Origin of the sequence: Streptomyces sp. NPDC090994 (assembly GCF_044768905.1) — a bacterium.
In the GTDB taxonomy this organism is placed as follows: domain Bacteria; phylum Actinomycetota; class Actinomycetes; order Streptomycetales; family Streptomycetaceae; genus Streptomyces.
On record NZ_JBIVWS010000016.1, the window covers coordinates 55,991 to 113,661 of the forward strand.

Annotated in this window: 39 protein-coding genes and 1 pseudogene (1 of these 40 cut by a window edge); 22 read left to right on the forward strand and 18 right to left on the reverse strand. The window is 73.3% G+C overall.

Annotation, left to right across the window (positions count from 1 at the left end; genetic code table 11):
* Positions 1 to 10: 10 nt before the first annotated feature.
* The 4 genes from ACIQR3_RS27425 to ACIQR3_RS27440 form a co-directional block, all read right to left on the reverse strand.
* A complete protein-coding gene (locus tag ACIQR3_RS27425; protein ID WP_403543310.1) occupies positions 11 to 688 on the reverse strand; it encodes a response regulator in 678 nt (225 codons plus the stop codon).
* Complete coding sequence (locus ACIQR3_RS27430) at positions 685 to 1,881, reverse strand: sensor histidine kinase (RefSeq protein ID WP_403543311.1); 1,197 nt, start codon at positions 1,879 to 1,881, stop codon at positions 685 to 687. Before ACIQR3_RS27430 ends, ACIQR3_RS27425 begins: the two co-directional genes overlap by 4 nt.
* Before the next feature lie 94 nt (positions 1,882 to 1,975).
* A complete protein-coding gene (locus ACIQR3_RS27435; RefSeq protein WP_403543312.1) occupies positions 1,976 to 4,234 on the reverse strand; it encodes an MMPL family transporter in 2,259 nt (752 codons plus the stop codon).
* A gap of 335 nt (positions 4,235 to 4,569) precedes the next feature.
* On the reverse strand, positions 4,570 to 6,402 hold the full coding sequence (locus tag ACIQR3_RS27440; RefSeq protein ID WP_403543313.1) for an AMP-binding protein: 1,833 nt from the start codon (positions 6,400 to 6,402) through the stop codon (positions 4,570 to 4,572).
* A 218-nt stretch (positions 6,403 to 6,620) separates the two neighbouring features.
* Between ACIQR3_RS27440 and ACIQR3_RS27445 the strand changes: the two genes are divergently transcribed.
* Both ACIQR3_RS27445 and ACIQR3_RS27450 read left to right on the forward strand, forming a co-directional pair.
* Positions 6,621 to 7,463: an alpha/beta fold hydrolase gene (locus ACIQR3_RS27445; protein WP_403543314.1), complete on the forward strand. Its 843-nt coding sequence runs from the start codon at positions 6,621 to 6,623 to the stop codon at positions 7,461 to 7,463.
* Between the two features lies 1 nt (position 7,464).
* The gene (locus ACIQR3_RS27450; RefSeq protein WP_403543315.1) at positions 7,465 to 8,724 is read left to right on the forward strand and encodes a hypothetical protein; all 1,260 of its coding nucleotides are present in this window, start codon (positions 7,465 to 7,467) and stop codon (positions 8,722 to 8,724) included.
* Between the two features lie 48 nt (positions 8,725 to 8,772).
* Here the strand turns inward: ACIQR3_RS27450 and ACIQR3_RS27455 are convergent, their stop codons facing one another.
* From ACIQR3_RS27455 to ACIQR3_RS27475, 5 genes and pseudogenes are all read right to left on the reverse strand, one after another.
* Positions 8,773 to 9,972: a cytochrome P450 gene (locus tag ACIQR3_RS27455; protein ID WP_403543316.1), complete on the reverse strand. Its 1,200-nt coding sequence runs from the start codon at positions 9,970 to 9,972 to the stop codon at positions 8,773 to 8,775.
* Between the two features lie 82 nt (positions 9,973 to 10,054).
* Positions 10,055 to 11,110: an NADP-dependent oxidoreductase gene (locus ACIQR3_RS27460; RefSeq protein WP_215169898.1), complete on the reverse strand. Its 1,056-nt coding sequence runs from the start codon at positions 11,108 to 11,110 to the stop codon at positions 10,055 to 10,057.
* A complete protein-coding gene (locus ACIQR3_RS27465) occupies positions 11,107 to 12,789 on the reverse strand; it encodes a phytoene desaturase family protein (protein WP_403543401.1) in 1,683 nt (560 codons plus the stop codon). Before ACIQR3_RS27465 ends, ACIQR3_RS27460 begins: the two co-directional genes overlap by 4 nt.
* A 25-nt stretch (positions 12,790 to 12,814) precedes the next feature.
* Positions 12,815 to 22,309: an amino acid adenylation domain-containing protein gene (locus ACIQR3_RS27470; protein WP_403543317.1), complete on the reverse strand. Its 9,495-nt coding sequence runs from the start codon at positions 22,307 to 22,309 to the stop codon at positions 12,815 to 12,817.
* Between the two features lie 705 nt (positions 22,310 to 23,014).
* Positions 23,015 to 23,867 (reverse strand): annotated as a pseudogene (locus ACIQR3_RS27475) (amidohydrolase family protein); the annotation flags it as partial.
* 479 nt (positions 23,868 to 24,346) lie between these two features.
* Here ACIQR3_RS27475 and ACIQR3_RS27480 point away from each other — a divergent pair.
* The 5 genes from ACIQR3_RS27480 (at position 24,347) to ACIQR3_RS27500 (ending at position 30,433) form a co-directional block, all read left to right on the forward strand.
* Positions 24,347 to 24,676, forward strand: a complete 330-nt coding sequence (locus tag ACIQR3_RS27480; protein ID WP_403543318.1) for a hypothetical protein — start codon at positions 24,347 to 24,349, stop codon at positions 24,674 to 24,676.
* A gap of 112 nt (positions 24,677 to 24,788) precedes the next feature.
* A complete protein-coding gene (locus ACIQR3_RS27485; RefSeq protein WP_403543319.1) occupies positions 24,789 to 27,143 on the forward strand; it encodes a histidine kinase in 2,355 nt (784 codons plus the stop codon).
* On the forward strand, positions 27,143 to 27,814 hold the full coding sequence (locus tag ACIQR3_RS27490) for a response regulator (protein WP_403543402.1): 672 nt from the start codon (positions 27,143 to 27,145) through the stop codon (positions 27,812 to 27,814). Before ACIQR3_RS27485 ends, ACIQR3_RS27490 begins: the two co-directional genes overlap by 1 nt.
* 171 nt (positions 27,815 to 27,985) lie before the next feature.
* On the forward strand, positions 27,986 to 29,104 hold the full coding sequence (locus tag ACIQR3_RS27495) for a lysostaphin resistance A-like protein (protein ID WP_403543320.1): 1,119 nt from the start codon (positions 27,986 to 27,988) through the stop codon (positions 29,102 to 29,104).
* Between the two features lie 135 nt (positions 29,105 to 29,239).
* Positions 29,240 to 30,433, forward strand: coding sequence for a cytochrome P450 (locus ACIQR3_RS27500; protein ID WP_403543321.1), 1,194 nt, complete (start codon positions 29,240 to 29,242; stop codon positions 30,431 to 30,433).
* A 77-nt stretch (positions 30,434 to 30,510) separates the two neighbouring features.
* On the opposite strand, the gene ACIQR3_RS27505 is transcribed toward ACIQR3_RS27500, so the two are convergent.
* Positions 30,511 to 31,656, reverse strand: coding sequence for a wax ester/triacylglycerol synthase domain-containing protein (locus ACIQR3_RS27505; protein ID WP_403543322.1), 1,146 nt, complete (start codon positions 31,654 to 31,656; stop codon positions 30,511 to 30,513).
* A 416-nt stretch (positions 31,657 to 32,072) separates the two neighbouring features.
* On the opposite strand from ACIQR3_RS27505, the gene shc reads away from it, so the two are divergent.
* The 6 genes from shc (at position 32,073) to ACIQR3_RS27535 (ending at position 37,522) form a co-directional block, all read left to right on the forward strand.
* On the forward strand, positions 32,073 to 34,115 hold the full coding sequence (gene shc, locus ACIQR3_RS27510) for a squalene--hopene cyclase (RefSeq protein ID WP_403543323.1): 2,043 nt from the start codon (positions 32,073 to 32,075) through the stop codon (positions 34,113 to 34,115).
* 80 nt (positions 34,116 to 34,195) lie between these two features.
* Positions 34,196 to 35,596 (forward strand): cytochrome P450, encoded by a 1,401-nt coding sequence (locus tag ACIQR3_RS27515; protein WP_403543324.1) that lies wholly within the window; start codon positions 34,196 to 34,198, stop codon positions 35,594 to 35,596.
* A 148-nt stretch (positions 35,597 to 35,744) separates the two neighbouring features.
* Positions 35,745 to 36,524, forward strand: coding sequence for an SDR family NAD(P)-dependent oxidoreductase (locus ACIQR3_RS27520; RefSeq protein ID WP_403543325.1), 780 nt, complete (start codon positions 35,745 to 35,747; stop codon positions 36,522 to 36,524).
* 155 nt (positions 36,525 to 36,679) lie between these two features.
* Complete coding sequence (locus ACIQR3_RS27525; protein ID WP_403543326.1) at positions 36,680 to 36,949, forward strand: hypothetical protein; 270 nt, start codon at positions 36,680 to 36,682, stop codon at positions 36,947 to 36,949.
* Between the two features lie 29 nt (positions 36,950 to 36,978).
* Positions 36,979 to 37,245, forward strand: a complete 267-nt coding sequence (locus ACIQR3_RS27530; RefSeq protein WP_403543327.1) for a hypothetical protein — start codon at positions 36,979 to 36,981, stop codon at positions 37,243 to 37,245.
* 25 nt (positions 37,246 to 37,270) lie between these two features.
* Complete coding sequence (locus ACIQR3_RS27535) at positions 37,271 to 37,522, forward strand: hypothetical protein (RefSeq protein ID WP_403543328.1); 252 nt, start codon at positions 37,271 to 37,273, stop codon at positions 37,520 to 37,522.
* 86 nt (positions 37,523 to 37,608) lie between these two features.
* On the opposite strand, the gene ACIQR3_RS27540 is transcribed toward ACIQR3_RS27535, so the two are convergent.
* The gene (locus tag ACIQR3_RS27540) at positions 37,609 to 39,021 is read right to left on the reverse strand and encodes a pyridoxal phosphate-dependent decarboxylase family protein (RefSeq protein WP_403543329.1); all 1,413 of its coding nucleotides are present in this window, start codon (positions 39,019 to 39,021) and stop codon (positions 37,609 to 37,611) included.
* 47 nt (positions 39,022 to 39,068) lie between these two features.
* Between ACIQR3_RS27540 and ACIQR3_RS27545 the strand changes: the two genes are divergently transcribed.
* The 5 genes from ACIQR3_RS27545 (at position 39,069) to ACIQR3_RS27565 (ending at position 43,640) form a co-directional block, all read left to right on the forward strand.
* On the forward strand, positions 39,069 to 39,722 hold the full coding sequence (locus ACIQR3_RS27545; protein WP_403543330.1) for a hypothetical protein: 654 nt from the start codon (positions 39,069 to 39,071) through the stop codon (positions 39,720 to 39,722).
* Positions 39,723 to 39,797: 75 nt separating this feature from the next.
* Entirely contained in the window at positions 39,798 to 39,986 is a 189-nt protein-coding gene (locus tag ACIQR3_RS27550) for a hypothetical protein (RefSeq protein WP_403543331.1), read from the forward strand.
* Between the two features lie 62 nt (positions 39,987 to 40,048).
* Positions 40,049 to 41,413, forward strand: a complete 1,365-nt coding sequence (locus ACIQR3_RS27555; protein WP_403543332.1) for an ATP-grasp domain-containing protein — start codon at positions 40,049 to 40,051, stop codon at positions 41,411 to 41,413.
* Positions 41,410 to 42,948 (forward strand): pyridoxal phosphate-dependent decarboxylase family protein, encoded by a 1,539-nt coding sequence (locus ACIQR3_RS27560; RefSeq protein ID WP_403543333.1) that lies wholly within the window; start codon positions 41,410 to 41,412, stop codon positions 42,946 to 42,948. The genes ACIQR3_RS27555 and ACIQR3_RS27560 overlap by 4 nt, the downstream gene beginning before the upstream one ends.
* 200 nt (positions 42,949 to 43,148) lie before the next feature.
* Positions 43,149 to 43,640 carry a DedA family protein gene (locus ACIQR3_RS27565; RefSeq protein ID WP_403543334.1) on the forward strand — a complete coding sequence of 164 codons (492 nt, stop codon included), beginning with the start codon at positions 43,149 to 43,151 and terminating at the stop codon, positions 43,638 to 43,640.
* Positions 43,641 to 43,998: 358 nt separating this feature from the next.
* Here ACIQR3_RS27565 and ACIQR3_RS27570 read toward each other — a convergent pair whose 3' ends face one another.
* The 3 genes from ACIQR3_RS27570 to ACIQR3_RS27580 are packed head-to-tail and all read right to left on the reverse strand — an operon-like array spanning position 43,999 to position 47,001.
* A complete protein-coding gene (locus tag ACIQR3_RS27570) occupies positions 43,999 to 45,495 on the reverse strand; it encodes a tripartite tricarboxylate transporter permease (RefSeq protein WP_403543335.1) in 1,497 nt (498 codons plus the stop codon).
* Position 45,496: 1 nt separating this feature from the next.
* Positions 45,497 to 46,021: a tripartite tricarboxylate transporter TctB family protein gene (locus ACIQR3_RS27575; protein ID WP_403543336.1), complete on the reverse strand. Its 525-nt coding sequence runs from the start codon at positions 46,019 to 46,021 to the stop codon at positions 45,497 to 45,499.
* Positions 46,018 to 47,001: a Bug family tripartite tricarboxylate transporter substrate binding protein gene (locus ACIQR3_RS27580; RefSeq protein WP_403543403.1), complete on the reverse strand. Its 984-nt coding sequence runs from the start codon at positions 46,999 to 47,001 to the stop codon at positions 46,018 to 46,020. Before ACIQR3_RS27580 ends, ACIQR3_RS27575 begins: the two co-directional genes overlap by 4 nt.
* Before the next feature lie 248 nt (positions 47,002 to 47,249).
* Here ACIQR3_RS27580 and ACIQR3_RS27585 point away from each other — a divergent pair, with 248 nt between their 5' ends.
* Positions 47,250 to 48,029, forward strand: coding sequence for a response regulator (locus ACIQR3_RS27585; protein ID WP_403543337.1), 780 nt, complete (start codon positions 47,250 to 47,252; stop codon positions 48,027 to 48,029).
* A 103-nt stretch (positions 48,030 to 48,132) separates the two neighbouring features.
* Here ACIQR3_RS27585 and ACIQR3_RS27590 read toward each other — a convergent pair whose 3' ends face one another.
* The 4 genes from ACIQR3_RS27590 to ACIQR3_RS27605 all read right to left on the reverse strand — a co-directional run bounded on the left by ACIQR3_RS27590 (position 48,133) and on the right by ACIQR3_RS27605 (position 54,706).
* Entirely contained in the window at positions 48,133 to 51,042 is a 2,910-nt protein-coding gene (locus ACIQR3_RS27590) for an ATP-binding protein (protein ID WP_403543338.1), read from the reverse strand.
* Positions 51,043 to 51,375: 333 nt separating this feature from the next.
* Positions 51,376 to 52,458 (reverse strand): (-)-alpha-amorphene synthase, encoded by a 1,083-nt coding sequence (locus tag ACIQR3_RS27595; protein WP_403543339.1) that lies wholly within the window; start codon positions 52,456 to 52,458, stop codon positions 51,376 to 51,378.
* Positions 52,455 to 53,927, reverse strand: coding sequence for a cytochrome P450 (locus ACIQR3_RS27600; protein ID WP_403543340.1), 1,473 nt, complete (start codon positions 53,925 to 53,927; stop codon positions 52,455 to 52,457). The genes ACIQR3_RS27595 and ACIQR3_RS27600 overlap by 4 nt, the downstream gene beginning before the upstream one ends.
* Before the next feature lie 197 nt (positions 53,928 to 54,124).
* Entirely contained in the window at positions 54,125 to 54,706 is a 582-nt protein-coding gene (locus ACIQR3_RS27605; RefSeq protein WP_403543341.1) for a TetR/AcrR family transcriptional regulator, read from the reverse strand.
* A 250-nt stretch (positions 54,707 to 54,956) separates the two neighbouring features.
* Between ACIQR3_RS27605 and ACIQR3_RS27610 the strand changes: the two genes are divergently transcribed.
* The 3 genes in view from ACIQR3_RS27610 to ACIQR3_RS27620 are tightly spaced (each overlapping or abutting the next) and all read left to right on the forward strand, a layout consistent with a single transcriptional unit that may run on beyond the window.
* A complete protein-coding gene (locus tag ACIQR3_RS27610; protein WP_403543342.1) occupies positions 54,957 to 55,523 on the forward strand; it encodes a (2Fe-2S)-binding protein in 567 nt (188 codons plus the stop codon).
* The gene (locus ACIQR3_RS27615) at positions 55,520 to 56,512 is read left to right on the forward strand and encodes an FAD binding domain-containing protein (RefSeq protein WP_403543343.1); all 993 of its coding nucleotides are present in this window, start codon (positions 55,520 to 55,522) and stop codon (positions 56,510 to 56,512) included. Before ACIQR3_RS27610 ends, ACIQR3_RS27615 begins: the two co-directional genes overlap by 4 nt.
* On the forward strand, positions 56,509 to 57,671 hold the 5' portion of the coding sequence (locus ACIQR3_RS27620) for a xanthine dehydrogenase family protein molybdopterin-binding subunit (protein ID WP_403543344.1). The gene runs 964 nt beyond the window's last position; only the first 1,163 of its 2,127 coding nucleotides appear in the window; it begins with the start codon at positions 56,509 to 56,511; the stop codon falls past the right edge of the window. Before ACIQR3_RS27615 ends, ACIQR3_RS27620 begins: the two co-directional genes overlap by 4 nt.

Below are 57,671 nucleotides of genomic sequence, written 5' to 3' on the forward strand. Positions count from 1 at the left end.
CGGCGCCGGCTCAGCCGTCCGGTTGCGCGCGGACGAGGCCGCTCTGGTAGGCGATGACGACGAGCTGCGCCCGGTCGCGGGCGCCGAGCTTGGTCATCGAGCGGGAGACGTGGCTGCGCACGGTGAGCGGACTCACCACGAGGTGGTCGGCGATCTCGTGGTTGGACCTGCCGAGCGCGGCCAGCGCCATGACCTCGCGTTCGCGGTCGGTGAGCAGGGCGAGGCGTTCCGGCCGGGTGAGCGGCCTGTCGTCGTCGGGGGTGGCCAGGAAGCGGGAGATGAGAGCCCGCGTGGCCGAGGGGGAGAGCAGCGCGTCACCCGCGGCCACGGTGCGGATGCCGGCCAGCAGCACGTCGGGGCCGACGTCCTTGCCGAGAAAGCCGCTCGCTCCGGACCGCAGGGCCTTCGCCACGTTCTCGTCGTTCTCGAAGGTGGTGAGGATCAGGACGCGTACGTCCGACAGCTCGGGCCGGGCGCAGATGCCGGCCGTGGCGGCCAGTCCGTCCGTGCCCGGCATCCGGATGTCCATGAGGACGACGTCGGGCCGGTGCTCGGACGCCAGGGCGATCGCCTCCTGTCCGTCGGCGGCCTCCGCGACGACCTCCATGTCCGGGTCGGAGTCGATGAGGATGCGGAAGGTGGCCCGGAGCAGGGTCTGGTCGTCGGCGAGCAGGACGCGGATGGTCATGGGGCGGCGCTTTCGTCGGGGCCCGGCAGCGGAAGGGAACACGCGACCTCGAAGCCGCCTTCCGCGCGCGGACCGGCGCGGAAGGTGCCGCCTGCCGACAAGGCGCGTTCGCGCATGCCGAGCAGTCCGAAGCCGCCGCGGCGGCGGCCGGTACCGGCACCGGCCGCGACGCGTGCGGCGGCTTCGTCGGTGATGACCAGGGTGAGGTCGTGCGGAGCGTAGGCGAGCCGGACCCGGGCGGTGCGGCCGGCCGCGTGCTTGGTGACGTTGGTGAGCGATTCCTGGACGATCCGGTAGGCGGTGAGGTCCAGGCCCGACGGCAGTCGCCGGGGACATCCCTCGGTGACGACGGTGACGTCCAGACCCGCTGCCGCGCAGGCCTCGACGAGGTCCGGCAACTGGTCCAGTCCCGGTGCCGGAGCCAGGTCGTTCGCATCGGTGTCCTGGCGCAGCAGCTCCACGGTGGCCTTGAGTTCGCGCAGAGCCGCAGCGGTGGTCTCCGGCAGCCTCTCGATGATCTCCACGGCCTGTTCGGGACGGCTGCCGGCCAGGTGTGCCGCGGTGCCGGCCTGCGCGTTGGCCAGCGCCAGGTGATGCGCGACCACGTCGTGGAGTTCACGGGCGATGCGCATGCGCTCCTGGATCACCCGCCGCCGGGCCTCCTCGTCGCGCTCCCGTACCAAGTGCTCGGCGCGGGCGACGGCGTACTCACGGCGGATCCGCACGTAACTGCCGAACGACGCGGCCATGAGCACCCAGGCCGCCGGATTGACCAGCCCGAAGACCCATTCGTGCGGCGAGTCGGTGACGAGGAGACCGGTGACGACGATCCCCGCCGTGGCGGCGCAGGCGCTGTACCAGGTCTTCCTGCGGTCCGGGCGCTGGCTCAGGGTGTACTGCGCGGCCAGCATCGGTCCCATCAGCAGGGGCGTGAGCAGGAATCCCAGGAGGCTCTCGGCCATGGTGCACAGCGTCGTCACCGTCAGCACGAGGACCGGACGGTCGTGGCGGCGCAGCAGGGCGGCGCAGGCGAGGAGGGGCAGCAGTACGCCGGGCCACAGGGACGCGGGGTCGTCCATCACCGCGTAGGAGAGGTAGGCGCCGCCGGCCGTGAGGACGAGGACGCCCCCGACCTTCAGGGCGTCGACCGTGCGGGGGTGTCCGGCCGCTCGGCCATGCCATCGTGCACTCATCGTCCTACTCCGCGCCGGGACCAGCAGATACAGGGTGACAGACGTGCCGCGATGCCGTCACCCACGGCATCGCGGCACGCTGGGAGCGACTCCGTCAGGTGCGGGCCGGCTCCTGCGGCCGCGCCTCGGTGTCCGCCGGGGCGGCAGCCCGTCGCGACGTCAGGCCCTCGCCCTCGACGTCGACGTGCGGCAGCACCTTGTCGAGCCGGCGGGGCAGCCACCAGGCCTTGTCCCCGAGCAGGGAGAGGACGGCGGGCACGATCGCCATCCGGACCACGAAGGCGTCGAAGAGGACGGCGACGGCGAGGCCGAAACCGATCGTCTTGATCATCGACTCGCCGGACGCCACGAAGCCGGAGAAGACGGCGATCATGATCACTGCCGCGGCCACCACCACCCGGGCACTGTGCCGGAAACCGGTGACGACCGCCTGCGCGGGGCGCTCGCCGTGCACGTACGCCTCACGCATACGGGCGACGAGGAAGACCTCGTAGTCCATGGCCAGGCCGAAGACGATGCCCACCAGGAAGATCGGCATGAGGCTCATGACCGGGCCGGTCTGCTCCACACCCAGCAGCTCGGCCCCCCAGCCCCACTGGAAGACCGCGACGACCGCGCCGAGCGAGGCGAGCACCGAGAGCAGGAAGCCCAGGGCGGCCTTGACAGGCACCAGGACGGAACGGAAGACCACCAGCAGCAGGAGGAGGGACAGCAGCACGACGACGGCGAGGTAGGGCACCAGGGCGTCCTGCAGCGCCTGGGAGATGTCGATGTTCATCGCGGTACTGCCGGTGACCTCGAAGGTCGCCCCGGTCCGTGCCTCCAGGCCCGAGCGCTCGGCCCGGATGGTCTGCACGACCTCCTTGGTGGCCTCGTCGCTGGGTCCGCCGGCGGGGACCGCGGAGAACAGCGCGGTGTCACCGGCCTCGTTGAACCGCGGCGGTCCGACGGACACGACGCCCTCGGTACCGGCGATCTTCTCGGCGATCGTGGTGGCGGCCGCCTTGGGGTCCGTGGCGTCCGCGACGTCCGCGACGATCGTCAGGGGGCCGTTGAAGCCCGCGCCGAAGCCGTCGGCCAGCGCGTCGTAGGCGCGTCGTTCCGTCGTCGACGTGGACTTCGCCTCGTCGCCCGGCATGCCCATCTCCAGCTGGGTGGCCGGCAGGGCCAGGGCCCCCAGGCCGGCGACGCCCACCAGCAGGACGGCCACGGGCCGGCGCATGACGAACCTGGCCCAGCGCGTGCCGCCGTTGTCCGGCCCTGCCGCATGGCGCTGTGCCGACGTCCCCGGTATGCGGTCTCTGAGGTTCCCGCGGCCCTTGAGGTCCTTGCGGTCCTTGCGGGACAGAACGGCGTTCGGCCACATCCCGAGCAGGGCGGGGACCAGGGTGAGCGCGACGAGAACACCGACACCTACGGCACCGGCGGCGCACAGGCCCATCTTCGTCAGCATCGGGACGCCGATCACCGCCAGACCCGCGAGCGCGATGATCACGGTCAGGCCGGCGAACACCACGGCGGAACCGGCCGTACCGGCCGCCAGGCCTGCGGCTTCCCGCGGCTCGTGGCCGTTCGCACGCTCCTCGCGGTAGCGGGAGACCACGAAGAGCGCGTAGTCGATCCCCACCGCGAGGCCGAGCATCGAGGCGAGGGTACCGGTGGTCAGGGACAGACCGAAGGTGCCGGCGAGCGCCAGGATCGCGCACATGCTGACACCCACGCCGATGACGGCGGTCAGCAGGGGCAGGCCGGCCGCCGCCAGCGAGCCGAAGGTGATCAGCAGGACCACGGCGGCGAGCGCGATACCGATGCCCTCGGCCGCCCCTCCCGCGGCCGGCTGGGTGGCGAGCGCGGTGCCGCCGACCTCGACGGTGAGGCCCGCGTCACGGACTTCGCCGATCGCCTTCTCCAAGGCGTTCTTGCCGGCCTCCGTGAGGTCGGCGGCCGCGACCTTGTAGGTGATCGTGGCGTACGCCGTGGAGGCGTCCTCGCTCACCGCCGAGGCCGTGAACGGACTGACGGCGCTCGCCACCTGCGAGCCCTCCGCCGCGGTGTCCACCAGCTCCTCGATGGCGGCCCGGTTGTCGGCGGCCGTCACCTTCTCCCCGTCGGGGGCGATGAACACGATGCGCGCGGTGGCGCCGTCGGCGTCCGATCCGGGGAACCGCTCCCCGATCAGGTCGAACGCCTTCTGCGCCTCGATGCCCGGCATGAACGACGTGCCGTCGTCACCGGCGCCGGGTGCCGTCGCGGCGCCGAGCCCGACGGCACCGAGGATCACCGCCCACAGCAGGGTCACGAGCCGGCGCCGCCGGAAGGCGGTACGGCCCAGTCGGTACAGGAAGGTAGCCACGGGAAAGGTCTCTCCAGGGTCCGGTCTCGGGTAGGAGCCCAGACTGTCCTGGAGGGTCCTTCCGGGGCATCGTGCGGGTGTCGTCACCCGGGCCACGTGACGGGGAACCAGGGAGAGGCGCCCCTGGTGCCTGGCGAGGAGAAACGTCTCCTACCCGAGGATGACATCGCGGGCGCGCCTCAACGGTGTCACGCACATGCGTCCCCCCTGCTCCGGCAGCGCGGCACCGGCCCGGACGAACCGCCGGCCCATCCGGCCGTCGCTGAGCGCGGGAAGTGAGGCACACCCCCAGGGAAGCCGGGTCACTTCAGCCCTCGGTCCCCAGCCGGGTCACTTCAGCCCTCGGTCCCCAGCCGGGTCACGATGTCCTGGCGCAGCCGTGCCTTGTCCGTCTTGCCGACCGCGGTCAAGGGCAGTGCCGGAACCTCGACGACACGTTCGGGCAGCTTGAACCGGGCCAGTCCGCTGTCCTCCAGATGCGTGCGGAGCTGCCGCAGGGACGGTGCTCCCCCGTCACCGCCCACGACATACAGGCAGACGGCCTCACCCAGTACCCGGTGGGGCATCGCGACGGCCGCGGCGGCCCGCACGCCGGGGTGCGCCAGGACCAGCGCCTCCAGTTCGTCCGCCGGGATCTTCTCTCCCCCGCGGTTGATGACGTCTTTGACGCGCCCGGCCACCACGATGTTCCCGGATGCGTGGCGGCGGACGAGGTCGCCGGTGCGGTAGAAGCCGTCGGAGGTGAACGACGAGGCCGCCACGCCTCCGTGGTACTCCGCGATGACACCCGGCCCCCTGACCAGGAGTTCGCCGATCTCCCCGTCGGGGACGGGCCGCCCCTCGCCGTCCACCACCAGGGTCTCGTCACCGGGCGAGGAGGGGCGTCCCTGCGTGGTGAACGCCACCTCGGGCGGATCATCGAGCCGAGTGAAGTGGAGCCGGCCTTCGCTCATGCCGTACACCTGCTGGATCCGGCAGTCGAAGACACTGGCCAGTCGGACAGCCAGGGACTGGTCCAGGCGCGCCCCGCCGACCTGCAGGACTTGCAGGCTCGACAGGTCAGGACCGCTGGAGGCGGCGCGAGCGACGAGCCACTGCCGGGCGAGCGCGGGGGTGAGCGCGCAGTGGGTGACGCGTTCTCGCTCGATCAGCGCCATGGCGGCGGTCGGGTCGTCCGGGGCGGTGAGCACGACCTTTCCGCCGCCGGCGAGCGTGCCGAGCACGCCTGGAGCGGAGAAGGCGAAGGCGTGGGTCACCGGCAGGACCGCGAGGAACACGGATGCGGGTGTCAGCCCCGAGACCGCTGCCGCGCAGCGGATCACGTGACCCAGCGCCTCATGGGTTCGGGCGATGGGCTTGGGCGCGCCCGTGGTTCCGCTCGACAGCAGGAAGAGGGCGGTGTCCGCGGGGTGCCGGTCCGGGCGGGCGGGGGCCGGGGCACCGGCCTCGACGAGACCGTCGAGGTCGACGTGGCCGCCGGCCCGGTCGCCGGCGCCCGAGACGAGCAGGGTGCGCACCGACGGGTGCCGGGCGCGGAGCTTCTCGGCGAGCCGCAGGTGGTCGAAGTGCTGGTGCCGGGCCGGTACGGCCAGCGCGGTCGGCGCCAGCGCGGTGATCACCGGGTCGAGTTCGTGCTCGCGCAGGGCCGGCAGGGCGAGGGCCGGCCGCGCACCGAGTCTGATCAGCGCGAGCGCGAGGACGAGGGTGCGGGCCTGGTTCGGCAGTTGCACGAGTACGGTGTCGCCGGGCCGGACGCCGGTGTGCGCCAGCCGGGCGGCGCAGCCGGACACCACCGCGTCGAGTTCGGCCCTGGTGAAGGTGTGCTCGGCGTCGACCAGTGCCGTGCGGTGGCCCCCGTGCACGCGTGTGCTCAGCACGGTGTCGTCGAGGAATTCCGGACGCCACCAGCCGCGGTCCCGGTACTCCCCGCAGGCCCCCGCGTCAGGTCGGCGGTCGCCGATGATGCCGGCGAGCTGCCGTACGGTGACGTCGTGCTCCGCCCAGAGATCGACGCGGGTGCCGAAGCGCTCGGCCAGGTCCAGCTGGATCTGCGTGAGGTCGACGGAGTCGAGTCCGAGATGCGCGCGCAACTGCGCGTCCTCGCGCAGCAGTTCTTCCTCGACTCCCAAGTCGCGGAGGATCTTCCGTACTTCATCGATGCCCGTCAACCGGGCCTCCTTGCCTGAGGGCTGGGGCGAGAGCAGGGGGCGATGTGGCCGGTATGCCCGGTGCGTCTCGCCATGAGACCGGCGCTCGGAGGCAGTGGGAAGCGCGTGCGACGACGAGGGGCTCACGAAGCCGGCCGTCCCACTCCCGTACGCCCTGCACGGCCTGTTCCGGCCGTGCGACGCTGTGTCATCACACCGGTTCCGTCCCCTGGAGTGTGATGAACCCAGTGAACAGCGGAACGCTCGCGGTACCCGGCGCGACGATCTATTACGAAGTGCGGGGGGAGGGGCCTTTCCTGCTGCTCATCGGGGGTGGGAACTCCGATGCGGCGGTGTACAAACGCCTGGCTGCCGTGCTGGCCGGGACCCACCGCGTCGTCACCTACGATCCGCGCGGGAACTCACGCAGCGTGCTCGACGGCCCACCGGTGGACCAGAAAGTCGAGGAGCACGCCGACGACGCCCGCCGGCTGATCGAACACCTCGCCGGCCCCGACGAGCCCGTGTACGTCTTCGGGAGCTGCTCGGGCGGGCTCATCGCCCTGGAGCTCACCATCCGCCATCCGGGCAGGGTCCGGCTGGTCGTCGCCCACGAGCCACCTGTTTTGAGCATCCTGCCGGACGCCGAGCGGCACTTGGCACTGCTCGACGACGTCTGCGAGACGTACCTCCGTGAGGGAATGGCACCGGCCCTCACCAAACTGCAGGCCCTCCACGGCGGCCGGCCCGCGCCGGCCCTCCCCGAGGTGCACAACAACACCGACTTCTTCCTGACCCGCTTCGTCCGGCCGTTCACACGCTTCGTACCCGACCTCGCCGCACTGGAGGAAGTGGCCGGCAAAGTGGTGTGGGCCGGTGGCCACGCCTCACGTGAGGATCTCGTGCACCGCCCGGCGCTCGTCCTCGCCGGCCGGCTCGGCCGCGACGTGGAACTGTTCCCCGGCGGACACGTCGGCTACGCGAGGTACCCCGCCGACTTCGCCGACCGGCTCGTCGAAGTGCTCACCTCCGCGGCCGACGCGGTGGACGCCGTGCGGGAGACCACCGGCGGAGGGCAGTGACGTGCGGATCGTGATGGGAGCGCAGAACTGCGGCTTCGGCCCGGTTTCCGAACTCGTCGCGGTCTCCCGGCCGCTGCGCGAACACGAGCGGGTGTTCGTCGGAGACGGCGTCGCCGCTGTCTTCGCCCGGCGCAACCCCGACGCCTTCGACGCCATCCACGACATCGGCGGACTGCCGGAGAGCGCCAGGTCGGAGAGGGTCGACGACCTGCTGCGGGGCAGTGATCACGTGGTCTCCGTCATGGACGCCGAGTTGGTGTTGCGGTCCGTCGTGGCGCGGCGGCCCGTGACCATGGTGGACAGCCTGTTCAGCTTCTGGCGGCTCACCCGACCGCCCGCCGGCATCCGTGACCTGTGCTCGACCCTGCCACGTTCCCGCTTCGCCGCCGCCGACCGGCACCTGGCAGGTCTGTCACCGCACGAGCGGGTGGTCGCGGCTCACCTGCTCGCCACCCACAGCGTCGTCCAGAACTTCCCCGGCGTCACCGAGCGTGCGGCCGGGCTCGCCGCCCTGGGTGAGGGGCCCGAGATACATCTCACCGGCTCGATCATCGACGTCGAAGGCCTGCGGAACGCCGCGCGCACCACCGGGCCCGAATACGACCTGTTGATCAACATCGGTGGGTTCAAGAACTTCCTCCTGGACTTCGACGTCAACAACGACTACGTGCGCCTGCTGCACCAGTGGCTTCCGGATCTGCTGCGCGACTGGCCCCGGTTCCGTCGTGTCCTCGTCTGCGGCGGCCCGTTCGGCGCCAGCCGGGAGCGGACCGTCCGGGCCGCGGGCGGCCGGGCCGACTGCCGCCTCCTGCGCCAGCGGGAACTGCTCCAGGTGGCGGCGAGCACCCCGGAGTACCTGATGGCCCCCGGGCTCACGGCACTCCACGAAGCGATCGCCCTGGGGCGGCTGCCCCTGGCCATCCACGAGCAGCACTACGCCCACGTCTTCACCATGCGCGCACTGGACGGCACGCTGTTCGGCGACACCGGGGGACGGTTCACGGACGTGGTCCCGTGCCACCCGCTGCCGGAGGACGACTTCGCCGGGACCGCCGCCCTGGTCGAGCTGGCCGGCCGCGTCCGGGAGGACCGCGGGCTCTACGCGAAGTACCGGCGGACGTTCAACGAACGCATCGAGCAGTACCTCTCCCTCACCCCCTCGCAACGCCGGCACGGCGTCGAGGAACTCGGGAAACTGCTGGACGGCGCCCCGATCCACTCGGTGATGACCGAGGTCCTGAGCACGCCGCACCCTGCGTGAGGTGGGTGGCGTCGGACGCCGGCCCCCTCCGGAGCCGGCCCGGCAGCGTCACCAGGTGACCGGCAATTCGTGCAGGCCGTTCACCATCGACCCGGTCTTCCAGCGCAGTTCCTCTTCGGGGACGGCCAGCCGGAGGCCGGGCATGTCCGCCAGGAGGACCTCCAGAGCCACCTGCAGTTCCACGCGCGCCAAGTGGGCGCCGATGCAGTAGTGCGGGCCGTGTCCGAAGCTGAGGTGCGGGTTGACGGCCCGGTCGAGGACGAGGTCGTCGGGGTTGTCGAACACCTCCGGATCCCGGTTGGCGGCAGCCGTGTCGACCAGGACGGGGTCGCCGGCGCGGATGAGGGCCCCGCCGAGCTCGACGTCCTCAGTGGCGTACCGGGGGAAGGCGAAGCCGTTGGGCAGGGGGACGAAGCGCAGCAGTTCCTCCACCGCGCGGGGGAGCGCCTCCGGGCGGCCCAGCAGGGAGGAGAAGCGGTCGGGGCGGGCCAGCAGGACGTAGCAGGAGTTGGAGATCTGGTTGAAGGTCGTGACGAATCCCGCGCTGATGAGCACCGGGGCGAGGGCCATCAGCTCCTCCATGCTGATGCGCCCCTCCTGGTCGTGGGCCCGTACCAGGGCGCTGAAGAGATCGTCGCCGGGTTCCCGGCGTCGCAGCTCCACCAAGTCGGCCGTGTACGCGGCGAAGGTGGAGTTCCACTTGTGGAACTCCTCGGCCGTCACCGTGTGGGACATCATGACGTCCAGCCAGTCCCGGACGCGCACGTGATTCTCCTGACTGATGCCGAGCAGTTCGCCGATGACGGTGATGGCCAGCGGGAAGGCGAACCGGTCGCCCAGGTCCGCCGCGGGACCCGACTTCCGCATGTCGCACGAGAGTTCCCCGGCGATCTCGCGCACGCGGTCGCGCAGCCGCTCGACGCGGCGTGCGGTGAACGCCTTCGCCACCGTGCCGCGCAGCCGGTGGTGGTCCGGCCCGTCGGTGGACAGCAGCCCTCCGCCGCTCACCGCGACCGGCCTGACGCGCGGCCGGTCCCGGCCGGCCGCCGCGGCCATGCTGAACCGGGGATCGCCCAGCAGTGACTTGGCGTCGGCGTACCGGCTGACCAGCCAGGCCTCCTCGCCGTACGGCATCCGCACCCGGGCCGGCGGACGCTGCCGCAGTTCGGCGTAGACGGGGTGGAGCCCGAGTCCGTCGGGCTGTTCGAAGGGGTAGGCGAGCGGTTCGCGCAGTGCCGTCGTCGTCATCGTCGGCCTTTCCTGTTCACAGCGGAGCGGGTGGAGCAGCGGGTGGAGCGGGTGAAGCGGGTGGAGCGGGTGGAGCGGGCGGTCACAGGCGCACCAGGAGCTTGCCGCGGTTGGCGGCCGGGTCCGTGTACAGGCTGCGGTACGCCTCGGGAATGGCGTCGAACCCGTGCCGGACGGTCTCGTGGTGGACGATCTCGCCGCGCCGGACCATGCCGCCGAGGTCGTCGTGGAGCGCGTCGAGGGTCTGGTCGTCGTACCACTCCTCCGCGAAGATCCCGCGGACGGTCGTGCGCGGGAACATGATGTACGGGAGGAGGCGGGGGCCCGTGTGGTCGCCCGCGATCTGGGTCGCCCACTGCCAGCAGACGGCGACCTGGCTGTTGACGTTCAGCATGGAGAACACCGCGTCGGTGATCGCCCCGCCCAGGTTGTCGAAGTACTTGTCGACGCCTCGGGGTGCCGCCGCGCGCAGTGCCTCGCGTGCCTTGCCGGGGTCGTCGCCCTGGCGGTAGTGGATGACGTCGTCGAAGCCGAGGGACGTCAGGTGCCGGGCCTTCTCCGGCGAACTGGTGGTGCCGATCACGTGTGCGCCGGCTCGTTTGGCGAGCTGGCCGGCGAGTGATCCGACGGAGCCGGACGCGCCGCTGACCACGAACGTGTCACCCGGCTCGACGGTGAAGAACTTGGTCAGCGTGCCCCAGGCGGTCAGTCCCGGCGGGCCCATGACGCCGAGCGCCGTCGACAGCGGCAGCGCCTCGTCGTAGCGCCGTGGATCGAGCCGCCGGAAGGCCGGGAAGGGGACGGGGAAGGCGCCGTGCTCCCACCGCCATCCCGCACCCGTGCCGATCACATGGCTGCGCCAGCCGCCGTAGCCCTGCACCAGGTCGCCGACCGAGAAGGCGGCCCGCGGGCCGGCCGACACGACGCGCAGGATGCTGTGCGCGACCATGTGCTCGCCGAGGGGCGTCTCCAGGGCCAGGCCCTGCAGGTACGGGTCGAGCGACACGTACAGGGTCTCGAAGAGCATCTCGTCGTCCGCGAGGGAGACGTCCACCTCCTCGACCGTCTTCTCGTAGATCCGGTCGACGTCGGGAACGCCCGGCACGTGCTCGCGCACGATCCACTTCTCGATCCTCATTCGTGCTCCTTGGCCTCGGTGACGGTGCTGTCGGGGGCCGGGGGCCGGCCGACCGGGATGACGATCTGGGTGGGCGGCGGCTGGGTCCGGTCGATGTCGGCGGTGAACTCCACGCCGTCGTCGCGGCAGATGAACTGCATGACGTGACGGCCCGCCGCGGCGGCCCGGATGAGGCCGCCGATCGTGGACCAGGTGCCGGAGAGGTAGAAGTCCTTCAGCCCCGGCGCGACCGGGCCGTTCTTGTTCACTTCCTTCTCCAGCGTCTCCGCGCCGTCCACGAACGGCAGCCAGCCGGCGATGGTTCCGTTGTGGTTGCCGGTGTAGCGGATCTGGGTGAGCGGCGTCCCGGTGTCGCGCGCCACGACCGCCTGCGCCAGCCCGGGGAACCGGCGGTCCAGGAACTCCGTGACGGCTCGCTGCACCTGACGCTTGGCCGCGTAGTACGCGGGGCCGCGCCGTACCGCCAGCGTGTGCACTTCCTCCCCCTTGTGCACGCGGCTGTGCTGTTCCGGTCCCTCGGTCAGCTCCCGCCAGGTGCCGGTGTCGGAGAAGTAGGTGACGAAGACGACGGTGGTGTCGCGCGGCGAGAGTTCCGGGTAGTGGGCACTGCGGAACTGCACGTTCATGCTGGGGTGCCCCATGCCGACGAACGAGGCCGCCTCCTCCTCGTCGAGCAGGTACGTCGTACAGGGCTCACCCTGGGGAAACGGACGGTCCAGGCCCAGGAAGACGCTCACGTAACCGGGGTAGAGCATCCCCGGCTCGTCGATGGTCCTCGTGTAGAGCCGCTCGTACGTCTTGTTGAGGTACCGGCCCTTGAGCAGCTCCAGCATCGTGGTGCGGCCGTCGCAGGCGGAGACCACGATGTCGGCGCGGAACTCCCGTCCGTCGCTCAGCCGGACGCCCACGGCCCGGTCGTCCTCGACCAGCACCTCCTCGACCTTGGCGTTGTAGGTGATCTCGCCGCCGAGCCGCCGGTAGCGCTCCTCGACCGACCTCGCCAGCCCGAGCGAACCCCCTTCGGGCACGCCCGCCGTCCCGTTGGCGTGCGACGCCAGCTGGAAGTAGAAGGGGAGGACCGGGAACGCGGGGTGGTACTCGTAGAGGATGTGGTTGAAGGCGTCGCGCAGCAGCGGGTCGGAGAACCTCGCGGCGTAGTCCGTCATCAGGGTCGTGATCGACTTCCGGATGACGTTGAAGTACGGGACGAACCCCGCCAGCATGCGCCAGCGTTCCAGGCGGCCCATCAGCCCCGCCGGTTTGAGGAAGGGGTAGGCCGCCATGCACGCCTTGAACTTCCGCAGGCCCGCGCAGAATTCTTTGATCGGCTTGGCGTCGGCGGGGGAGAGGCCGAGCAGGTGCGCTTCGAGACGGTCGGGATCGGAGTAGAAGTACACCGCCCGGCCGTCGGGGGCGCGTACGACGTTGAAGACGTCGAAGTTGCGCATCTGCTTGCCCTGCAACGCGCCGAGCTCCAGCCAGATCTGGTGCATCTCGTCGCCGGGGCCCGAGCCGAGCAGCCAGCTGACGCACCAGTCGAAGGTGAAGTCCCCCTTGTCCCAGGCGGTGCAGCAGCCGCCCGGCAGCTCGTGCATCTCGAAGACCTGGGTCCGGTAGCCGTTCATCTGCGCGTAGCAGCCCGTGGACAGGCCGCCGAGTCCGCCGCCGATGACGATCATCGTGTGACGCCGGCCGGACGTCTTCTCACGCCCCACGCGTCTCACCTCCCGTGACCGAGCCGGACGCGCCGACGCGGTCCTGCGCCGGGGCGCGGGTCAGGGCGGCGCGGACCAGACCGGCGTTGTGCTCCAGGTTCCCCGGGTCGAGCATGTCGGCGTGCTCGCCGGAGCCGGTCAGCACCTCGGTGGGACCGGTGGAGCCGCCGTGCCAGGAGCCGGGCTCCCCGGGGGCGTACAGGGCGGTCTTGTGCGCGTCGGAGATCACGGTCACGGCGGCGCGTACGGTGCCGAGGTTGGGCGTGCGGGCGCTGAAGCCGATGTAGTCCCTGGCCTGGGCGAGGGTCTCGTCGGCCAGCTCCTCGGACCCGGTGTGCTTGCGCAGGTGCTCGCGCAGCTCGCGCTCGAACTCCGCGAGGTGCTCGTCACCGACGGGGTGGACGGCGGTGACACGGTACGAGTCGAGCACGACGACATCGCGTACCTCGCGCCCGCGGTGCTCCAGCTCCTTGGCGACCTCGAAGGCGAGGTTGCCGCCGAGCGAGTAACCGAGCAGCTCGCAGGGACCCTGTGGCTGGAGGGACTCGACCAGGTCCGCGTAACGGGCCGTCTTGTCGTCACCGGTGAGGTAGTTGAAGGCCACCAGCTCGTACTCCGGCAGCTGAGCGGCGAGGAGCCGGTAGACCAGCCCGTGGCCGCCCGCGGGCGGGAAGCAGAAGACGACGGGTCCGGCGGCGGGGTTGAACCGCAGCCAGGGCTGCGCCCCGGGGAGCCGGCCGGTGACGATGTGCTCCACCGTCCTGGCCATGCCGTGCAGCGTGGTCACCCGGAAGAGGTGACTGACCGGGATGGTCAGGTTGAACTCGTTCTGCAGGTGGTGGATCAGTTCGATCAGCTTGACGGAGCTGCCGCCCGACGCGAAGAAGTCGTGCTGGAGGCCTACCTGTTCGACACCGAGGACGGCTTTCCAGTGGTCGGCCATCCGGGTTTCGTAGAGCGTCACGGGCGGCTCGTACGGGGTGTCGTCGGGGGCGGGCCGGGGCGCGGGCAGTGCGGTGAGGTCGACCTTGCCGCTGGAGGTGAGGGACAGCTCGGGCAGTTCGGTGAAGGAGGCAGGGATCAGGTGGGTCGGCAGGTGCTCGGCGAGGTGGCGGCGGAGCCGACGCCAGTCCAGTTCCGCGCCGGGCGCTGCCACGCCGTAGGCGCACAGGGTGTTTTCGCCGTGTTCGTCCGGACGTACGGTGACGACCGCCTGGGAGAGCGCCGGCCACTGGGCGAGACGGGACTCGACCTCGCCCAGCTCCACCCGGTGGCCCCGCACCTTCACCTGAGCGTCGGCGCGGCCGAGCAGGTGGACGCAGCCGGCGCTGTCCCAGCGGGCGAGGTCGCCGGTGCGGTAGAGGCGCACGGGCCGGGCACCGGGGCCGCGGCCGACGGTGCGGGTGACGAAGCGGTGCGCGGTCTGCTCGGGGTCGCCGAGGTAACCGGTGGCGACGCCCGTACCGCCGATCCACAGCTCGCCCGTGACGCCGGGCGGCACCGGTTCGCCGTGTTCGTCGACGATGTACAGCTCGGTACCGGGGAACGGCCGCCCGATGGGCACCGTCATGCTCGGCTCCAGGCCGTCGGTGGGTCCTTCGAAGTACGTGCTGTCGATGGTGGCCTCGGTGAGGCCGTAGGAGTTGACCAACCGGGTCTCCGGGGCGCACAGGGCGCGCAGCCGGTCGTACTCCTCGACCTTCCAGATGTCGGAGCCCACGATCATCAGGCGCATGAAGTCCAGCCGGCTGCCGTCGTGCTCGCAGTGGGCCAGCAGTCCCCGGACGACCGAGGGCACGAACTCGCCGCAGTCGACGCCTTCCCGACGCATGACGTCGTACAGCCGCGCGGTGTTGAACAGCAGCTCGCGTCCGACGAGCACCAGGGTGCCGCCGGAGCACAGGGCGCGCACCAGGTCCCCGGTGAAGACGTCGAAGGAGGGGTTCGCCGTCTGCAGGTGGACGGTGACGTCGCGGTCGAGACGGTATTCGGTGCGCCAGGACTCGTACGCCGAGGCGAGGTTGCGGTGACTGACCAGGACCGCTTTGGGGCGGCCGGTGGAGCCGGAGGTGTGGATGACGTAGGCCGGGGCGTCCAGGCCGACGTCGGGTTCGGGGAGGTCCGGGTCGGGCGCGGGCTCCGCGGTCAGGTCGGCCGGAGTGAGCACCCGGCAGGCAAGGCCCGCGAACCGTTCGCCGCCGGCGGAGTCCGTCACGGCCCAGGCGGTGCCCGTGTGCGTGATCAGGGACGCCAGCCGGTCGTCCGGGTCCCGGGGGTCCAGCGGCAGATAGGCGGCACCGGCCCTCAGCACCGCCAGGAGGGTGACGATCAGCTCGGGCGACTTCGCCAGGCAGACGGCCACCACCGCGCCGTCGCCCACCCCCAGCTCGCGCAGCCGCCGGGCGAGGGCGCGGCTGCGGACGTCCAGCTCCCCGTAGGTCATCCGCCGGGCGGTGCCGTCCTCACCGGGTGCGGAGACGGCGACGGCCCCGGGCTGCTCGGCGGCGATCCGGCTGACGAGCCGGTGCACGGGCACGTCGGGCACGGCGGTCCGCCGCCCCGCCCCGCTCCAGTCGTCGACGAGCCGCTCGCGCTCGGCCGCCCCGAGCAGTTCCAGCCGGCGGGCCGGCTCCCCGGGAGCCGCGCGCGTCAGCGCGTCGAGCAGATGGACGTAGTGGGAGGCCATCCGCCGCATCGTCTCGGCGAGGAACAGGTCGGTGTTGTACTTGAAGACACAGTGGAAGCGGTGGTCGGACTCGTCCTCGTACACCGACAGGGTGAGGTCGAACTGTCCCTCCTCCTCGGGCAGTTCGATGTACTCCAGGCGGTAGCCGTACTTCTCGGTGGCCACCTTGTGGGTGAGGAGGATGAACATCGCCTGGAAGACCGCGGACCGGCTCGGGTCGTGGGTCAGGCCCAGTTCCTCGACCAGCAGCACGAACGGGTACTCCTGGTGGTCCAGGCCCCCGAGCACGACGTCGCGGACCCGGCCGAGCAGCTCGGCGACGGTCGGCCGGCCGGCCAGGTCGAGGTGGAGCGGCAGCGGGTTGACGAAGTAGCCGTAGACCTTGGCGAACTGCTCCTGGGTACGGCCCGTCACCGGACTGCCGACGATGATGTCGTCCTGTCCGGAGTACTGGTGGAGCAGCAGGTAGTAGGCGCTGATGAGCACCATGAACACGGTGACGTCGTGTTCCCGGGCCAGGGCGTGGACGCGGGCGCTCAGGTCGGCGTCGAGGACGAAGAACTCCGACGCGCCGTTGTGGGTCTGGACGGGCGGACGGGGCCGGTCCGTCGGCAGGGCGAGGGCCGGGATGTCGGCCGGCAGGTGCGCCTTCCAGTAGTCGAGCATCCGCCGGGCGTCGCGGCCGGCGAGGAACTGGTTCTGCCAGTTCAGGAAATCGAGGTAACGAGCGGGGACGGGAGGCAGCTCCGGTGCACGGCCGAGGCGCAGCGCCTCATGGACGGCGAGCAGCTCCTCGATGAAGGTGAAGGTGGAGATCGCGTCGGAGATGATGTGGTGGACGGCCTTCATCAGCACCCAGCGGTCCGGGCCGCGCCGGAACAGGCGCAGCCGCACCAGCGGGTCGTGGGCGAGGTCGTACGGCTTGCGGTACTCACTGACGATCAGCGCGTGGATGTCGTCCCACGACCACTCCTGGACGTCGAAGAGCGCGACGTCCGCCCGGGAGGCGGCGTCCTCGGCGGGAGCGGTCTTCTGCACCGGCCGGCCTTGGTCGTGGGTGAAGTTGGCCCGGAGGGCGGGGTGGCGTTCGATCAGGACGCGGAACGCCGCGAACACCATCTCGGGGTCGAGTTCCGCGCGGATCTCGACGGCGCCGCCGATGTTGTAGGCGAAGGCGTCGGGGTTGAGCTGCCTGAGGAACCACAGCGCCTTCTGGTTCTGGGTCAGGGGGTGCAGGCGCTCGTCGTGGAACAGCTCGACGGCGGCGGTGGCCTCGGTGTCGTCCGTGCCCGCCGCGACCTGGTCCGTGAGTTCCTCGTGGACGCGGCCGATCAGGTCACCGACGGGGGTGTTGCCGAGCAGCGCGACGACCGGGAGGGTGACACCCAGGTCGGCCTGGATCCGCGAGCGCAGCTCCATCGCCAGCAGGGAGTCCAGGCCGAGCGCGCCCAGCCCGGTGCCGGGGTCGACCTGATCGGGCCGCATCCGCAGCACACCGGCGACGACCTGGGTGAAGCGGTCGGTGAGGAGGGCCTCCCGGGCGGCCGGGTCCGTGGCGGCGAAGACGGCACGGAAGGTTTCGAGGGCGCCGTCCCCGGTCGCCGGTGCGTCGGCCCCGTCGGCCGCCGCGGCCAGGTCGGCGACCAGCGGCGGCGGCTGCGGGTACCAGGCGAGGAAGACCGGCCAGTCCACGACGGTGGCGACGAGCAGCTGGGACCGGTCCTGGCCGATGACGCGTTCGAGAACGGCCATGCCCGCCTCGGGGGAGAGCGAGCTCATGCCCCGGCGGGTGCGGTAGTGCTCGACCAGCCCCAGTTCCTCGATCATGCCCGTGGCCCAGGGGCCCCAGTCGATGCTGAGGGCGGGCAGGCCGCGGGCACGGCGGTGGTGGGCGAGCGCGTCGAGGAAGGCGTTGCCCGCGGCGTAGTTGGTCTGGCCCGCGGTGGTCAGCAGGGAGGCGATCGACGAGAAGAGGACGAAGTGGTCGAGCGGCTCGTCGGCGAGATGACGGTGGAGGAGGTACGCGCCGAGGACCTTAGGGGTGTACACGGCCTCGAAAGCCGTCCGGTCCATCTCCGGCAGCAGGGTGTCGCGGACCTGGCCCGCGAGGTGGAACACACCGCGGATCGGCGGCGACTGGCGTCGCCGGTAGCCGGCGAGCCACGCGGTCAGGGCGGTCTCGTCACCGATGTCGAGCGGGGCGAGCACCGGCTGGGCGCCGAGGGCCTCCAGTTCCTTGAGGAAGCGGATACGGTCGCCGGCGGGGGAGTCCGGGGCGACGGTGTGCCAGTGGTCCCGGTCGGGCAGCGCGGTACGGCCGACGAGGATCAGACGGCGGGCGCCGCGGGCGACGAGCCGACGGCACAGGATCCTGCCGAGGGCGCCGAACGCACCGGTCACCAGGTACGCGCCGTCGGCGCGGAGCCGCAGCGGCAGCGGGCGGGGCAGGCCGGTGACCGGGGCGAGACGGCTCGTGAGGCGGCGGCCGGCGCGCAGCGCGACCTCGTGCTCGCCGTCGGCCGCGGTCACCTCCCGCAACAGGGACTCGGCGTCCGCGGCAGGTGAGGAGCCGTCCTCGCCGGTGGCGGGGTCGAGGTCGATGAGCGTGCCGCGGTGGTCGGGGAGTTCCTGCTGGCCCAGGACGCGGCCGATGCCCCAGGCCGGCGCGGACAGCGGCTCGGCCGGGTCGCCGGGGACGACGGCCTGGCCGCCGCGGGTGACGATGTGCAGTCTGCTGCCGGGCTGGTGGGCCGGGAGCGCGCGGGCCAGCGCGACCAGCGAGTAGCCGGCCAGGTCGGCGTGTTCCCGGATGTCGGCCGCCGTGCCGGCCGTGTCCATCGGCGGGAGGTCCAGGCTCCACAGGTGCGCGACATGGTCGTACGGCGCCGAACCGTCCGCGCGCAGCTCGGTGAGGAGCCGCTCCAGGTCGGCGGTGGAACCGGGCCTGATCACCGACTCCCGCCGGTCCGCGGCCATGCGGTAGGCCGGGCCGGGCCGCACCAGGTGGCAGCGGCCACCGCGGGCGGTGACCCGGGCCGCCAGTTCGTCGGCGACGCCCTGCCCGTCGGCGAGGACCAGCCAGTCCCGCGGGGGACCGGTGAGCGGGTCGGTGGCGTGCGGGCCGGTGACGGGTGGGGCCTCGGTCCAGGTGATGTCGGTCAGCCAGGAGTCGATGGTGCCCAGGCCCACGGTGGTGGAGGCCGCCTCGACGTCGGCGGCGCGGAACCCGGTGACCCGGCCGAGCGGACGGCCGTCGTCGGCGTGCACCGCGATGTCGCCGACCAGCTCACCGTCCGCGTCGCGGGTGAGGACGGCGTGGGCCCACAGCGGCTGGTCCCCGACGGCGTCGAGGTCCACCTCGCCGATGGAGAGCGGCAGCCGGACCCCGGTGCCCGAAGCGGCTCCGGAGCCCTCGCTCGCGAGGAGCTGGGGTGTCAGCAGCGTCTGGAAGCAGGAGTCGAGCAGGACCGGGTGCATATGGTGGCGGGTGGCGTCGTCACCGATCGGCGCGGGCGGCCGGATGCGGGCGAGCGCCTCTCCCGGACCGATCCACACGTCCTCGATGCCCTGGAACGCGGGCCCGTAGTGGTAGCCGAGAGCGGCCAGCGCCTCGTAACAGGCGGCGCCGGTCAGGTGGCGTGTGCTGCCGCGACGGACCGTGTCGACGTCCAGCCGGGGCAGACGCCGGTGGTGTCCGCGCTGGGCGGAGCGTACGGCACCGCGGGCGTGCACGGTCCGCTCACCGGTACCGCTCGGGGAGGCGGTGGCGATGGTGAACTCGGCGTCCTCGCCGCGGAAGGAGAGCTGCACCGGTGCCGTCGGGCCGGTGGTGCTCTCGGGCCCGGTCGGCAGGAACAGCGCCTTGCGCAGCTCGATGTCGACGAGGGCGGCGCCGCCGCCGGTCGTCGCCCGGACGGCCTGTGTCGCCATCTCCACGTAACCGGCGGCAGGGAACACCGCGCTGCCCTGGATCAGGTGGTCCCTCAGATACGGCAGGGACTCGACGTCCAGCCTCGCTTCCCAGGTCGGTTCGGCCGTGTCGAGACGGCGGCCCAGCAGCGGGTGGTCCAGCCGGCCGAGCCGGACCCGCTCGACCGGCGCGGGCTCGGTCCAGTACCGGTCGCGCTTCCACGGGTAGCGGGGCAGGGGAACCGGCCGTCCGGTCGGGTGGACGGCGGCCCAGTCGATGTCGAAGCCGAGGTTGTGCAGGGTGGCGAGGGAGAGGGCGAACCGCTCCCGCTCGTCCTCCTGGCGGCGGATCGACGGCACGGTCCGCGCCTCGCCTCCCCGGGCGGCGAGGCATTCGCCGATCGAGTGACCGAGGACCGGGTGGGGCCCGATCTCCAGGAAGACGCCGTGGCCGTCGTCGGCGAGCCGGTCGACGGCGTCGGTGAAGCGGACGGTGTCGCGGACGTTGCGCCACCAGTACGCGGCGTCCAGCTCAGGGCCCTCGGCGTACCGGCCCGCCCACTCCCCGCCCGCGGTCAGGCAGAGGGGGACGCGGGCCGGCCGCGGCCGGAGACCGGCGAGCGCGGAGAGCAGGTCGTCCTTGATGGCGTCCATGCGCGCGCAGTGGTACGGCACCCGGACGGCGAGGAACTTGGCGAAGACCCCCTCGTCCCTCAGACCGTCGGCGATCTCGGTGAGGTCCTGCTCGTCCCCGGCCAGGGTGAGTGCCGTCGGACTGTTGACGGCGGCCACCGACACACGGCCACCGTGGGGCCGTAGCCGGCGCAGGGCTTCCGCCTCCGGCAGGCCCACCGCCAGCATGGTGCCGGTGCCCACCAGCTTCTGCTGGAGCCGGCTGCGGTGGACCGCGATCGCGGCGGCGTCCCGCAGGCTGTAGACACCGGCCTCGTAGAAGGCCGCGATCTCACCGGTGCTGTGCCCGACGACGGCGTCCGGACGCACACCGTGAGCGCGCCACAGGGCCGCCAGCCCCATCTGCACCGCGAAGTTGGCCGGCTGGGCCAGCCAGGTCTCGCTCATCCGGGAGTCGGCCTCGCCGGCGGTCAGCTCCTCCACCAGCGACCAGTCGGCGAACTCGCGAAGCGCGCGGTCGCATGCCTCGACCGCCTCCCGGAAGACCGGCTCGGCCTCGAAGAGCTGCCGTCCCATGCCCCACCACTGCGGCCCCATGCCGGTGAAGACCCAGACCAGCCGCCGGTCCTTCGCGGGACGCCGCTGGTCCAGCAGCACGCGGGGGTGGGCCTCACCGCGCAGGTGCGCGTCGAGGGCCTCCTTCAGCGAGGCGGGCGAGTCGTAGACCACCGACAGCCGCGCGTCGAGGTGCTGACGGCGGCGGGCCAGGGTGTAGGCGACGTCGGACAGGGAGGGCGCCGGGCCGTGGGCGCCGGAGAGTTCCCGCCGGATGTTTTCGGCGACCTCGGTGAGGAGGGCGGGGTCGCGTGCGGTCAGGGGCAGAACGGCAGGCCCGGAACGCGCGCGGCGCTGCCCCGGCACACCGGCCGTCCCGTCCGCCGGGGCGGCTTCGAGCAGGACGTGCGCGTTGGTACCGCCGAACCCGAAGGAGTTGACCCCCGCACGCGCCGGTCCCTCGTGGTCGGGCCAGGGAACCGTACGGGTGGGGATCTCGTACGGCAGTGACGCCAGGTCGATCGCCGGGTTGATCTCGTCGAGGTTGATGTGGGGCGGGATGGTGCGGTGCTTGAGACACAGCACCGTCTTGATGAGCCCGGCGATGCCCGCGGCCGCCTCGCAGTGCCCGATGTTGGCCTTGACCGAGCCCACGTGGCATCGGGCGCCGGGTGCGCGCCCGATCGACAGCGCGCGGCCCAGCGCCCCCGCCTCGATGGGGTCGCCGACCGGGGTGGACGTGCCGTGGGCCTCGACGTACTGGAGGGAGCCGGGGGTGATGCCCGCCTCGGCGCAGACCCGCTCGATGAGCGCGACCTGGGCGTCGGCGTTGGGGACGGTGATGCCGTCGGTACGCCCGTCCTGGTTGACGCCGCTGCCGATGATCACCGCGTGCACGGGGTCGCCGTCGCGCAGCGCGTCGTCCAGGCGCTTGAGGGCGATCACGCCGACGCCTTCCGCGCGGACGTAGCCGTTGGCCGAGGCGTCGAAGGTGCGGGACCGGCCGTCGGGCGAGAGGAAGCCGCCCTTGGTCTCGGCGATGGTGTACTGCGGGGCACTGTGCAGGAGTGCACCGCCGGCCAGCGCCAGCGTGCTCTCGCCGCGGCTCAGGCTCTGGCACGCCAGGTGTACGGCCACCAGGGACGAACTGCACGCGGTGTCGAGGGAGAGGCTGGGGCCGCGGAAGTCGAAGCAGTACGAGATGCGGTTCGACACCATCGTCATCATCGTGCCGGTCGCGGTGTGGGCCGTGAGCGTCTCGAAACCGAGGTCGGCGAACTGGAGGATCTTGTAGTCGAGAGTGAAGGCGCCCACGAAGACACCGACGTCCTGACCCGCGAGTTCCGCGGGTTTCTGCCCGCCGTCCTCCAGTGCTTCCCAGGCCACCTCCAGCAGCTTGCGCTGCTGCGGGTCCATATGGGCGGCCTCACGCGGGCTGATGCCGAAGAAGGCCGGATCGAACTCGTCGAAGCCCTCGATGTATCCGCCGCGCCCGCCGACCAGTCTTCCGGGCTTCGTCTGGTCCTGGCTGGCGAGCGTTCTGACGTCGTACCGGTCGGACGGCGTCGGAACGATGCAGTCCTTCCCCTGGGAGAGGTTCTCCCAGAAGGTCCGGTAGTCAGATGCTCCGCCGGGCAGCCGGCAGCCCATTCCGATGATCGCGATCTTCTCTCGCGTGGCAGCGCGCTGTAACTCCGACATGGACCTTCCTTGAAACGGCGTGGAGCGATGGGGACAGAGCCGTTGCCGACGAGGGGCGTGCCGGGCCACACGCTGGACCTGCGCGTGGCGGGCGACGACGGCTGTGGGTTCGAGCGGTCGCGGCAGGACTCGGGCCGCGGTGGATGGCCTGGCCGATGTCAGTGCGAACGAGGAGGCGCGGGGCAGTGGGTGATGCCTTTTCGGTGGATCACCGCGCGTCCCGGCACATGGTCGGCGTCATCGGGGATTCGGCCCGCAAGAAATCCATGAGCGATGGTTCATATGGAGTCGCCGCTGTCGTTCTTGTTCAGTACGGGCGGCAACGGTATTGCGAAGCCGGCGATGGCCGTTGCGCGAGCATGAGGGATGACCGGATCGCAACCGAGCCGGGCAAGGCGCACTGGTGCAATCACGACGGCCGTCGTCGACAGGGACGCCGCAGAAGCGGAATGGCGCACGGCGCGACGGACACGTGCCTTCAACAGGATGACCTCCCCCTCTGTGGGCGTGCCCACTCGTCAGGTAATTCCCCTTGCGCTGATGGGTAACCACCCGCGAAATAAGTGTGAAAATAAAATGATCAGGGTTATTCCGTGACGCATTCCCGTGGAAGGAGGGAACGAGGCAGGTGGTCGGTGTACGTACGGTCCGGACACGCGCCGTGCTCTCGACGTGCGGCACGCCGCTGTCCTGGTCGGCCCCGGCCACCGAGCCGGACACAGTGGCGTGCAGGCGGAAGCCCCAGCCGTTCTCCATGAACAGGCGTACGGCCCTCTCGAACTCCACCTCGTGGTCCGGGGCGTGTTCGGGGCGCTGCTGGGCGAAGTTCTGGAAGCCGGCCGCCGCCCAGGTGAGGCTCTCGCCGACGCCGTCGAGGCGGAGCCACTCGTCGCCGTCCTCGGGCCGGACCACTTGTCCAGCACCGGCGCCTTGGCCAGGGCCGAGTACAGGATCAGGGCGCTCGGGGCGGCCAGGAGCATGCCCGTGGGTTCGCCGCTCCGTCCCGCACGATCTGCCCGCCGGGGGAGGTCGTAGCCCACGGCCCGCAGGGCCGCCCGGTTGAGGATCGCGGACCGGTACAGGCGCAGGACGAAGACCGGGGTGCGTGGTGCGGCGGCGTTCAGTTCGGCGACGGTGGGCAGTCGGCGTTCGGCGGACTGCTCGGCCGACCAGCCGCCGACCACCCGCACCCACTGCCCCTCGGGCGTGCGCGCCGCCTGCTCGCGCAGCATGGCCAGGCCCTGCCTCAGGGTGCGCACGCCGTTCCAGCGCAGTTCGCGTACGTAGTCGAGGCCGTGCGGATCACGCGCAGGCGGGCGTCGTCGAGGCCGGGGATCATCCTGCGGCCGAGCGCGTCGACCACCCGGGCGGCGGGGCCGACCTGGTCGGCCACGTCCTTGTCACCGCCGACGACAGTGATGACGCCGTCGCGCACGGCGATCCACTCGGCCTGCGGGAGGCGGGGATCACCGGTGTGGATCTCGGCGTTGCGGACGACGAGGTCCGCCGCGTCGTCGGTGGCGCGGGGAATCAGCCCGCCCACCGGCATCGTGGACACCTATCGACAACCTCCCGCGTGGCGTACAGCGTGGCAACCGCGTCGGGGCCGCGCGCCCGAGCCGGACGGAACGCCGGCGAGGTGCACGGAGGTCCGTGCAGCGGCTGCTTCGCCAGTCACGCCATGCCGGTCGGTCCTGGCCCGGTTCCTGGTGAGCGCGCCGCGATGTGCCTGGCAGCGCACTGGACACCACCGGGGCGACCGGCCCGACGGCACCGGCGTCCGGCCCGGACGTGGGCGCCCTTCTCCACCCCGGGACAGAGGCCCGCTTCCTCCCGCAGGCCGACGAACCGGCTGTCGCCGGGCGGAATGCTGAGGTCATGACCGCGACGGGGCACGGGCCGGTTCCGCTCCCACGCGACCTGCCGGTCCGCGCCGCACGCGGCCGCCGTGGCCGACCAGGTCCCGGCCCGCCGCTCGCCCCGGTCCCCTTCGCGTCCCGCTCCGCAACAGCCTGACAGGGCAGGAAAGTGGTCCCGATGTCTGTCAACCTCACCGTCGTGATGGCCGTGGTCATCGTGCTCGCCCTCGGCGCCGCCGCGTTCGCCCGGGGCCGCTGGTCCGGCCCCTGGTGGCTGCTGCTGATCGGCGCCGTGGTGGTCCACCCCCTCCGCATCCCGTTGGACCGCGCGGAGGGCGTCCCCGACGGCTGGCTCCGCTGGACCTTCCAGGCGGCGTGCGGCCTGCTCGTGGCCATCGTGCTCGCCCCGGTCCACCACCGGCTGCGCAAGCCGGGCGCCGAGGGCGGACAGGGCAGCGGCGACCGGGCCGGAACCCGCCCGGCCGACGCGCCGAACTCCCCGTCCTGACCTGCCCGGGGTGGCGAACAGCATGGTGAACCGGCACCGTCCGTACGCCACGCACCGCGAACAGCCGCCGGTGCCGGGCACGCCGGGCACGTCCCTTACGCTCGCACCCGACATGGAACCCCTGCGCACCTGGCTCCTCCCGGCCGCCCTCTCGCTCCCCAACGCGGCGATCCTGGCCCTCCTGCTGCTGCCGGGTGGCGCGCCGCACGGCGTGCTGCTCCCCGCAGGCATGGCGGTCGCCCTCGTACTGCAACTCGTCGCGCTGGGACGGCGCCGCCGCGCCCCGCTGCAGGCGCTGGCCGGGACGCTGGCCGGCCTGGTGATCGGCGCGACGGCCGCCCCCGAACACTTCGGTGACCTCTGCGCGTTCGCCGCGGTGTACTCCGTGGCGGTGCGCCGCGGCGGCCGGGTCACCGTGCTCGCCACCGCCGCCGCCGTCGTGTGCGGGTGGCTGCCGGGCGCCCTGCGCGGCGGTTCCGTGCCGGCGTTGCTGACCGACCTGGGGGTCACCGCCTCCCTGTTCGTGGCGTGCGCAGGTCTGGGCGAGGCGCGGCGGCAGTGGCTGGGCGGCCGGTGGGCGGCGGCCGGACGGCTGGCCCGGGCCGAGGAGGAGCGGCGGCAGGCCGCCGACACCGAACGCCACCGGCTCGCCAGGGAACTGCACGACGTCAGCGCCCACCACCTCACCTCGGTGGTGGTCACGGTCGACGCGGCCCGCAGGCTCGGCGCCAAGCGGCCCGAACTCGTCGCCGAGGCCCTGGCGTTCGCCGCGCGCACCGGCCGGGAGACGCTCACCGCCCTGCACCGCCTGGCCACCGTCATGCGCGACACGCGGGCGGCCGACCCACGGCCGGTGAGCGGACGGCTGAGGGAACTGGTCGCCGCGTTCAGCCGCCTCGGCCGCCCCGTCGACGCCGACCTGCCCGACGACCTCGCCGGCCCGGCGGCCGAAGCCGCCCTCGCCATCGTCCGCGAAGCCCTCACCAACGCGCTGCGGCACGCCCCCGGCGCACCCGTGCGGGTCCGGATCCGGCGTACCGGCGACACCCTCGCCCTGACGGTGGACAACGGCCCGCCGCGCGCCGCGCGGGACCGCCTGCGGGCCACCGCCGGGCTCGGCTCGGGCAACGGCGTCACCGGCATGCGGGAGCGGGCGGTCGCCGTCGGCGGCGACCTCACGGCGGCGCCGGTGGCGGACGGCGGCTGGCGGGTGACCGCCACCCTGCCGGACAGCACCGGACCGGTACGGCCCGACCGGCCCGGCCGGTGGCGCGCGCCGCGGCGCGAACAGCGCCTGACCGACGCCTGCCTGATGTTCACCGCCGTGGTGGTCCCGCTGTTCGTGCTGCTCTCCGCCATCGCGGACGGGGCGCTGCCCGGCGACCCGGCCGGCATGCTCGCGCTGGCCGTGGTGCTGGTGGCGCACGCGCTGCCCCTGCTGTGGCGCCGCCACACGCCCTGGGCCGCGCTGGGCGGGGTGGCCGCGACCCTCTGGCTGGTACCCGCCGCCTGCGCCGTCGGCCTGGTCCCGGCGGACTGGGCGAGTCTGCTGCCGGGCGCCGTGGTGGCCGAGGCGACTGCGGTGTACGCGGTCGCCGCCTACGGCCGCCGGACCGTGCGCGCCCTCGGCGCGGTCCTGGCCGCCACCGTGAACCTGGTGGCCGCGATCATGGTGACGGCCGCGGCCGACGGGGTGCTGATGGGGTCGTGTGCGGAGCCGGTGGTGATCGGCTGGACGGCGTTCCTGCTGCTGTGTGCCACAGGCTCCCTGCTGCTCACCCTGTGGGGGACCGGCCTGGGCGTGCGCGGGCGCCGGCTGCGGATGGTGACGCGCGAGAGCGGGGCGCTCGCCGACGCCGTCCGGCAGACCGCCCTCGAAGCCGCCGCCGAACGCCGCAGGATAGCCGCCGAGTTGCACGCGACCGTACTGGAGCACACCACGCGGATGGTGGCGCGGGCGGACGAAGGGGAACTCGACGGGGTCGCCACCGAGACCAGGGCGGCGCTCGCCGCGATGCGGGAACTGCTGCGCGGCCTGCGCGCCGGCACCGAGAGGGAGACACGGCACGCCCCGCAGCCGGTCGCCGCCGACCTCGTGGACCTGTGCCGCGCGTGGCGCACCGCCGGGCGGAAGGTGACGCAGCACGGACTGCCCCGGGCCGCCGAGGGGCTGCCGGTGCCGGTGTCCCTGACCGTGTACCGGGTGGTGGAGGCGGCGCTCGGCGCGGGCGACCGGGGCCCGGCCCGGGTGACACTGCGCCGGCGCCGGGGACAGGCGCACCTCACGGTCACCGGGGTGCCGCTGGCCGCCGCGGGACCGGTGGCCGAGCGGCTGCGCGTCCAGGTGGAGGCGGGGGAGGGGAGGATGACCGTAGACCGGGCGGGTACGCTGCGCGTGTCCCTGCCCGCCGGAGACGTACCGGACCGGGCCGTCGCCCAGGAGGTTGCGTCATCGCCGTACGCGTGATGGTCGTCGACGACCAGGCCGTGGTGCGCGCCGGGTTCGCCGCCGTCGTCGACGCCGAACCCGACCTGACCGTCGTCGGCGAGGCCGGTGACGGAGCGGCGGCGGTGTCCCTCGCCCAGCAGACCGCCCCCGACGTGGTCCTGATGGACATCCGGATGCCCGGCATGGACGGCCTCACCGCGACCCGCCTGATCACCGCGCTGGAGACGCGCCCGAAGGTCCTCGTCCTCACCACCTTCGACCTCGACGTGTACGTCTACGAAGCACTGCGCGCCGGTTCGTCGGGGTTCATGCTGAAGGACGCCCTGCCCGAGGACGTCCTCGCCGCGATCCGGGTGGTCGCCGCCGGGGAGGGCATCCTCGCCCCGGCCGTCACCCGCCGGCTCATCGGGCAGTTCGCGCGCGGGGCGCCCGTGCCGCCCGAGATCTCGGGGCGGCTGGCCGGTCTGACGCCCCGGGAGCGGGAGGTGCTGCTGCTGATCGCCTCCGGGCTGACCAACGCCGAGATCGGCGACCGGCTCGGGGTGACCACCGGAACGGTCAAGTCCCACGTCAACGCCCTGCTCACCAAACTCCGGCTGCGCGACCGGGTGCAGGCGACGATCCTCGCCTACGAGACGGGCCTGATCCGTCCGCGCGGGACGACCGACGACCCGGCCACCGTGGCGTGAAGGGCCGCCGGGCGACCGGAGGCCTCCGTGACCGGAAACGGCTCACGACCGGACCCGGGACGGCTCCGGACCGGGACAGCTCCGGACCGGGACGGCTCCAACCAGAGATGGAGACGCCTTTCCTGCCGGTGGCTGACGTCCCGCGCGGACGGTGACGGCAAGCTGTTGTACATGACAGAACCCGCTTCCCCGCCCTCCCTCCCGTACCACCGGCTGGCCCGCCTCACCGGCCGTCACCGATGGTGGCGACCACTGCTGGGGCTGCTGCTGATGACCGGCGGCTGGCTGCTGCTGATCGTCGTCGTCGACACCGTGGCCTACGGCGTCGGCGAGGCGTCCGGCCGGCCGGAACGGCCCGACGGTTCGGTGGACTTCGGCCCGCTGCCCAACACCGTGCTGGACCTCTCGTTCATCGCCCTCATGCTGCCCATGGCCCTGCTGGCCGCGCGCTGGGCCGACCGCAGACCGGCCGGCAGCGTCTCGTCGGTGGCCGGACGGCTGCGCTGGGGCTGGCTGACGCGCTGCCTGGCGCTCGCGATGCCCGCCTGCATGGTGCTGCTCGCGGCGTCGTTCCTCCTCCCCGCCGGCGAAGAGGAGTCCGCCGCGGCGAACGAGTGGGTGGGGCTGCCGACGTTCCTCGTCTCGCTGGCGGTGCTGGCGGTGTTCGTGCCGTTGCAGGCGGCGGCCGAGGAGTACGTGTTCCGGGGCTGGCTGATGCAGGCGGTCGGCGGCTTCCTGCGCTCGCCGTGGTGCGCGGTGCTGCCGCAGGCGGCGCTGTTCGCCGCCGCACACGGCTGGGGCACCCCGTGGGGCTTCGCCGACCTGCTGGTGTTCGGCCTGGTCGCGGGCTGGCTGACCGTGCGCACCGGAGGCCTGGAGGCCGCGGTCGCCCTGCACGTCCTCAACAACCTGACCGGCTTCGGCCTCGGCGCCGCCGTCGTCGACGGTCTGACGTCCGAGGAGACCGCCGCCGACCTGCCCTGGCAGATGGCCGCCGTCGACACCGCGACCATCCTGCTGTACGCCGCCGCGGTGCTGTGGCTCGCCCGCCGCAACCCGCCGCAGCGCCTCGCGACCCCCCTGCCCGCGACCCTCGCTCACCCGGTGCCGGCCTACGGCGTGCCGCGGTACCCGGCGCCCGTCGGGTACGCCGCCGGGCCGTACCCGGCACCGACGGCCGCAACACCGTACGGCGGCGCCGCCCACTTCCCGCCACCGCCCTACGGGCCCGACGCGCCGGCCGCGCAGCCGCCCGCCCACCGTCCTGCCGACGGGCGTGCGCCACAGTGACCGCTCGTCAGGGCGGTCGTTGACGGGGCATGGGTGCGGGTCTCGCTGACGCCGGTTCGCGGGTGGGTGAACCGAACGCCGTGCGTGAGCGACAAGGCGACCCGTCCGCGCCGCGAGGCTTGTCCTGGAGGATGCGTGTCCGAGGCGAGTGAAAACGTACCGCTGTTCCTGGAGCGATCGGAGTTCGGCCCCGGACCCGGCCTGCTGAGGGCGAGGGACGAGGACGGGGTCCGCACGGTCCCGATGCCGATGGGATTCGAGGCGTGGCTGGTGACGCGGCTGCGCGACGTACGGCAGGTGCTCGACGACCCGGCGCGGTTCAGCAACGCCCACGACGGTCTGCTGCGCCCGGCCGGGGCAGCGCCCCGGACCGAGGAGGCGGCCGCGGCGCGCGCGGGCAACCTGCTGGCCTGCGACCCGCCCGAGCACACCCGCTTGCGACGGATGCTCGCCCCGGCCTTCTCGGCGGGCCGGATGCGGGCGATGCTGCCGGCCGTCCGGCAGATCGTGGGGGAGCGGCTGGACGCGCTGGAGCGGTCGGGGCCGCCCGCAGACCTGATGGCGGAGCTGGCCCTGCCGCTGCCGTCGCTGGTGCTCTACGAACTGCTGGGCGTACCCCACGCGGACCGCGAGGAGCTGGCACGGCGCGCCGGCCTGATGCTGGCCGAGCCGGCCGCCGGCGACCAGTGGGTCCAGACGCAGGCGCGGTGGCGCCGGTACCTGGCGGCTCTGGTGGCCCGGGCGCGGACCGACCCGGGGACGGGCCTGCTGAGCACGCTGGTACAGCGACACCGTCAGGAGGTGACCACCGAGGAACTGGTGGGCATGATCGACCTGGTGGTGCTGGCCGGCCACGAAACCACCGCCCACATGCTGGGGATGGCAGTGTGCGCCCTGCTGCACCACCCCGATCAGCTGGAGCTGCTGCGCGCGCGGCCCCACCTGATCGACGCCGCCGTCGAGGAGCTGCTCCGCTGGCTGAGCATCGTGAACTCCGGCAGTGCCAAGGTCACCACGGCGGAGGTGGAGATCGGCGGCCGCCGCATCGGCCCGGGCCGGCTGGTGATCTGCTCGCTGCCCGCCGCCAACCGGGATCCGCAGCTGCTGGCGGACCCGGACCGGCTCGACATCACCCGCGGCGCTCCCGGCCACCTGGCCTTCGGGCACGGCGTCCACTACTGCCTGGGCGCTCCGTTGGCCAGGATGGAACTGCGCGTGGCGGTCCCCGCTCTGCTGGAGCGCTTCCCCGGCCTGCGCGCCACAGCCGCGCCGGACTTCGGCAATCGGCACGCCGTGTACGGCTTGCGCTCCCTGCCGGTGACGTGGTGATGCGTCGCGTCACCGCCCGGGGACGCGTCCCCGCGGCGGGTACCTGACGCCGCGCCCCAGCCGTGCGGCGTCGCTCCTCACCCGGAGGCCAGACTCCGCACGGAGGCTCGCCAGCGAAGGTGGAGCCGATCGAGCCCGGGTACCGCCGCGTCCGTCACGAAGCACGCCGCCGCGACGTCACGGCAGGTCAGCAGGGAGACGGACAGCGGGGTGCCGTCCAGCGCGCACGTCAGCGGCAGGGCCCGGGTGACGGGCGCGCCGTGGAAGGCCAGACCGCCGCGCAGGGCCATGTGGCTGGCGCTCACGCCGGCCCGGGTCGGGTCCCGGACGACCCGGTACAGCGCCGTGACCAGCCAGGCCGGCAGCATCGCGTCGTTGCGGCGCAGTGCCTCGCGGACGACCGGTGACCTCAGCGGCGCGGTGACCCGGGCGGTGTGCCGCAGGCACTGGACGGGGGTGAGGCCGGCGGTGGCGATCCTGAGCGGCACAACCGTGGTGCGGTTGCCGGGCATGCCCACCTCCCCGGCACGCCGGATGCTGACGGGGACGTCCACGCGGATGCCGGAGCCCGTCTCGGTGCCCTGATCGGCGGCCCACCGTGTCACGGCGTGGGCCAGGGCGGCCAGATAGACGTCGTTGCGTGCGACACCGTGCGACCGGGCCGCCTCCGTCAGCCATGCGGACGGCACCTCGGCCCAGCGGAAGACCCGCTCGTCCGAGAAACGGTCCCGGTCACGGCCCCAGAACCGCTCCTTGCGCAGCATCGCGGCCGTGGCGGCCGCCGTGCGACCGCGGTCGCCCAGCGTGGCGCGCACGGGTTCACCGAGGCCCGCGAAGCAGGTGCGGGACCTGACCTCCGCGTCCTCGGCGAACAGGGTTTCCAGCGTGTGCAGCACACCGCTCCCGTCCTGCAGAGCGTGGTGCACCCGGTACAGGACGACGTACTGCCCGGCGGCATGACCGTGGAGCAGCCACAGTCGCCACGGCGGGGCGGACACCGGCAGCGGGGCCCGCACCAGGCGTTGCAGGGCCTCGTTCAGAGCGGCGGTCCCCGGAGGCAGCACGATCTCGGTGAGATGCTCCGCCACGTCGACGCGGGTGGTCCGCCACACTGCGCCGCCCGGCGGCAGGTGACAGGCCAGAGCGGGCAGCAGGGGCAGCCGCGCGGCGAGGTGCGCGGCCAGGTCACCGGGGGCGGGCGGCTCGCCTTCGAAGTGGAGCACGAAGCCGATGCGGGGCCGTGTGTCAGGACCGGATGACAGACGGTGGAACAGTCGGTCGAGCGGTACCGCTCGCGGGAGGTGGCTGTTGCCCTGGGCCATGTCTCCTACAGTGCGCGACGGTCGTGCGGACGGCTCCTCGCCGGTGGTGCCTGGGCGTCCAGGCGAGGTACGCCCCCTGAGGCCGCGATCTCACGCCATCCGCCCAGCCGCCGGACCGGGCAGGCCACCGGTTCCGGGGGCCGTGACTCCCCGCGGCGCGGCCGGCCCTCCCCTCACCGGCGCTCCTGCGTGGCGGGACCGTCACCATGAGCGTTCAATCGCAGATGTGTGGTCTGCCTTTCCGAAGACCCACCCCCCTGCGGGATCTCCGCCGGCGGCGGCGCGCCGCCCGTTGATGACGACCTCCGAGGTGTGCCATGTCACCGCAGCACCACCAGGCCGAACCGGCCCTCTCCCCGGCAGGGACGAGGCCGGCTCCGGGCGAGCCTCCGGCCGCCGGTCTCGCCGGCGAGGATCCGGACGAACGGGACACCGCCCGGTCGGCGGCCCGCGCGGTGACCCTCGCCGCCGACCGCCTGCTGTCCTCGCAGAGCCCCGAGGGATGGTGGAAGGGCGACTTCGAGACCAACGTCACGATGGACGCCGAGGACCTGCTGCTCCGTGAGTTCCTCGGCATCCGCACCCCGGAGCAGACCCGGGCGACCGCCGCGTGGATCCGCGCCAAGCAGCGACCGGACGGCACCTGGGCCACCCACCCCGACGGGCCGGCCGACCTGTCCACCACGATCGAGGGCTACATCGCCCTGCGGCTGGCCGGTGACGACCCGCACGCACCGCACATGGCCGCCGCCTCCGCCTGGGTGCGCGAGCACGGAGGCGTGGCCCGCGCCCGGGTGTTCACCCGCATCTGGCTGGCACTGTTCGGATGGTGGCGCTGGGAAGACCTGCCCGACCTCCCCCCGGAAGTGATCTTCCTGCCCGCCTGGGCACCGCTCAACCTGTACTCCTTCAGTTGCTGGGCCCGCCAAGCCATCGTCCCGCTGACGATCGTCTGCGCCCACCGGCCCACCGCCCCGGCCCCGTTCACCATCGGCGAACTGCACACCGACCCCGCGCGCCCCAACCCGCCCCGCCCCCGGGCACCCCTGACCACCTGGGAGGGCGTCTTCCAGCGCCTGGACGGCGCACTGCACCGGTGGCACGCCGTCGCCCCGCCCGCACTGCGCCGCGCCGCCATCCGCGCCGCCATCACCTGGATCATCCGGCGACAGGAGGCCGACGGCTGCTTCAACGGCATCCAGCCACCGCTGGTCTACTCGATCATCGCGCTGCGGCTGTGCGGCTTCAGCCTGAACCACCCCGTCCTGCGGTCGGCCCTGGAAGCGTCGGAGGCGTTCACCGTGCGCACCCCCGACGGGAAGCGGTGGGTGGAGTCCTGTCAGTCGCCGGTGTGGGACACCTGCCTGGCCGTCACCGCCCTGACCGACGCCGGCCTGGCGCCCGACAACCCGGCCCTGGTCAAAGCCGCCGACTGGCTGCTGGCCAAGGAGGTCACGGCGCGGGGCGACTGGTCGGTACGCCGACCCCGTCTGGCCCCTGGCGGCTGGGCGTTCGGCTTCCACAACCGGAACTACCCCGACACCGACGACACCGCCGAAGTGGTCCTCGCCCTGCGCCGCGTCCAGCACCCCCGGCCGGACCGGGTGGCGGCGGCGATCGGCCGGGCGGTGTCATGGAACCTCGGTATGCAGTCGCAGTGCGGCGGCTGGGGCGCCTACGACGCCGACAACACCAGCCGCTGGCCCGCACGGCTGCCGTTCTGCGACTTCGGCGAGGTCACCGACCCGCCGTCGGCGGATGTGACCGCGCACGTGGTGGAGATGCTCGCCGATGTCGGACGGGCCGGCGAGGCGGCCACCCGCCGCGGCGTCGACTGGCTGCTGCGCCACCAGGAGCCCGACGGTTCCTGGTACGGCCGCTGGGGAGTCAACCACGTGTACGGCACCGGCGCCGTTCTGCCCGCCCTCGTCGCCGCGGGCGTGCCGCCCCGTCACCCGGCGGTCCGCCGGGGTGTGCGGTGGCTCGTGAACCACCAGAACCCCGACGGCGGGTGGGGGGAGAAGTGGGAGTCCTACACCGACCCCGCCTGGCGCGGACGCGGACCCTCCACGGCCTCCCAGACCGCCTGGGCGCTGCTGGGTCTGCTCGCCGCCGGACAGCACGACCGTGCGGAGGTGGCCGCGGGCGTGCGCTGGCTGGCCCGCACCCAGCGCGAGGACGGCTGCTGGGACGAACCCGAATACACGGGAACCGGCTTCCCCGGAGACCTGCCGCTCAACTACCACCTGTACCGGCTGCTGTTCCCGCTCAGCGCCCTGGGCCGCTATCTGACGGCCGTAGGGCACGGAGCCGGCGCCCAGGCACATGTCCGGACCATCACCGTGCCGACGGGTACGTGAAGCAGGACCCTCTCCCTGCCTCCCTGCCTCCCTGCCTCCCTCCTCCCTCTCTCCCTCTGCCGTCGACGTGGAGTACTGTCGTGGACCCGACCGAGCAGCGCGCAGCAACACCGTCCGACGAGCGCTCCGCAGCGGGCTTCGCCGTCGCCGCACCGGCCACCACCGCCGGCTCGACCGCCCCCCTGGTGTCAGGACCTCTTCCCCTGCTGGGGCACATGCCCGCTTTCATGCGTGACGCCACCGCCGTTCTGGAGCGCGGGTACGCCGAACACGGGAGGCTGTTCCGGCTGAACCTCGCCGGCGTACCCGCGGTCGTCCTGCTGGACCCCGAACACCGCGGTGACATCATGACGCTGCCGGAGGAGACGCTGTCCATCGCCGCCTCCTACCCGTTCCTGCGGACCATGTTCGGGTCCGACTTCTACTTCATGGCCCCCACCCCGGAGTACCGGCGCCAGCGCGAGTTGTACGTGCCCGTCTTCCGGTCCGGTGCCCTCCACGGCTACCTGCCCGTGATGGAAAGACACACCCAGGACCTGATCCGGCGGCTGGGTGACGACGGTGAAGTCGAACTCGTCCGCATGTGTGCCGAACTGAACCTGCGCATCATCGCCGACACCTTCTTCGGAGAGGAGTTCGGCCACCGCCTCGTCGGCGCGCTGGAGGACTTCGAGGACTTCTCCGCCAACGTCAGCTTCCTCCTGCCCCCTTGGCTGCGCCCCCTGCGGTCACGGCGCAGCCGCAAGGCCCGCCGGCGCCTGCACGTCATCGTCCTGGACTGTCTCGCCCAGCGGCGCGCGCGTCCGAAGACGGAACCGGACTTCCTCCAGTCGCTCTGCCAGAGCCGCTACGCCGACGGGACGGCCGTACCGGACAGTTCCATCGTTCACCAGGCCCTCGGCCTGGTGTGGGCCGCCCGGGAGACCACCGCCGGGCAACTGGCGTGGAGCCTCGCCGATCTGCTGACCCACCCCCAGTACCAGGCCGCCCTCCTGGCTGAACAACGCGAGCACGTGCCGGCCGGGCAGCCGCTCACCATGGAGGCGATGCATGCCCTCACCCGCCTCGACCACCTGATGTACGAATCCGAGCGGCTGCACCCGCTGGCCATCCTGATCGCCCGTAAAGCCATGCGTCACCTGCGCATCGGCCCGTGCCGCATCCCCCGCGGCACCATGGTCCTCACCTCGCCGTACCTCACCCACCGACTGCCCGAGGAGTGGCCCGACCCGCAAGCGTTCCGCCCCGAGCGCTACGAGCAAGATCCCAGGGCCGCCCGGAACCTGCTGGGGTTCGGCTCAGGCATCCACCGCTGCCTCGGCCAAGGCTATGCCCGCCTGGAGACCAAGGTCTTCCTCACTCTCCTGTTGCGCCGCTACCACCTGGAACTGCTCGACACCCCGACACCCGTGACGGGCTTGTCCCCCCGGGGCCTGGCCGCGCCGTGCCGCATCCGCTACCGACTCCGCGACCCCGCTTGAGACGGGCCTGCGGTGGGGTGGTGCGTAGGTTCAAATACACCTTGCCGCAAGTGAGTTGAGGAAGGCGAGTGGGTGGTCGCGGGGATTAGGATCGACGGTGAGCGCCAGTTCGGTGATCTCCACCGGAGCATGTGAGGGGAACCCCGCGATGAGCGAGAACGGCCACTCCGAGACGTCCGCACCAGGTCCGTCGTGGGCACTGGTGACCGGTTCGACCAGCGGGATCGGACGTGCGACGGCGGTCGGCCTGGCCCAGGACGGGTACGCGGTCGTGGTCACGGGCCGGGACCGGGACCGGGCCGCCGAGACCCGCCGGGACATCGAGGCGGCGGGTGGCCGAGCGCTCGATCTCGTCGCCGACCTGGCCGATCCGGCGGCTGTGCGCGGCCTGGTCACGCGGATACGGGACGCCGTCGACGGCCCGCTCGACGTCCTGGTGCACAACGCCGGCGGCGGCGGCTTCGCGCCGACCGAGTCCACTCCGGAGGAGATGTTCGACGCCGCCTTCAACCTCCACGCCAAAGCGCCGTTCCTCCTGACGGGCGCCTTCGCACCGGCCATGGCCGAGCGCGGGCGGGGGGCCATCGTCAACGTAGGGAGCCTGAGCACCTCGATGGCGGCTGCCGGCACGTGCGCCTTCCAGGCGTCGAAGGCGGCGCTGTCCATGATGACCAAGTCGTGGACGGCGGAGTACGGTCCCCGAGGGGTGCGGGTCAACTCCGTCGACCCCGGCTTCATCCTCACCCCGGTGAACGAGGGGGTCCGTGACATGTACGGAACCTACCTCGCCTCGCTGCCGGCCGGACGGGGCGGAGACGCGGAGGACGTCGCGCACGCTGTCCGCTTCCTCGTCTCGCCCAAGGCGTCCTACATCAACGGCGCGACCCTCACGGTGGACGGCGGCAAGACGGCTGTCGTGGCCATGTGACGGTCAGCGGCGCGTCCCGCGAGACGGGGCTCGGACCGCCCGAACGGATCGCCGGGAAAACCGCTTGTCACAGGGCAGTGTCCTCCGACCGGCCTAGCCCGTTGTCACCACGTACCAGCTGTGACGTACCGGTGAAAGCGATGGGGATGGCGCACATGACGAACGGGTGCGGGCGCGTCGTGCTGACGCTCTGCTGCGGCCTGATGGCGGCGGGAGCGGTAGGGACGGCTCACGCGGACAGCAACGACAACCTGGCCGACCCGCCGATGACGTGCGGTGCGGGGCCGCTGTCGGTGAGCACCGAGGGACAGTCGTGCGTCACGGACCAGCAGGTCGACCAGCAGATGGTCAAGCACCACAGCAAGAGCGCCGACCTCTTCGACTTCGCCGACGTGATCACGCCGGTCGACGGCCTGGTGCCTTGAGCCTTCCGTCTTCGTTCAGGAGTTCATCGATGCGTACCCGTCAGTTCGTCGGAGCCGCGGCCCTGGCCGCGGGGGTGCTGGTGCTGCCCGCCGCGGGAGGGGCCGCCGCGGACACCAACATCAACACGTACAGCCCGTCGATGCTGTGTGACACCGGACCGGCGGCCGCCACGACCGCTCACAGCTCGTGCGAGGCGCGGCAGAGGGTGAAGCAGGGCGTGCTGAAGACCCACACCGACGACGTCGACCTGGTCAACCGGCTCGACGTCGCCGTCCCGGCCGCCCTGGGAGCCTGAGATGACGGCAGGACGCTCCAGGGGTGTGACGCGTACGGCCGGCCTGTCGCTGACGGCGCTCGCCGCCGTACTGGCGAACGGGGCGCAGGCCGCGGCCGACTCCAACCAGACCGAGCAGAAACCGGTGATGCTCTGCAACATCGTGCTGCTCTCGCCCGGGGCCCAGGTCGGCGACGGATGCCAGGCCCTGCAGGCCAGCGGGCAGAGCATCGTGAAGGAGGACAGCGTCAGCCACACGCTGGTCGACTTCATCGGCGTCCGTCCGACCGCGTTGTGACGGAGCCGTCCGGCCCGCCGGGAGCCGTCCGTCCGGGACGTGCCGGGGGAGTGGCGCAGGCCGGCCCCGGCGGGCCTTCCGGTCCGTCAGGAGACGGACGCGGCGCAGGCCCGGACGGTGTCCCAGGCCCGGCGGACGGTCGCCTCGTCGGCGTACGGGGAACCCAGGGCGGCGCGGAGCACCGGCCGGCCGTCCACGGTGGCGGGCGTGCACAGGACCTCCGGTTTCCCGGTGAGGCGCCGGGTGATGTCCCGGGTCACCTCGTCGCTCTCCGCGCGCAGCACGACGAGCCCCAGCCGGTGGGCCACGAGACGGAAGCCGGGCTCCCGCTCGACCAGGGAGGCGAGCAGGGCGGCGAGCCGGACGTCGCGCCGGATCACCTCCCGCAGTCCCTCCAGCCCGTGGGCGCGCAGTACGTACCAGAGCTTCAGGGCCCGCATCGGGCGGCCGAGTGGAACCTGCCAGTCCTTGAAGTCGACGACCTGCCCCGAGTCGGTGGCGTCGTTGCGCAGATAGGAGGAGGTCGCGCCGAGGGCGTCGGTCAGGTCCCTGCGGTCGGCGACCCACAGGACGTCGCACGGGATGCCGGTCCGCATCCACTTGTGGGCGTTGACGGCGTAGGAGTCCGCGAGGTCCGCCTCGGCGTCCGCCTCCCGCAGTTCCGGACAGAGCGCCGCGCTGCCGGCGTAGGCGGCGTCGACGTGCAGCCAGACGCCGCGCTCCCGGCAGACGGCACCGATCCGGGGCACCGGGTCGATGGCGCAGGTGGCGGTGGTGCCCACGGTCGCGACGACGGCGGCGGGCACCAGCCCCGCGGCCCGGTCGGCGTCGAGGCGGTCGGCCAGGGCGGCCGGGTCCATGCTGTGCGTGCCGGGGACGGTCGGCACGAGGACGGGTTCACCGGCGCCCGCGACACGGACGACCTTGGGCACACTGTGGTTGGCCTGGTCCGTGCAGTAGACGCGCAGCCGGCCCTCCGTCCCGTGCTCGCGCCACCGGCCCCCGGAGGCCCGGTGCAGGGCGGCGGCCACGGCGACCAGCGCGGCCGACGACGCCGAGTCCTGGATCACGCCGCCGCCCTGCCCCGACGCGTGCGTGAACCGGGACGGCAGGCCCAGGGCACGGGCGAGCCAGTCGCACACCCGCTGCTCCAGCTCCGTGGCGGCGGGCGACGTCGACCACATCATGCCCTGTACGCCCAGACCCGCCGTGACCAGCTCGGCCAGCACGGAGGCGGGCGAGTTGTTGGCCGGGAAGTAGCCCAGGAAGTTCGGGTGCTGCCAGTGCACCAGCTGCGGCACGATCGTGCGCCAGGTGTCCTCGAGGATGCCGGCCAGGTCCTCGCCCTGCTCCGGCGCCGTCTCCGGGAGCGCCTTGAGCGTGGTGCCCGGTGGACCGGACGGCACCACGGGGAGTTCGCAGGAGGCCAGGGCCCGCCAGTGGTCGGCCAGTCGGCCGGCCGCGTCAGCCGCGGCGGTCTGAAAAGCGCGCTCGTTCATGTGCGGAAGTTAGACGCGCGGCCTCCCAGGCCCACCCCCATGGAGTCATGATCACCCGTACGAGCCCCGTGTGGCTGCCCCCGCCCGAACTGCTGCCCGACGCTCGTTCGGCACTCCGTGCCGCGGCGGCGGAACTCCCCGCCCCGGGCGACGGCCCCGGCGCCGACCCCCGCCCCGGGGACGCCGGACCCCTCGCCGACCCCAGGGAGGCCGTGTACGACGCGCACTTCGGTGTCGCCCGTACCGCCCGCGACCCGGCGCGCACCCTGCTGCGGGCACTGCTGCAGACCACCGCCGAGGCGAGTGCCTGGGTCCGCGCCGACGACCGGGCCGCCCTGCACGCGGCGCTGGCGGTCTGCGGGGCGGGCACGCCCGCCCCCGTCGGCGCACCGGCCGGGAATCCGAGGGCCCGCTGGAGGGCGGGGCACCGGCTGTTCTTCGCGCTCACCGCCGCCACCGTCGTCGCCCTGCGGGACGCCACCGCCCGGCCCGCGGGACGCCACCCCGGGCCGGCCGCGACCCGGGACGCGGCCGTCCTGCTCCGGGCGAGCGCGGCCGCCATGGCAGCGACCGCGTCCTTCACCCCGCACGCCTACCAGACAGAGGTACGGCCGTCGATGGAACCGCCCGCGGAGCGGGACGGTTTCTCGGGGCTGTGGTCCGCCGACCACCGGGCCCTCGTACGGCAGCTGGGGATCTGAGGCAGGGCCCACGCCGCCGCCTGCCCCGCGGCGCGGTGTGTCGCGGGACGTGGGCTCCATGCCGCCCTGACGGAGGTGCACGCCGCTCACCACGGCATCTGCGCCCGCTTCGTCGGCCACGGCCCCTCCCTGCTGGGGACCGGCGCCGACGCCCCGCACACCCTGGACCGCCTGGCCGTCTCCCGCGGCAGGCTGCTGCGGCCGGACGCCGACCCGCCGCCCTTGCACCACCGCCGCGAAGCCGCCGCCCACCGGAGGAACTGATCGTGCGCCCGAACGCCCCGTCACCCGCCCGACCCGGACCCGCGTCCGACGCCCTGCCTCCCGTGCGGGAACCGGACGGACCCCGCCCGGTCACGCTGGAAGGCGTCGCGGCCGACGAGGGGACGGCTCACCTGGAACGGCTGGCCGACGAGATCGTCTTCCTCGACCGCTCCGCGTTCCTGCCGGCCTCCTGCCGCCCCGCCACCGGACGGGTACGGCACGAGCCCGTCTCCCCGCTGCTGACGGCTCCGCCCCCGCCGCGGCCCGCACACCGCACCGGCGGGCGGACGGTCGCCGTCGCCTTCGCCCCCGAACACGGTGACCACGCGCGCGCCTGGGCCCGGCAGCACGGTTGCCCGCTGCTCGCCCCGCCCGCCGGCATCACCGCCCGCGCCTCCGACAAGATCGACTCGCTGGACCTGCTGGCCGAAGCGGGCGTCGCCGTCCCCGAGCACGTGGTCGTCCCGGCGCGGCGGCAGCCGTCGGCCGCCGCCCACTGGCCGGACGGCTGGGACGCCGCGGTGCTCCAGCGCCGGGAGAACAACCTGGCGGGCCGCGGCACCGTCCCCGTCGACACCCCCGACGCGCTGCCCGCGGCCCTGGACGCGTGGGCCGGCCACACCCTGCGGCTCAGCCGGCGCGTCCCCGGACTGCCGCTGACCGTCAGCGCCTGCGCGGGAGCGGACCGGACCGTCGTCTCCGCCGTCTCCCACCAACTCGTCGGCCTGCCGGAACTGACACCCGGATGGGGTACCCACTGCGGCAACCAGCTCCTGGACGGCTCCGACCTGCCCGCCGTGCTCCTCACCCGCGTCCGGGACACCGCCCGTGCCGTCGGTGACGTGCTGCGCCGGCACGGCTTCCGGGGCGTCTTCGGCCTCGACCTCGTCGTCGACGGCGGGACGCCCGTGGTCATCGAGATCAACCCGCGCTTCCAGACGGTGGCGTCCCTGGCCCAGGCGGCCGAGGCCGCCGCCGGGCTGCTGCCTCTGCTGGGGCTGCACGTACTGGCCTGTCTGTTGCCCGAACTGCCGCCCGTCCGCGCCATGACGTGCCCGGTGCCGAGGCTCGCCCAGCTCGTCGTGCACGCCCGGCGGCCCGGCAACGTCACGGGTCTGCCCCGCCCCGGCCAGTACCGGCTGACGGGAGAGGGCCCCCTCCACCTGCTCGAACCGTTCGCGGGGACCGGCACGCTCGACGAGACGGCTCTGCCGGAGCCCCTCCCACAGCAGGGGGCCGGGACGGCCCTGCTCTGGCCGCACGCCTCACCGGGGCCCGTGCTGCCCGGCGACGAACTCGTGCTGGTGCAGACCGGCCACCACCTCTGCGACGTGTCCCCACGACCCGCCCTCGGCCCCTGGGGCCGGTCCTGGACCGAACGGCTCCTCACCCAGGAGATCCGAACCACGACAGGTGATCCCGCATGACCCGGTCCCGCGCCGACGCCCCGGCCGCCGGCCCGGTGCCGTCGGCCCGCCCCGCGAGCGCCGGCGAGGCCCCGCACCCCTACCGCCCCGGTGAACTCGCCCTGTCCGCGGAGGAGATGCGGGCCGCCGGCCGGCATGCCGTGGACCTCGTCGTCCAGCGGCTGTGCACGGTGGCGGACGGCCCGCCGCACGCCGTCGCCGGTCCCGCCGAACTCGCGGCGCTGCTCGACGAGCCGCTGCCCGAGGAGGGCGGCGACCTGACCGGGCTGCTCGACCGCCTCGCCCGGGACGTCCTGCCCCTCGGCATCCGGTTCGACCACCCCCGCTGCTTCGCCTTCGTGCCCACCACCGGCAACTACCCCGCGCTCCTCGCCGACCTGCTCTCCACCGCCCACCTGAGCGTTCCCGGCGCATGGCTGGTCGGTTCCGGCCCCACCCGTGTCGAACTGACCGCCCTGAACTGGCTGAAGGAACTGCTGGGGCTGCCCGGACACTGGGGCGGCCTGTTCGTCAGCGGCGGCTCCGTCGCCAACCTCACGGCACTCGCCGCCGCCCGCGACCACCACCTCGCCGGTGATCTCGCCGGCGCCCGCCTCTACTGCTCCACCCAGGCCCACCCCTCGGTCGCCCGCGCCGCCCACCTGCTGGGTCTCGGCCGCGACCAGCTCACCGCCCTCGAACCCGACGCCGGCCAGCGCCTCGACCCGCGGGCCCTGGCCGCCCGGATCGACGCCGACCGCACCGCCGGCCTGCGTCCCTTCGCCGTCGTCGCCACCGTCGGCACCACCGGCACCGGCGCCGTCGACCCCGTCACGGACCTCGCGCGGCTCTGCCGCCGGCACGGGCTGTGGCTGCACGTCGACGGCGCCCACGGGGCGGCGTACGCCGTCTCCGAGCGCGGCCACCACCTGCGCGACGCGCTGGGGCACGCCGACTCCCTCACCTTCGACCCGCACAAATGGCTGTTCCAGCCCTACGAGACCGGCTGCGTCCTCGTCCGCGACCCGGAGCTTCTCAGGGCCACCTTCCGGATGGCCCGCCACCACCTCGACACCGGATACCTCCACCCCGCCGAGGCCCGTCACGACGAGGTCAACCTCGACGACCTCGGCCCCCAGCAGTCCCGCGGCCTGCGCGCCCTGAAGGTGTGGCTCTCCCTCAAGACGTTCGGCGCCGCGGCCTTCCGCCGTGCCGTCGATCACGGCCTCCACCTCTCCGACCACGCCGCCGCCCGCATCACCGCCCACCCCGACCTCGACCTCACCAGCCCCCCGGGCCTCGGCATCCTCACCTTCCGTTGCCGGCCCCCGGGCTGCCCCGTCGACCCGGCCGCCGCCGACCGCCTCCAGCGGTCCGTCGGCGACGCCGTCCGCGCCACGGGCCAGGCACTGCTGCTGACCACGCGCGTCGACGGCCGTACGGTCCTCAGGATGTGCACCATCAACCCGGCCACCACCACGGCCGACATCGACGCCGCCCTCGGACTGGTGGTTCGGGCGGGGCGGGCGATGACAACGGTGCCGGGCGAGGCGTAGCACGGAAGCCGGCCGCCCGGCCGGTGCTGCGGGCCCTCCCGGGGAGGCGGGGACGAGGGTCCCCGACCCCGGTGCTGCTCAGCGGGGCCGGGTGCGACAATGGGCGCGGGGGTCGGAACCGGCAGCAGTGGACCGCAGGTGAGACATGGAGACCAGGCTCGTGCCCGTCGAGGGCCCGGTGGCGCCGAGGGCGAGGCGTCGTGGATGAGGTCGCGCTCACAGCCGCCGGTCTCTACGTCATCGTGCTGCTGCGGGCCGGAGGGACGTACGCCGTCGGGCGGCTCGCCGGCGCCGGCGCACGGCGCAGTACGTTCGCCGCACGGCACTCCTCGGACAGGTTCCGGCGCGTCGAGCGGGCGATCCAGCGCTGGGGCGCGCCCGTGGTCGCCGTCTCCTTCCTGACCGTCGGTTTCCAGACCGCGGCCAACTTCCTCGCCGGGAGCATGCGCATGCCCCTGCCGCGCTATCTGCCCGCGCTCTTCGTGGGTGGAGCGGGCTGGGCGCTGATCTACGCGACCGCCGGGCTCGGGGCCCTCGAACTGCTGGGGCGGCTGTTCGCCGAGCGGACGGAGTTCGGTGTGGCCGCGATCGTGGCGGTCCTCCTCGCGGTGTGCGGCGGGGTCGTGTACCGCCGCCGGAGGAAGACCGTCGCGCCGGTGCCGCGCGAGGCCGCGGTCGAGGAACAGCACTGACAGCGGCTCGCGTCACGCGGTGATCCTCACCTCGCCCGGACGCCCGGTTTGCGGTAGAGCGAGTCAGGCGGGCCTCGATCGTCTCGCGGGACGGAAACAGCGACGCGACGGCCTCCCCGTTGCTGAGGCCCTCGCCGACGGCCCGGGCGACCTGGAGTTCCTGCGGGGTGAGCAGGGCGGCGGCCAGGCGGTCAGGACGCCCTTGAGGCCGGCGGCCTGTCCGAGGCCACCCCGCTGTGAGTCTCCGTGCCGGAGGAGGCCGAGGTGCGCGAACCGGGGCGGCGGCTCGGCGAGGCCGGCAGCCGCGTCGTCGCCGGAACCCTCGTCGGCCGGCTCCGCGACGACACCGGTTCCTGCCTCAACCGGACGAGCTGGAGCCCCGCCCCGCCGCCCGCCGCAGCAGCGGCCAGGCCAGTAGCAGCACGATCACCGCGTACACCGTCACCGAGAACGGCGTGTCGACCAGACCGGTGACGCTGCCGTCGCTGATCTGGAGCGCGCGCCGCAACTGCTGCTCGGCGGCGGGGCCGAGGATGACGCCGATGACGGCGGGCAGCACCGGCAGCCCGTAGCGCCGCATGCCGAAGCCGACCAGGCCGATGACCAGCAAGGTCACCAGGTCGACGACCTCGCCGCCGACGGCGTAGGCGCCGACCGCGGCGAAGAACATGATCCCCGCGTAGAGGTAGGGGCGCGGGATGCGCAGCAGCTTGGCCCAGACCGGGGCCAGTGGCAGGTTCAGCGCGAGCAGCAGCACCATGCCGACGAAGAGCGAGGCGATCAGGCCCCACACCAGCTCGGGTTCGCGTTCGAAGAGCAACGGTCCCGGCTGGATGCCGTACTGCTGGAACGCGGCCAGCATCACCGCCGCCACCGCCGTCGTCGGCAGCCCCAGCGTCAGCATCGACACCAGCGTCCCCGCCGCCGACGCGGACGCCGCCGACTCCGGGCCCGCGACGCCCTCGATGGCGCCCTTGCCCCACTCGTCCTGGTGCTTCGAGAGCCGTTTCTCGGTGACGTACGACAGGAAGGTCGGGATCTCCGCGCCGCCCGCCGGGATCGCGCCGAACGGGAAGCCGATGAACGGGCCCCGCAGCCACGACTTCCAGGTCCGGCGCAGATCCGCCCGGCCGAGCCAGGGCCGGCCCACCGGGATCGGGTCGGCCGCCCCGCGCCGCAGGTGGGCCGCCACCCACAGCGCCTCCCCGATCGCGAACAGACCGACCGCGACGATCACCACGTCGATGCCGTCGGCCAGTTGCAGGGAACCGAACGTCAGCCGCTGCTGTCCGGTCATCTGGTCCAGGCCCACCAGCCCGATCGTCAGGCCGATCAGCAGCGAGGCCGTCCCGCGTACGCGCGAGGAGCCCAGCACCGACGTCACGGCGATGAACGCCAGCACCATGATGGCGAAGTAGTCCGGGGCGCCGATGTCCACCGCCAGGTCCGCGACCGTCGGCGCCAGCGCCACCAGCAGGACCGTGCCGATCATGCCGCCCGCGAAGTGGCCCACGGCGGCCGCCGCCAGCGCCTGCGCGCCGCGCCCCGCCTTGGCCATCGGGTTGCCCTCCATGGCCGCGACCACGGCCGCGCTCTCCCCGGGCGTGTTGAGCAGGATCGAGGTCGTCGAGCCGCCGAACATGGCGCCGTAGTAGATGCCCGCGAACATGATGAACGCGGCGACCGGGTCCAGGCCGTACGTCACCGGCAGCAGCAGGGCGACCGCCATCGCCGGGCCGATGCCGGGCAGGACGCCGATCGCCGTGCCGAGCAGCACACCGAGCGCGGCCCACAGGAGGTTGAGCGGGGTGAGGGCCGTACCGAAGCCGTCCCACAGCGAGTTGAGGGCGTTCATGTCACAGGACTCCCATCAGCGGGCCGCCGGGGAGCGGGACACCGAGCAACTGGTCGAAGACGGCGTACGTGACGACGGACAGCACCGCGGCGATCAGCGGATCGCGGTCGAGGCGGCGGCTGCCCAGCGCGAACGCGGCGCCCCAGAACAGCAGCGCCCCCGCGATCGGGAAGCCGACGGGCTCGATGAGGACGGCCGCGCCCAGGAAGACCCCGGTGAGCATCAGCACCGTGCCCCAGTCGGCGGGTTCGGACAGGTCGACGTCCTCGCCGCCCTCCGCCTCGCCCCGGCCGCCGCGCAGCACGTCCACCGCGAGCAGCGCGGCGATCAGCAGCAGCCCGGCGCCGACCGCGACCGGCACGGTCCGCGGGCCGACCGGGCCGCGCTGGGTGATGTCGACGTCCATGGTCAGCGCGTCGGTCAGGACCAGCACGCCGAGCGCCAGCAGCAGGACGCAGACGCCGAGTTCGGAGTGGTCGCGCAGCCAGGAGCGCCGGTCGGCCCGTTCAGTGGTTCCGGTCGTCACAGCCCCAGCTCCTTCAGTACCGACACCACGCGCTGGTCCTGCGCGTCCAGGAAGTCACCGAACTCCTCGCCGGTGAGGAAGGCGTCGTCCCAGCCGTTGGTCTCCATCGACTTCCGCCACTCGGGCGAGTCGTGCAACTCCTCGGCCAGCCGCACCAGTTTGCTCCGCTCGGCGTCCGACAGACCCGGCGGGGCGACGATGCCGCGCCAGTTGGTGAAGTCCACGTCGTAGCCCGCCTCCTTCAGGGTGGGCGCGTCCAGCCCTTCGACCCGCTCCGGGCCGGTCACCGCGAGCAGCCGCAGCTCACCCGCCCTGATCTGGTCGAGGTACTCGCCGACGCCCGAGACACCGAAGGCCACCTTGCCGCCGAGGATCGAGGCGAGCAGCTCGCCGCCGCCGTCGAACGGAACGTAGTTGACCGCCTTCGGGGCGATCCCCGCGGCCCGCGCCATCAGCATCGGCGCGAGGTGGTCGGGACCGCCCGGTGACGAACCGCCGCCCACCGGCAGCTTGCCCGGGTCCTTCTTCCACGCCCCGATCAGCTCGTCGATCGTCCGGTACGGGGAGTCCTCGGCGACCACCACGACGTCCTGCTCCTCGGTGAGCCGGGCGATCGGCGTGGTGTCGGCGAGGGTACGGGGCGCGTCGTTGGAGCGGACGGCGCCCACCACGCCCAGGCCCATGGACATCGCGAGCCTGCCGTTGCCGTGCTCACCCACCAGCCGGCTCAGCCCCACCGTGCCGCCGGCGCCGGGCAGGTTGAACACCTCGATGCCATGGGTCAGTCCGGCGTCCTCGGCGTCCTTCGCGGCCGTACGGGCCGTGATGTCGTAGCCGCCGCCGGGCGTGTTGGGGACCATGAGGCGCAGGCCCGGGATCTGCGTACCGGTCCCGTCGCCGCCGCCGGTGTCCAGCAGCGGCGGTCCCACGAGCACCAGCACGGCGGCCCCGAACAGGGCGAGGGGGGTGCGCAGGCGCACGATGCCACCACCTGTCGTCGCGTCGATGTGGGCCACATGGTGCCCGCTCCCCGGCGGCCCGTCGTCTTTGCGTCACCAACGGAGGTTGTGGTCTTTGCGGTCACCGTCACCGCTCACCCCTGGCGCCGGCCCGGCCGGTCTGCGAACGTCACGGCGGTGAGATCTCGGTGACCAGCGCCCGGACGGGTGCCGCGCACCGCCCGCACGACCGTCAGCCACCCCGTCGACGCGGTGGCGGAAGGAGCGACATGACGACCGGAACCAGCCGGACGGAGCCGATCGACACCCTCGTGGTCGACGACGACTTCATGGTGGCCCGGATCCACCGCGCCTTCGTCGAACGCGTCACCCCGTTCCGCGTCGTCGGCGCCGCCGCCACCGGCGAGCAGGCCCTCGCCGCCGTCGACCGGCTCCGCCCCGGCCTGGTCCTGCTCGACCTGTACCTGCCGGACGTGTTCGGCCTCGACCTGCTGCCGAGGCTGCGCGCCGCCGGCCACGACTGCGACGTCATGGTCGTCAGCGCGGCCCGCGAGACCGACACGGTGCGCGCCGCCGTACGGCAGGGCGTCGTCGACTACCTCCTCAAACCCTTCGAGTTCGAGGACCTGCGGCTGCGTCTGGAACGGTACGCCGTTCAGCGCGGCCGGCTGCTGGAGACGGTGGTCCGCGGCCAGGCCGACGTCGACCGGGTCCTGGCGGGCGCGGGCGGCCCCGCGCCGGGCCCGGCGCTGCCCAAGGGCATGAGCGTGGAGACCGCCGAGCTGATCGAACGCGCCCTCCGCGACGCCGACGGCACGCTGTCCGCCAGCGAGTGCGCGGCCCGTACCGGCGTCTCGCGGGTCAGCGCCCGGCGCTACCTGGAGTACTTCCACACCGTCGGCAGCGCCGAGGTCTCCCTGCGCTACGGCGTCGCCGGCCGCCCCGAACGCCGCTACCGCCACCGCGACCGCACGGTGGGCCCCGGCGGTCTGTCGTCTGCCGGCCTGCCGTCCAGTGGTCTGCCGTCCACCGGTGGGGTGCGGGCGTGAGTCCGGCCGTGGTCGTGAGTCCGGCCGTGGGCGTGTGGCGGTCCTGGTCGTGAGTCGGTCCTTGGGCGTGAGGGGATCCCGGGCTTGAGGTGCCCCGGGCCGGTCAGTAACGCGGCCGGGGCGGGAGCTCCAGGGCCCTGCCCAGTCCCTCGGCGTCGGTGCCCAGCTTGCGGTAGACCGAGGAGAGCACCTGCCGCACGCCCTGCTCGGTCAGGCGCAGTTCCTTGGCGACCACGTCCGGCGGTTCGTCACGGGCGGTCATCTCGGCCGCCCGGCGTTCCCGCGCGGTGAGCGTGTCGGTCTGCGCGTACCGCAGCGGCAGTGACCGCAGTCCGGCCGCGGACAGCTCGGCCCTGGCCCGGCAGGCCAGCCCCTCCGCGCCGCAGTGGACCGCGCGTTCCAGCCCCTGGTAGAGCCGGTCGGCGGCCTCCTGCACCCGGCCGTTGCGGGACAGCAGCGCGCCGTGGCCGACCAGGGCGCGGGCCAGCTCGTAGGCGGCGGGCGACGCCTCCAGCCGCCGCACGGCCTCGTCGTACAGGTCCAGCGCCGCCGCCCCGCAGGTCACCTCCGCCTCGGTGCGCAGGGCCTGGCCGATCACCGACGCGGCCCCGAAGTCCCGGGCCCGCTTGACCGCCTCCCGGGCCAGCCGCACCGCCCGGCCGGGGTCGACGCGGGCCACGGCCCGGGACAGGTGCAGCTGCCAGGGGCACCAGGAGGGGTTGCGCCAGGCGCGTTCGTCCAGCCGCTCGCCGACCTCGGACAGGACGCGCGCCGCCGCCCGGTCCCGGCCCTCGGCCAGCAGCAGCTCGGCGTGGACCGTGCGGGGATCGGGATAGATGACGGCGTTCGGCACGGCCTCGCCGTAGCGGTACCGGTCGGCGAGCCGGCGCGCCTCGGCGGTCCGGCCCCGGGCCAGCAGCGTCTGGACGAGGATGCCGACGGCGAACCACTGCGCGGGCACCGCCCCGTCCACCCGGTCGGCGACCGCGAGACCCGCCCGTACCAGGTCCTCCGCCTCGGCCAGCGCGCCGCGCCGGTAGCGGATGTACCCCAGCAGGGCCTGCCCCAGGGCCAGGTGGGAACCGCGCCAGCCCTTGCTCTGGCACTCGGCGATGCCCTGGGCGAACAGTTCCTCCGCCCGGCCCGGCTGGTCGCCGTACAGGAACACCAGGGCGACGGAGACGGGCACCTCGAAGCCCTGGTGCTCGCTGGTCCAGCTCATGCCGCCGCGCAGTGCCTCCTCGGCGAAGGCCAGGGGGATGTGCCGGGGCTCGCCGCGCAGTACGGCGTCCCAGGCGCGCATCCCGAGGATGTAGCGTTCCTCCAGCCCGCGGCCGGGCATCCGCTCGGCCAGCCGGGCCAGCACGCGGGAGCGCGCGGGGGAGTCCGGCTCGTCGGTGCGGGAGGCGCTCCACACGTAGTGGTCGGCCAGCATGCGCAGCCGGATACGGGCGTTGGTGGCCCGCCGGGCCTCCTCCCCGGCGACCGCCGCGGCCTCCGCGACCTGGTCGGTGTGGGCCAGCGCCTGGGCGAGCCGGAAGACGATCGAGGCGCGCAGACCGGGGTCGACGTCCGGTTCCGCCAGCGCCGCGCGGAGGTGACTGACGGTGGCCGCGGGGTCGATCAGGAAGGTGGCGCGGGCCAGTTCGTGGAGCAAGACGGCCCGCTCCTCGGACGGAGGCGGTTCGTGGAGCGCCCGGGTCAGGACCCGCTGGGCGGCCTCCGGCGCGCCGGCCCGCAGATACTCGCGGGCGGCCTCCCGCAGACAGGCGACGGCGGCCGGCTTGCCCTCGCAGGGCACCTCCAGGAGGTGCCGGGCGGCGGCGGTGGGGCCGAGCCCGGCGGCGAGGACGGCCTCGGCGGCGGTGTTGTGCATCCCGACGCGCAGACCGGCCGGGACGTCCCGGTACACCGCCCTGGCGATCAGCGGGTGGACGAACTCCAGGCCGCCGCCGGCCCCGGTGCCCGGGGCGAGGATACGGGCGGCGCGCAGCCGCTCGGTCGCCGCGGCGCCCTCCTCGGTGCCGACCACGGCGAGGGTCGCGGCCAGCTCCGGCGGGGCCGGTGAACCCAGTACGGCCACGGCCCAGGCGAAACGGACGGTGGCACCGCCGAGCCGGTGCAGCCGGTCGGCCAGTCCCGGCCCCTTGACGGCCGAGGCGAGGTTCCGCATCGCCGCGAGATCGGACGAGGTGCCCCGCAGTCCGGCCTCGTCGAGCCGTACGGCCAGTTCGACGGTCTCGAAGGGGCTGCCGCCGGTGACCGCCCAGCACTCGGCGCAGAACGCGTCCTCGGCGTCCTCGCCCAGCCTGTCCCGCACGATCCGGGCCACGGCGGTCCCGGTGAGCGGGGACAGGCTGTGCGGGCGTTGCCCATGGCGTTCCATCAGCGCGCGGAACGCGTCCGCCTCGGGCGGCAGTTCGTCGGGCCGGTAGGCGGTGACGATCAGCAGCGGGAGGTCCTCGGCGCGGGGCGCGAAGGAGGCGAGCCAGCCGAGGGACTCCACGTCCGCCCAGTGCGCGTCGTCCAGCAGTACGACGACCGGCGCCTTGCGCACGGTGAGCTGGGTCATGACCCAGTCCAGGCCGTCGCGGACGCTCAGCGGGTCGGGGGCCCGGGCGGCACCGGCCGCCTCCAGACCGAGGGCGGCGGCGACGATGTCGTACCAGCTGCCCAGGAACGCGCGGCGCTCGTGGCCGTCCAGCGCCGCCAGCGACGGCTGGAGCAACTGGCGCAGCACCCGGAACGCCAGCTCCTGTTCGTTCTCCCCGCCGCGGCCGGACAGCACCGTGCAGCCGCGGGCCACCGCCCGGGCCCGGGCCTGGGACAGGAGTGTCGTCTTGCCCATCCCGGCCGGTCCCGTGAACGCGACCACGCCGCCCCGCCGCTCGCGTGGCGTGTCGCCGTCGGCATCGCACAGCCGGGCCAGGGCATCGTCGAGAGCGCGCAGTTCGTGCGCGCGTTCCAGTAAGGAACGGTTACCGGTGCCCGGTTGACGCAGTCCAGTCGCCATCTGCCGTACTGCTTCCTGTCGACGGCCGTCGGAGGACAGCGCCGAGCGTACGCCCTGGCGGAGCCGGACTGCCCGGATTCTGAGACAGGTTCGACGAGGATGGGTGAATCCGGCTCCGCTGGTGTATAGGGCGGGCTCCGGGTGGGTAGCGAGGCTCGAATCGCCACCGCCCGGGCCGTGGAGGCGACGCGGACCGTGCGGCGCGGGCGCCCTACGGAGGCTGCCCGCACGGTGGTCGCCCGCGCGGCGGTCGCCCGCGCGGACACGCCGGCGCGGGGACGGCCCGCACGGCGGCCGTCGGCGTCGAACGGCGTCCGGCGGCACCGGCCGGCGTCACTGCCCCACGGACGCGACCGGACCGACCGGACCGACCGGCCCCACCGGCACCCCCGCCGTCTCCGCGTACCGCGGCACCACGCGCGACCAGTGGTAACAGCCCCGTATCCACCCGGCCATGCCCTCGATGTACCCGGCGCCGGCGGGGCTCAGTTCGGGGGCGATCACGCGGCGCAGCCGCTGGAACTCCTCGATCGTGGCATTGATCCGCCGTACCGCCAGCACGACCGCCTGGGGCAGGGAGCAGTCCTGTGTCCGCCGGTAGGCGAGCGCGAGGTTGATCAGGCCGCCCGTCCGGTGCTCCTTCACCGCGGAGAACAGGTCGGGTATCCACACCGCCGCGTCGGCCGAGAGCCTGGCGAGGCGCCGCATCACCGGGTGGTGCAGTTCCCGCGCGGTCAGTTCCTCGGGCTGCGCGGCCTCGCACAGCGGATAGAACGGCTCCACCCCGGCGATCAGCGCCCGGATGGAGGTGACCAGCGCGATCCGCGGCGGGAGCGAGTGGCTCTGCGCCACCGCCTCGTACAGCAGCCCGTGCACGTACTCGCGGCTGTTCCAGGCCCAGCGGGCCGCCTGCGCGGGCGAGCACCGCTCCCGGACGCGCCGGTGGAGGTCGGTCAGGGCCGCCCCGAGCGGGGTGACCGGCGGCTCGCCGTCCCGCAGGATCGCCACGCTCTCGCAGACCATCGGCAGCAGCGCGTTTGGCCCCGAGCGGCCCAGTTCCTCCGCCCGGTCGTCGAAGACGAACTGGTAGGCGATCTGATCGGCCACCAGCTGGAGCAGACCGGCGTCCATCGTCGGGCTGTTGTACGAGGCGAGCTGCGCCGGACGGGTCCGGACGATCATCTCCGCGACCGCCGGGTCGTCGGTCAGCCCCCAGCGGCGCAGCCAGGCGTCGACCCCGGCCGCCGCCCGCTGCTCATGAGGGCCGGCCACGAACGGGAAGGGCATGTGGAGCGTGGCCTCGATCAGTTCCTTGAGGCTGCTTCCCGGCGTTCCGGCCGGGACCTCCTCACGCGCCTGCTCCGTCGCCTTCGTCATCGGCACCGTGCTCATCGTGGTCGTCACCCGAGTCGTCATACGTCGTCACCTGCCTCTCGGAAGTCCGGTCGCGGGGCGTCGTCCAGGGGCGCGGGTGCTCCGCCCGGCAGGTGTGCCCGCGGTTCGCAGACCAGGACCAGCGACCGGGGGCCCAGCGTGGCAGCGGGGCGCGGCCGGCCGACCGGACCCGACGGTGAGCGCAGCCGCCAGCGGCGGGCGATGACGGCCACGGCGGTGACGGCCTCCGTCATGGCGAACGTGTCGCCGATGCACTTGCGGCTGCCCGCGGCGAAGGGCAGCAGCGCCCCGCCCGCCCCGCCGGCCGCCCGTCCCGGCAGCCACCGCTCCGGACGGAACCGCTCGGGCTCGGGGAACGCGTCGTCCCGGTGGTGCAGGAGGTAAGGGCTGTAGAGGACGGTGGCACCGCGCGGCAGGCGGTGCCCGCCCAGTTCGGTCTCCCGGGTGGTGAGCCGGGTGAACAGCCAGCCCGGCGGGCGCAGCCGGAGGGTCTCGGTGACCACGGCGCGGGTGCGGACGAGCCGGGTCAGCTCCTCGGGGCCGGGCAGGGACCGGCCGTCGAGGACCGTGTCCAGTTCCTCGTGCAGCGGGTGCTCCGCCTCCGGGTGGTCCGCCAGCAGGCCGAACACGGAGGCCAGGCACATGGCGGTGCTCTCGACGCCGGTGAGCAGGAGCGTGACGAGCTGGTCGCGGACCTCCCGCTCGGTGAGCGGCTCGGCGGGTACGGACGACGCCTCCGGTCCGGCACCCGGCGCCCGGTCCGCGCGCGTGGCCGCCAGCAGGGTGCCCAGGAGGTCGTCGCGGGGTGCGCCGCCGCGGCGCTCGGCGATGATGGTGCCGACCAGCGTGTGCAGCCGTGACACCGCGCTGTGGTACCGGTGGTTGGCGGGGGCAGGCAGGCGGAACAGGGCGTCGACGGGCAGGACCGTCCGGACGAACAGCCCCCGGACGATCACCGCGAGACAGTCGCGCACCGCCGCGGCCCGGCCGGCGTCCAGGGAGTCGGAGAAGAGCAGCCGGCTGGTGACGCCCGTGGTCAGGGCGATCATCGCCGCGGTCACGTCGACCCGCTGTCCCGGCCGCCATGAGCCGCTCACCGACGCGGCCTCCGCGCCCATGACGCCGGTGCACCGGGCCACCCGCGCGGGACTGAACGCGGGCTGCAGCAGCCTGCGCTGCCGCCGGTACGCGTGATGGGGGCAGGTCACCAGGCCGTCGCCCATGAGGCCGCGCAGCCGGTCGTACAGCGGGCCGCCCTTGTCGAAGGTGCGCGGGTCCATCAGCATCCGGTGGACCAGGTCCGGGTCGCAGACCATCCAGGCCCGGCGCGGTCCCAGACGTATCTCGACCAAGTCGCCCCGCGCGGGCAGGGTTTCGAGAAAGTCCAGCGGGCGCCGGAACAGTGCGATAGCGTTTCCTAAGAACGGTAATATGCCCGGCGCAACACCGGTCGTCCAGACGCGCTCCGTCGCGGATACGGCCTCGCTCATGGGACACCACCTGCCTCAGCCGACGTACGGACGGGCCCGGTGACCGCTCACCGGGCCGCTGCTCGATTCATTGTTCTGCCCGGCTCAACGGCTCGTGGCCGCCCCCTGTCCCTCCATGCGGGGGCGCACAGATGCACGAAGGGGCGTCTGCGCACGCGGAAGGGACAGGGGACCACTGAAGGGGACGGGGACGGCATTCACCTCCCGGGCGCGCCCGCCCGAAGCCCGTCCATGACGAAGTCCAGCAGCCGGGTGGCACGCGTCTGCCAGTCGTGGTGCGGCTCGATCTGCCACAGTCCCGCGATGGCGAGATAGAAGTCGTCCGCGGTGACCCCGGGACGGATGGTGCCGGCCTCCTCGTTGGCGCGCAGCAGGAGTTCGGCCGCGGCCAGCACCGGGGAGGGCTCCGGCTTGGCCGGGCCGTCCGGGGCGCAGGTGGCCTGCCGGATGGCCTCGGCCAGACCCGCCTTGGTCAGGGCGAAGCGGGCGAGGTGATCCAGCCACGCGCGCAGGGCCTGCTCGGGGTCCCGCTCCGCGAGCAGTGCGGCCGCGCTGTCGGCGACCTGTCCCATCTCGTGGCGGTAGATCTCCAGGACCAGCGCCTCCCGGTTGGGGAAGTTGCGGTAGAACGTGCCCTGGCCGACCCCCGCCTTCTTGGCGATGGCGCTCAACGGGGCGTTCGCGCACCGCGTCAGCTCGGTCAGCGCCACCTCGAGGATCCGCTCACGGTTGCGCTGCGCGTCCGAACGCAACGGCGCCTTGTGCCCCGGCTGTTCCACCAGTCCTCCTCACGGGGTCCTGTCCGAATCCCGTCCTTGCTAACCGGACAGCTGTCCGTTACGTTTTTTCCAGCGGACAGCTGTCCGGTTGACGTCAGCATATCCACTGACGCGGCACACGCCAGAGGCCCCGGCCCACCGGCCGCGGGCGGCCCTCGCCGTGTCGCGCCTCTTTCCACAAAGCTTCCCGAGCCCACTCTCTCGTACAGCGCCACCCCCTCGTTCCCTGACGCATGAAGAAGGCTGACCCATGGCTTCAGCGCCCTCGCCGACGTACAGCGCCATCACCTTGAACATCAACGGCGAGAAGCACCCTCTGACCGTCGACCACCGCACCACCCTGCTCGACGCGCTGCGTGAGCGGCTCGACCTGACCGGCACCAAGAAGGGCTGCGACCAGGGGCAGTGCGGTGCCTGCACGGTTCTGATCGACGGGCGCAGGTCCGTGGCCTGCCTGCAGCTCGCGGTCGCGGCCGACGGACGTGAGATCACCACCGTCGAGGGCCTGGCCGACGGCGACCGGCTGCACCCGGTGCAGCAGGCGTTCCTCGACCTCGACGGCTACCAGTGCGGCTACTGCACGCCCGGCCAGATCTGTTCGGCCGTCGCCGTCATCGAGGAGCACGCGGCGGGCTGGCCGAGCGCCGCCACCGACGACGTACGGCCCGAGGCCGGGCCGCCCGAGCTGACACCCGAGGAGATCCGGGAGCGGATGAGCGGAAACCTGTGCCGCTGCGCCGCGTACGTCTCCATCGTCGACGCGGTGGCCCGCGCCGCCGAGGAGCGCACGCGCGGCACCGAGGAGGCGGCGGCATGAGGGAGTTCGGCTATCAGCGCGCCGACGACGTCCCCGGCGCGGTGGCCCTGCTGGCCGCCGACCCGGACGCCCGCTACCTCGGCGGCGGCACCAACCTCGTCGACCTGATGAAGACCGGCGTCGAACGGCCCGGCCTCCTCGTCGACGTCCGTGAACTGCCCCTGGACGGCATCGAGTCGACCCCCGACGGCGGCCTGCGGATCGGCGCGACCGTCACCAACAGCGACCTCGCCGCCCACCCCGAGGTCCGCCGCCGCTACCCCGCGCTGTCCCAGGCGGTCCTCGCCGGCGCCTCCGGACAGCTGCGCAACATGGCCACCGTCGGCGGCAACCTGCTCCAGCGCACCCGCTGCGGCTACTTCACCGACACCGCCCGCCCGTGCAACAAGCGCGTCCCCGGCAGCGGCTGCTCCGCACTCGGCGGCGAGCACCACAATCACGCCGTCCTGGGCGCCTCCGACCACTGCGTGGCCACCCACCCCTCCGACATGGGCGTGGCGCTCACCGCGTTCGACGCCGTCGTCTCCTACGAGACGGCGGAAGGACCGGGAGAGCTGCCCCTCGCCGATTTCTACCTGCCCGTCGGCGACACCCCGCACCGGGAGACCGCCCTGCCGCCGGGCGCGCTGATCACCGGCGTGACCCTGCCGCCCGCCCCGGTCGCCGCCCGCTCCCGCTACCGCAAGGTGCGCGAACGCGCCTCCTACGCCTTCGCGATCGGCTCGGTCGCCGCCGCGCTCGACGTACACGACGGCGTCGTGCGGGAGGCGCGGCTGGCCTTCGGCGCGGTCGCCTCCCGGCCCTGGCGGGCCCACGCGGCCGAGCGCGCGCTGACCGGCGCCCCCGCCGACGCGGAGACCTTCGCCGCCGCCGCGGACGCCGAACTGGCGGCGGCCCGGCCCCTGCCCCACAACGGATACAAGGTGACCCTCATGCGCAACCTCGTGGTGGCCGTCCTGACGCAGCTCACCGAGGAGGCCGCCCGATGACGACGGCCACCACCGGCCGTACGACGCCGAAGGGCGCCGTCGGCACCGCCCACACCCGCGTCGAGGGCCGCGACAAGGTCACCGGGGCCGCCCGGTACGCCGGGGAGATCCCCTTCGCCGGCCTCGCCCACGGCTGGCTGGTCCTCTCCACCGTCGCCCGCGGCCGCGTCCGCGCGATCGAGACCGGCCCCGTCCTGGAGATGCCGGGCATGCTCGCCGTGCTGCACCACGGCAACGCGCCGCGCGTGGAGACCGACTTCATCGGCATGCTGGGCGTCCCCGACCCGACCGCCGCCGTCTTCCAGCACGACCGGGTGCCGCACGTGGGCTGGCCGGTCGCCCTGGTCGTCGCCGAGACGCCCGAACAGGCCCGCGAGGCCGCCGAGTCCCTCGTCGTCCAGTACGACGAGGAGCCGCACGACACCGCGCTCTCGGCGGACCGCCCGGACGCCTACCAGGCCGAGGGGTTCATGCCCGCCGTGACGGAGAAGGGCGACCTGGCGGCCGGACTGGCCGCGTCCGCCCACGTCGTGGACGCCGAGTACACCACCCCCGAAGAGCACCACAGCATGATGGAGCCGCACGCGGCCACCGCCCACTGGGACGGCGGCCGGCTGGAGCTGGTCGACTCCAACCAGGGCACCACCTGGGTCCAGAGCGATCTGGCCAAGATGTTCTCGCTGGACGAGTCCGTGGTCCGGGTCCGCTCCGAGCACATCGGCGGCGGCTTCGGCAGCAAGGGCGTCCGCGCCCACCAGGTGTCCGCCGTGATGGCCGCCACCGTCCTCCAGCGGCCGGTCCGCGTCGTCATGACCCGCCGCCAGATGTTCTCCCTCGCCGGCTACCGCAGCCCCACCGCCCAGCGGGTCCGGCTCGGCGCCGGCGCCGACGGCCGGCTGCGCGCCCTGGAACACCGCTCGCTGAACCAGACGTCCACCGTCTACGAGTTCATCGAGCCCAGCGCCGGCGTGGCCCGGGTGATGTACGACGCCGACGCCCACCGCACGGTCAACGACGTCGTACGGCTCGACGTGCCGTCCCCGACCTACATGCGCGCGCCGGGCGAGGCACCCGGGTCGTTCGCCCTGGAGGCGGCCCTCGACGAACTGGCCGAGAAGTGCGGCCTCGACCCGGTCGAACTGCGCCTGCGCAACGAGCC

Coding starts and splice junctions, on each gene's coding strand:
- ACIQR3_RS27425 (WP_403543310.1), bottom strand. CDS start 688: ATGACCATCCGCGTCCTGCTCGCCGACGACCAGACCCTGCTCCGGGCC.
- ACIQR3_RS27430 (WP_403543311.1), bottom strand. CDS start 1,881: ATGAGTGCACGATGGCATGGCCGAGCGGCCGGACACCCCCGCACGGTC.
- ACIQR3_RS27445 (WP_403543314.1), top strand. CDS start 6,621: ATGAACCCAGTGAACAGCGGAACGCTCGCGGTACCCGGCGCGACGATC.
- ACIQR3_RS27455 (WP_403543316.1), bottom strand. CDS start 9,972: ATGACGACGACGGCACTGCGCGAACCGCTCGCCTACCCCTTCGAACAG.
- ACIQR3_RS27460 (WP_215169898.1), bottom strand. CDS start 11,110: ATGAGGATCGAGAAGTGGATCGTGCGCGAGCACGTGCCGGGCGTTCCC.
- ACIQR3_RS27465 (WP_403543401.1), bottom strand. CDS start 12,789: ATGATCGTCATCGGCGGCGGACTCGGCGGCCTGTCCACGGGCTGCTAC.
- ACIQR3_RS27470 (WP_403543317.1), bottom strand. CDS start 22,309: ATGTCGGAGTTACAGCGCGCTGCCACGCGAGAGAAGATCGCGATCATC.
- ACIQR3_RS27480 (WP_403543318.1), top strand. CDS start 24,347: ATGTCTGTCAACCTCACCGTCGTGATGGCCGTGGTCATCGTGCTCGCC.
- ACIQR3_RS27485 (WP_403543319.1), top strand. CDS start 24,789: ATGGAACCCCTGCGCACCTGGCTCCTCCCGGCCGCCCTCTCGCTCCCC.
- ACIQR3_RS27490 (WP_403543402.1), top strand. CDS start 27,143: ATGGTCGTCGACGACCAGGCCGTGGTGCGCGCCGGGTTCGCCGCCGTC.
- ACIQR3_RS27495 (WP_403543320.1), top strand. CDS start 27,986: ATGACAGAACCCGCTTCCCCGCCCTCCCTCCCGTACCACCGGCTGGCC.
- shc (WP_403543323.1), top strand. CDS start 32,073: ATGTCACCGCAGCACCACCAGGCCGAACCGGCCCTCTCCCCGGCAGGG.
- ACIQR3_RS27520 (WP_403543325.1), top strand. CDS start 35,745: ATGAGCGAGAACGGCCACTCCGAGACGTCCGCACCAGGTCCGTCGTGG.
- ACIQR3_RS27525 (WP_403543326.1), top strand. CDS start 36,680: ATGACGAACGGGTGCGGGCGCGTCGTGCTGACGCTCTGCTGCGGCCTG.
- ACIQR3_RS27530 (WP_403543327.1), top strand. CDS start 36,979: ATGCGTACCCGTCAGTTCGTCGGAGCCGCGGCCCTGGCCGCGGGGGTG.
- ACIQR3_RS27540 (WP_403543329.1), bottom strand. CDS start 39,021: ATGAACGAGCGCGCTTTTCAGACCGCCGCGGCTGACGCGGCCGGCCGA.
- ACIQR3_RS27545 (WP_403543330.1), top strand. CDS start 39,069: ATGATCACCCGTACGAGCCCCGTGTGGCTGCCCCCGCCCGAACTGCTG.
- ACIQR3_RS27560 (WP_403543333.1), top strand. CDS start 41,410: ATGACCCGGTCCCGCGCCGACGCCCCGGCCGCCGGCCCGGTGCCGTCG.
- ACIQR3_RS27570 (WP_403543335.1), bottom strand. CDS start 45,495: ATGAACGCCCTCAACTCGCTGTGGGACGGCTTCGGTACGGCCCTCACC.
- ACIQR3_RS27585 (WP_403543337.1), top strand. CDS start 47,250: ATGACGACCGGAACCAGCCGGACGGAGCCGATCGACACCCTCGTGGTC.
- ACIQR3_RS27590 (WP_403543338.1), bottom strand. CDS start 51,042: ATGGCGACTGGACTGCGTCAACCGGGCACCGGTAACCGTTCCTTACTG.
- ACIQR3_RS27595 (WP_403543339.1), bottom strand. CDS start 52,458: ATGACGACTCGGGTGACGACCACGATGAGCACGGTGCCGATGACGAAG.
- ACIQR3_RS27600 (WP_403543340.1), bottom strand. CDS start 53,927: ATGAGCGAGGCCGTATCCGCGACGGAGCGCGTCTGGACGACCGGTGTT.
- ACIQR3_RS27610 (WP_403543342.1), top strand. CDS start 54,957: ATGGCTTCAGCGCCCTCGCCGACGTACAGCGCCATCACCTTGAACATC.
- ACIQR3_RS27615 (WP_403543343.1), top strand. CDS start 55,520: ATGAGGGAGTTCGGCTATCAGCGCGCCGACGACGTCCCCGGCGCGGTG.